We start from the raw sequence: 40,817 nt of genomic DNA, 5'->3' as shown, positions 1-40,817 counted from the left end.
GTCAAGGTCGCCGGGCGGTCATCCGCGCCCAATCACCACCGCATCTTCGCGTCAGGCACGTCGAACCATTGATCTGACGAGGTGGGAGTTGTAGCTTTAGCTGCGAAGCAGGCCCGGACGTGACTGATCCACAGTGCCGGTATACGGGGTGAGAAAACCGGCCGCGCAGATTACGACGCAACCCCGTTGTCCTCCGGGCCTGCCCTTATGCGCGGGGTCTATGGACGAGCCGACCGGCTTCGCCCAGACCGTTCAGGGACACGGCACGATCACCTGCCGGCAATGCACGCCCCACTTCGGCCCCGCGGGTTGACAACGAATCTGAATGCAGGTGCCTTCCTTCGGCCCGGCGTAATAATTGTCGCTCCACCGCTCACCGTAATGCCTGCCGGTGACGAACCCGGCGACGAAGATGACCGCGATGACCAGGACGACCACCAAGAAACCGGCGCCAAACACCATCCCGCGGGTCAAGTGATGGACCAGTCGCTGCGACGACGGATCGGCCGACGCGGCGCTGGTGCTCGAGGCCGGGCCGGATTGCGGCGGGTGGGCCGAAATTTCGTTATTCACGACGCTGATGCTGCACCGCAAACGGCGTCCGGCCAATGGGCCAAGGTCAGTGGTGCTAGGGGCTAAAGTCAGCGCTGTCGCAACCTTGCCGCCGCCCACAACCGCTTCAGATGGCGTCCGGGTCGACCGCGAATGCCTCGGCGGCCTCTCGGGCGAGCGCGACGGCGCTGCGGGCCCACTCCGCCGTCGCACCGGCCAGGCCACACGCCGGTGTGACGCCGACGCGGTCACGCACCGCCGGCCGGGCGAAGCCGAGCCGGTCGATCACCGCGACCACGGCGCCGGCGACCTGCTCCACCGGCGGGCGCTGCGGCGGGGCGGTCGCGGAAACCGCGCCCAGCACGATCGTCCGGCTCGAGTCCAGAAACTCCGCGATACCGTCCAGATCGGCGGCGTGCAGCGTCGCAACGTCCACCGAGACCGCGTGGACCGTGCTGCGCTGCAGCACGGTCCACGGCAGTTCGGCCGCGCAGCTGTGCACCAGCACGTCGGTGCCGGCGGCGGTTACGCATCCGTCGAGCAGCGTGACGGCCAGCTCCTCGTCGATCGGGGCCACCGGGCTCAGCGCGGTCACCCCGCTCAGCCGCCCGGCCAGCGCCGCCGGCAGGGACGGCTCGTCGAACTGCACGACGACCGGGGTGTCGAGTCGGCGCGCCACCGTGGCGCGGTGCGCGGCGACGCCCTCGGCCAGCGACGCGCAAAGGTCGCGCACCGCCCCGGCGTCGGCGATGGCCCGGTGACCGTTGGCCAACTCCAACTCGGCGACCAGCGTGATGGGCCCGGGTGCCTGCACCTTGACCGGGTGCCCACTGCCGCGCAGACCCGCGTTCTCCCAGGCCTCCTCCAACGCGTCGAGGTCTTCGTCGAGCAGGCTGACCGCGCGGCGGGTCACCGCGCCCGGCCGGGCCGCGACGCGATAGCCGCGCGGCACCGTGTCGATGGCCACGTCGACCAGCAGCGCCCCGGCACGGCCCACCGTGTCGGCGCCCACCCCGCGGCCGGGTAGCTCGACGATGTGGGCCAGTGCGCCGGCCAGTTCGCCGACCACCACCGCGGCTGCCTGGCGTGCATCGGTACCCGGCCACGCGCCGGTGCCGCTGCCGGTTGCGAAAGCACTCACCGGCCAACCGTATTCGAACCGGCGGGGAAAGCCCGAAATCAGGGGCCGCCGGCGCGGTTAGGCTCGGGTCCGGAAAGGATCGTGCTGATGACGTCGCGGCTGCTGCTGGTCAGTGGGGCGGCGCTGCTCGCCGCGGCGTGTACCCGAGTGGTGGACGGCGCCGCACTGCCGGCTCCGGGTGAGCCTGCTCTCGAGGTCGACCGGGTGCTGCTGGACCAGTCCCGGATGCGGGCCATCACCGGCGCCGACGAGCACTTGACCATCATCCCGACCATGGACACCACATCCCCTGTCGACGTGGATGCGCTGGCCGAGACGGTGCCGGTGGCGTGTCGGTTCGTCTACGCCGAGACCGCCACCTTCGGGCCCGATGTCGAATCGTTCCACAAGACCACCTTCCAGTATCCGCCCCGCGGCGCCCTGATCTCCGAGGGCGCCGCGGCGTATCACGATGCCCCGACGGCCCAGCGCGCCCTCGACGTTTTGGTGACCACTGTCGAGAGCTGCGCGAGGACGCCGAACGGCGGGCTGCTCGTCGGCGACTGGCATGCCGATGCGCACTCGCTGCACACCCGTTCCGGTGACTGCGGGCGCGACTACCGGGTCAAGTCGGCGGTGTTGCTGGAGGTCACGTTCTGCGGCTTTCCGCAGTCGGTGTCTGAGATCGCGCTGACCAACGTCGCCGCCAACGTGCCCGGCTAGCACCGGATCACGCCGTGGCGGCGATGGTGGCGCTGCCGATCACCTCGTCGCCGTGGGGATCGGGCCGATACAGTGCCAGCGTCTGGCCGGGCGCCACACCCCGTAGCGGGGTGCGCAACCGCACCACCAGCTCGTCGGCGGCCAATTCCGCGACCGCCTCGACGGCCTCGCCGTGCGCGCGCACCTGCACCGCGCATTCGACGGGGCCGGGCGGCGCCGCTCCGGCGGTGAAGACCGGGTTGCGCCCGGTCAGCGTGCGCACCTGCAGATCGGCCGCCGAGCCGACCCGCACGGTGCCCCGCTCGGCGTCGATCGCGGTGACATACCGCGGCCGGCCGTCGCGCCCCGGGCCGGCGATGCCGAGCCCCTTGCGCTGGCCGATCGTGAAGCCGTGCACCCCGTTGTGGGCGGCGAGCACCGTGCCGTGCCGGTCGACCACTGCGCCGCGGCGCACCCCGATGCGCTCCCCCAGGAAGGCCCGGGTGTCCCCGGACGGGATGAAACAGATGTCGTGGCTGTCCGGCTTCTCGGCCACCGCGAGGCCGCGGCGGGCCGCCTCGGCCCGGATCTGCGGCTTGGGGGTGTCTCCGACCGGAAAAGCCGCATGCCGCAACTGCTCGGCGGTCAGCACCGCCAGCACATAGGACTGGTCCTTGCCCCGGTCGACGGCGCGGCGCAGTCGCCCGCCCGCGAGCCGCGCGTAGTGGCCGGTGGCTACCGTGTCGAAACCCAGTGCCAGCGCGCGCGCCGCCAACGCGGAGAACTTGATTCGCTCGTTGCACCGCACACAGGGGTTGGGGGTTTCGCCCCGTGCGTAGGACGACACGAAGTCGTCGATGACGTCGGCTTTGAACTTCTCGGCGAAATCCCAGACATAGAAGGGAATTCCGAGCACGTCGGCCACCCGGCGGGCGTCGTTGGCGTCTTCTTTGGAGCAGCAGCCCCGCGATCCGGAGCGCAGCGTGCCGGGGGCAGGCGAGAGCGCCAGGTGCACGCCGACGACGTCGTGCCCGGCGTCGACCATCCGGGCGGCGGCCACCGACGAATCGACACCGCCGCTCATCGCGGCCAGCACCTTCATCGCGGCGGCCCCGCCGCGGCCAGTGCGGCCTGCCGGGCCCGGGCCACCGCCGCCGGCAGCACCTGCAGTGCGGCGTCGACGTCGGCGTCGACGCTGGTGTGTCCCAGCGACAGTCGCAGCGATCCGCGGGCGCTGGCCACGTCGGAGCCCATCGCGAGCAGCACATGCGACGGCTGCGCTATCCCGGCCGTGCAGGCAGATCCCGTCGAACATTCGATTCCGTTGGCGTCCAACAACATCAGCAGCGCATCGCCTTCGCAGCCGTCGAAAGTGAAGTGGGCGTTGCCGGGTAGCCTGGACTCGCGCGGGCCGTTGAGGTGGGCGTCGTCGACCCCGGCCAGCACGCCGTCGATCAGCCGGTCACGCAGCGCGCGCAGCCGCGCGCTGTTGGCCGCCAGTCCGTCGACCGCGATCTGCACCGCGGCCGCCATCCCTACCGCGCCCGCGACATCGGCTGTGCCGGAACGGACATCGCGCTCCTGTCCGCCGCCGTGCGACAGCGGGACACAGGGGACGTCGCGCCGCAGCAGCAACGCGCCGGTTCCCGGTGGACCGCCGAATTTGTGCGCGGCCACACTCATCGCCGACAGCGTGCTGGCGGCGAAATCGACTGGCAGCGCACCGACCGCCTGAATGGCGTCGCTATGCATGGGAACGTCGAATTCAGCTGCGACCGAAGCAAGCTCGATAATCGGCATGATCGTGCCGACCTCATTGTTCGCCCACATCACCGACACCAGTGCGACGTCGTCGTGCTGCTCTAAAACGTCGCGCAGCGCGGCCGGTGACACCGACCCGTCGGCGGCGGTCGGCAACCAGGTCACTTCGGCGCCGTCGTGCCCGGCGAGCCAGTTGATCGCATCCAGGACGGCGTGGTGTTCGACGGCGGTGCTGACGATGCGCCGACGGTCGGGCTGCGCGTCGCGACGAGCCCAGTAGATGCCCTTGACGGCGAGGTTGTCGCTCTCGGTGCCGCCCGCGGTGAAGATCACCTCGGAGGGACGGGCGCCGAGCTTGTCGGCGATCAGCTCGCGCGACTCCTCCATCCGGCGCCGCGCCGCCCGGCCGGCGGTGTGCAGCGAGGAGGCGTTACCGACGCTACTCAACGCAGTCGTCATCGCCTCGATGGCGGCGGGGTGCATCGGGGTGGTGGCGGCGTGGTCGAGGTACACCATGACCCGCCCAGGATACCGGCGCCTGCCCACGACGACGCCGCTGGTGGCCGGCGCCCGCGCGGACCACGCCGCGACAGCGCCGGGCCAGCTCACGGCGGTCGGAGTCGGGCAGCTGCAGCGGTTCGACGTCGATCCGCGCTTCGGTGAACGGCGCGGTCAGCACTCGCCGGATCGAGCACAACAACGTCTCGTCGCCGACGTAGGCCGGGACTGTCGAGACCCGCCCGTCCCGGTGGTGATAGTGCAGCCGCAGCGGCTGCACCGGCCGGCCGGCGTCGATGGCGGCCTGGAACATCGCCGGGTAAAACCGCCCCCCGGCCAGACCGCACCAGGTGGTGCCCTCCGGGAACGCCACCACGGTATGACCGGCGCGCAGCTTCTCGGCGACGGTGTCGACCACGGCGGGCAGTCCCCGCAGGCTGGCCCGATCGATGGGGATAGCCGTGACGATCCGGGCCAACACCCGGATGGCGAGGCTGCCGGCCATGTCGGCGCGGGCGACAAAAGACAGCGGCCGACATCGCCACCGGCCGGCCGGAACCAGCGCCCCGACCGTGAGCACGTCCAGCCAGGACACGTGGTCGCTGACCACCAAAACGCCGGGGAGGTTGCGAATCGGCGTGCCCGACAGCCTGATCCGCACTCCAACGCAGCGCAGCAACAGTCGGCAATAAACACGCTGTGCAACCGGGCGGCCGGGGAACGGTAGCGCGAGAACCGGCAACGCCGTCGCCAGCATCACCACCATTGTGGCCCGCAGCACCACCCGCAGCGCCGCGACCTCCCGCCGTGCCGTCGGCGGAGCGCCCTCGGCGATACATCCCGCATCGCAGGGCGTTTGCGGCAACCAGGGGTGCGCGGCGGTCACGGCAGTCGATCAGGCTACTCTGCCGGCCGCTTCGGCAGCCGCCGACACCGAACGGAGCCGCCGCAGATAACGCGTGTCGGCCCGCCGCTTGTCCAGCATCGCGGGAAAGTCGGCCACCCCGAACGCGGGATCGTGGGCAGGCTCACCGCAAATCCGTGCACCCAACCGCAGGTAGCCACGCATCAGCGGGGGAATCACCGGCCGTGCCGGCGCCGGGATGTCATCGAGCGGTCGTCCGTCGATGACCACCGGCCGGTACGGACGCACCCGGTAGCACGGCTCGGCAGCGTGGCGGCGCAGCACGACGTCGCGCACCCCGCGGACCTGGCTGCCCGGCGCCTCGCCGTCGCCGCCGATGGGGACCGACACGCAGCCGGTGACGTAGTCGTAGCCCCGGCGGTCCAGGTAGGCCAGGATGCCCGCCCACATCAACAGAACGACGGCGCCGTTGCGATGGTCGGCGCGCACTACCGCCCGGCCCATCTCCACCAGAGACGGCCGCAGCGGGTCGAGACCGGAGATGTCGAATTCGGTCGCGGTGTAAAGTCCGCCGGCCGCTGCGGCACCGGCCGGCGCCAACATCCGGTAACAACCGACCAGCTCGCCGGAGTTGTCCTCGCGCACCAGCAGATGGTCGCAGTGCTCGTCGAACCGGTCGGCGTCGAGGCCGCCGGGTGGTCCGCTGATCGCGAAGCCCGGTTCGCTGCTGAACACCTCGAAGCGCAGCCGCTGAGCGGCTTCGATCAGTGCGGGAGCGTTCGACAGCAGCAGCGAATAGCGCGGCTCGGCTCGCGAGCGGGTCACCGGGGCAGCCTGGCCGGCGGGGATGAGGACCGATGCGGAGGTCATAGCCCTACCGTTGCGCGAGTGGTCGGCGAATTGGCATCGGGGCTGTGACGTGTCCGTGCACGCCAGGTGACGAAATGGCGCACCGGGTGCGACAGGGGTCACACCCGGCCCGGGCATTGCTTAGTTTTGAAAACCGGTCCAGTATTCTGCCATGACCTATCAGGACCGGCCCGGCGCCCAGGCTCGCAGCAGGCGCCCCACGAAGCGTCAGCGGACCCGGGCGGCGATTCTCGACGCCGCGCTGGCCGAGGCCAGCGAGCGTGGCCTGCATCGGGCGTCGGTGCTGGGCATCGCTGCGCGGGCCAACACCGCGGTGGGCAGCCTGCACTACCACTTCGGTTCCCGCGCCGAGTTGCTGCGCGCGATGATGCGCAAGCTGATGGCGGACTTTTCGGCCAGGCTGGCGGCCCTGCAGCGCCAACGTCCCGGACCGACCGCGGACTTCTTCGAGCGTCTTCGCACCGAATTGCTGGCCTACGTCGACTATGTGCGCAGCAATCCGGCGCACATCCGGCTCGTCGACGAGATCAGGTTTTGCGAGCCCGAGCTGTACCGCCAGGGCATCGCGACGTAGGAGGACATCGTCGACGCCTACCTGGATCTGGTGCACCACGGCCTGGGAACAACGCGGAGCGACGACCATGGCTGACGGCGTGACCTTTGATCCCGATGCGCTGCGCGCCAAATACGCCCGAGAACGTCAGCGCCGGCTGCGCCCGGACGGGATCAACCAGTATGTGCAGATCGCCGGGGCGTTCGCCCGATTCGGGGAAGACCCTTGGGCCGATCCCGGTTTTTCCCGCGATCCGGTCACCGACGCGGTCGACGTCGCGGTCGTGGGCGCCGGTTTCGGGGGGCTGCTCATCGGCGCCCGATGCAAAGAGCTCGGGGTCGACGAAGTACGGCTGATCGACAAGGCCGCCGACGTCGGCGGCACCTGGTATTGGAACCGCTACCCCGGAATTGCCTGCGACGTCGAATCCTACGTCTATATGCCGCTACTCGAAGAGCTCGGCTACCTGCCGACCGAAAAGTACGCCACGGGTGCGGAAATCTTCGCGCACTGCCGCCGCATCGCCGAGCATTACGATCTCTACCGGAATGCGCTCCTGCAGACGGAGGTACACGAAATCCGCTGGGATTCGGACGACTCTCGGTGGATGATCTCCACCAACCGCCGAGACGCGATCCGCACCCGGTTCGTGGCCCTGGCCAACGGGTATCTGCAGAAGCCGAAACTGCCGGGGATTCCAGGTATTACAACCTTCGAGGGCCATGCGTTCCATACCAGCCGATGGGATTACGACTACACCGGCGAGGATCTCGCCCGGCTGGCCGACAAACGGGTAGGCATCATCGGCACCGGTGCGACCGCTATTCAGTGTGTTCCCCGCCTGGCCGAATCGGCGCGCCAGCTGTTCGTGTTCCAGCGCACCCCGTCAACGGTCGACGTGCGCGCCAACCGGCCGACCGACCCGCACTGGGCCGCCACGTTGAAACCGGGCTGGCAGCGGCGCCGCATGGAGAACTTCCAAATCCTAACCGCAGGCGGCAATGCCGACGAAGACCTCGTCGACGACGCCTGGACCAGTCTCACCAAAAAGCTGCCGATCGTGAACAGCGGCGGACCGAATGCGGCGGAACTCGCCGATTTCGCCAAGATGGAGGAGATCCGGGCGCGCGTCGATGCGATCGTGACCGATCGCGCCACGGCCGAGGCGCTCAAGCCCTGGTACGGCTACTTCTGCAAGCGGCCGTGCTTTCACGACGAGTATCTGCAGACATTCAACCGCGACAACGTCACGCTCGTCGACACACACGGCCGCGGCGTCGAGCGGATCAGTGAGCACGGCGTCGTGGTTGACGGCGTCGAATACCGTTTGGATTGCTTGATTTTCGCGACCGGATTCGAGGTCGGCACCGATTATCGTCAGCGCACCGGCTTCGAGGTCATCGGTCGCGACGGACGCACGCTCACCGACAAATGGGCCGACGGTGTGCGCACGTTGCACGGTCTGCACGTCAACGGCTTTCCGAATTTTTTCATCGAAAGTATCGCCCAGTCCGGTTTCACCGTGAACTTCCCTTACCTGATCGACACCCAATCACGCCACGTCGCATGGGTGATTGCCTGGGCATTGCGGCACGGCGCCGCCACGGTGGAAGCAACCCCCGAGGCCGAGGCCGCCTGGGTTGACACCGTCCTGCAGCGCTCGAGTGTCATAGCCGGCCGCCGTGAATCATGCACTCCGGGTTACTACAACCGGGAAGGTCGGGCAGACGCGAAATTGAACCAGGACAGCTTTTTCTTCGGTAGCCCGACCGAATACGCCGACATTCTGCAGGCCTGGCGGGCAGCGGGCGCACTCGAGGGCCTCGAAGTCACGGCCGCTGAGCGCCACGCCCGGCTTCACCAGCCCGTGGATCCTGGTATTCCCTTGAACGGCCCCACGATCCAGCTGGTGATCCAACCGCCGTAGAAACCTCCGGGCTGCGGGATCACCTCTTCGCCGTTCACGGTGCAGCGATCCACAGCTGCCGGCATCACCGCGACGGCACCGGCGATGGGCTCGAAGCCCGGGGCGGGCCGATGGTAGGTCCACGCCGCGCGGGGCGCCACGCGTGCCGCACTGACCAGGTCGTAGTAGCTGGCACGCCCCTTCCATTCACACCAGGATTCTCCCGCGGCGGGACGCAAGACGCCGGCGGCGAAGGCATCCCGGGGCAGGTAGTAGGTCGGCGGGTGACTCGTTTCGAGAATCCGCCAGGCGCGAGACGTCGAGGCTATCCGTTGGCCGCCCAACTCGACCGTGATCGCGCCGCTGAAATTCTCCAACCGCGGCGGGCGGGGATAGTCCCACACCGACTCCTGCCCGGGGGCCGCGGGCTCGGGCGCCGGCGCGGGCAGGTGCGGAATCGCACGCCGATGGCCCGCTCGGTGCGAACCTCTGTCTGCGCGCACCGCTCAGCCTTTGCGGGCCTCGATCGCCTCCGTCAGCTGAGGGGCGACCTTGAAGAGGTCGCCGACCACACCGAAGTCAGAGATTTCGAAGATCGGCGCTTCTTCGTCCTTGTTGACCGCGACGATCGTCTTGGACGTCTGCATCCCCGCCCGGTGCTGGATCGCCCCGGAGATGCCCAGCGCGATGTAGAGCTGAGGCGAGACCGTCTTGCCGGTTTGTCCGACCTGGAACTGGCCCGGGTAGTAGCCCGAGTCCACCGCGGCGCGCGAAGCCCCGACCGCGGCGCCCAATGCGTCGGCCAACTCCTCGACCACATGGAAGTTTTCGGCGCTGCCCACCCCGCGACCGCCCGACACCACGATCCTGGCCTCGGTCAGCTCCGGCCGGTCGCCGGCAACGGCGGGCTGGCGCCCGACGACCTTCGCGGCGTTCTCGGCGGGCGCGGGCACCTCGATGGTGACCTGTTCGCCGGCGCCCTCGACCGGCTCCGCTTCGATCGCCCCGGCCCGCACGGTGATCACCGGGCTATCACCGTTGGCCTGCGACTCGACGGTGAACGCACCACCGAAGATGGAATGCACGGCTTTGCCGCCGGCCTGGACGTCGATCACGTCGTAGAGCAGACCAGACCCGATCCGCGCGGCCAGCCGGCCCGCGATCTCCTCGCCGTCGGCGGTGGCGGCCAGCAGCACCGCTGCCGGTGTGACCGATTCGGCCAGCGCGGCCAACACGTCGACCTGCGGAGTGATCAGGTACTGGTCGACCACGTCGGATTCGGCGACGTAAATCTTGACGGCACCGGCCGCCTTGAGCCCGTCGACCAGCGGCGCGGCCGCACCGGGCGTGCCGACCACGACCGCAGCGGGCTCACCCAGCCGGCGAGCGGCGGTGATCAACTCGCTGGTGACCTTTTTCAGCGCGCCTTCAGTGTGCTCGACGAGCACCAGTACTTCAGCCATGCGTATGTCCCATGTCTTTCGTCGTTAGATGATCTTCTGCGCGACCAGGTATTCGGCGATCTTGATGCCGCCGTCACCCTCGTCGGTGACCTTCTCACCCGCGGTCTTGGGTGGCTTCGGTGTCGACGACAGCACGGTCGACCCGGCGTTGGCCAGTCCCACCTCGTCGTCCTCGACGCCGATCTCGGCCAGGGTCAGCACCGTGACTTCCTTCTTCTTGGCGGCCATGATGCCCTTGAACGACGGGAACCGCGGCTCGTTGATCTTCTCGTTCACGCTGACCACCGCGGGCAATGTCGCCTCGAGGGTGAACACGCCGTCGTCGGTCTCGCGTTCGCCGCTGACCTTTCCATTCTCAACCGAGAGTTTGCGCAAGTGGGTGAGCTGCGGCAGGCCCAGGTACTCGGCGATGATGGCCGGCACCGCCCCGGCGCCGCCGTCGGTGGACTGGTTGCCGGCGATCACCAGCTCGGTGCCCTCGATCGTGCCCAGCGCACGCGCCAGCGCCCATCCGGTCTGGATCGCATCCGAGCCGTGCATCCGGTCGTCTTTGAGGTGCACGGCCTTGTCGGCTCCCATCGAGAGCGCCTTGCGGATCGCCTCGGTGGCCCGCTCCGGACCCGCGGTCAGCACGGTCACCGATCCTTCGATGCCGTCGGCGGTCTCTTTCTCCCGGATCAAGAGCGCTTCCTCGACAGCGCGCTCGTTGATCTCGTCCAGTACGACGTCGGCGGCCTCGCGGTCCAGGGTGAAGTCGCCGTCGGTGAGCTTGCGCTCCGACCAGGTGTCTGGGACCTGCTTGATCAGGACCACGATGTTGGTCATGGGTGTGGTTTGTCCTCCTCGAGGAGGTCATGCAGTCGTCGACTACACGACGCGGATCCAGTTCACGCGGCCGCACGGCGAAGTTACTGAAGGGTAACTTTGTGCGGTTCTTCCCCCACCATAGCGGGTCGTGCCGGAGCGATCGGCAGGCTCCTCCTGCCGCGTGCAGGGGGTGAACCGTTCGATATCGCGGCGCTTCGGGCTAGCCTGCCTATCTAATGAGCGCATCGATGCCTGCGAACACGCCGTCGCCCAACCTGCCCGAGGCGCCGGCCGTGTTGGCACTGACCGGCGAACGGACCATCCCGGGCCACGACGTCGAGAACTACTGGTTTCGCCGCCACGAGGTGGTCTACCAACGGTTGGCACCGCGCTGCGCGGGCCGGGATGTGCTCGATGCGGGCTGTGGGGAAGGCTACGGAGCCGACATGATCGCCGGGGTTGCGCGCCGGGTGACAGCCCTGGACTACGACGAGTCCGCGGTTGCCCATGTGCGGGTCCGCTATCCCCGGGTGCAGGCGGTGCACGCCAACCTCGCCGACTTGCCGCTGCCCGACGCGTCGGTGGACGTCGTGGTCAACTTCCAGGTCATCGAGCATCTCTGGGACCAGCCCGGATTCGTCGCCGAGTGCCTGCGGGTGTTACGGCCGGCGGGGCTGTTGATGGTGTCCACGCCCAACCGGATCACGTTCTCCCCCGGCCGCGACACCTCGCTCAACCCGTTCCATACCCGCGAGCTCAACGCCGACGAACTCACCGGGCTGCTGCTGGACGCCGGCTTCGCCACGGTGTCGCTGAGCGGGGTGTTCCACGGGGCCCGGTTGCAGGAAATGGATGCCCGCCACGGCGGGTCGATCGTCGATGCGCAAGTCGCGAGGGCGGTGGCCGACGCCCCGTGGCCGGCGGAGCTGCTGGCCGACGTCACCGCGGTCACCACGGCCGACTTCGACCTCGTCGACGCGGATGCGCGCGACATCAATGCCAGTCTGGATTTGGTCGCGATCGCGTGGCGCAGATGACCCGCCCCGATGCCAGCCCGGTACCGGGGCTGTTCACGCTGGTGCTGCACACCCATCTGCCGTGGCTGGCGCACCATGGCCGCTGGCCGGTCGGCGAAGAGTGGCTCTACCAGTCATGGGCGGCGGCCTACCTGCCGCTGCTGCGGATGCTGAACACCCTGGCCGGCGAGGACCGGCACCGACTGGTCACCCTCGGGGTGACGCCGGTGGTGACCGCGCAGCTCGACGACCCGTACTGCCTCGACGGCATGCACCACTGGCTGGCCAACTGGCAGCTGCGCGCCGCTGAGGCGTCGACGCTGACACCATTGCGGGCGTTCGGGATTCGCGAGTTGGCCGAAGCGCAGCGAGCCCTCGAGGACTTCGCCACGCTGTGGCGTCACGGGGCCAGTCCGCTGCTGCGCGACTTGGTCGACGCCGGCACCGTCGAGTTGCTCGGCGGTCCGCTGGCCCACCCGTTCCAGCCGTTGCTGAACCCGCGGCTGCGCGAGTTCGCGCTGCGCGAAGGCCTTGCCGATGCGCAGCAACGGTTCGCGCACACGCCTGCCGGCATCTGGGCGCCGGAGTGCGCCTATGCGCCGGGCATGGAACATGACTACGCCGCTGCCGGTGTCGGTCACTTCATGGTCGACGGCCCCGCCCTGCACGGCGATACCGCGCTGGCCCGGCCCGTCGGCACCACCGACGTGCTGGCGTTCGGGCGTGACCTGCATGTCAGCTATCGGGTCTGGGCGCCGAAATCCGGCTATCCCGGGCACGCCGCTTACCGCGACTTCCACACCTACGACCACCGCACCGGCCTCAAACCCGCCCGGGTCACCGGGCGCAACGTGCCCACGGACGCCAAGGCGCCCTACGACCCCGAGCGCGCCGACCATGCGGTCGACAGCCACGTCGAGGACTTCGTCGGCGTGGTCCGTGCTCGGCTGCTGGCCGAAGCCGAGCGCATCGGACGGCCCGCGCACGTGGTGGCGGCCTTCGACACCGAGTTGTTCGGCCACTGGTGGTATGAGGGACCGGTGTGGCTTGAGCGGGTGCTGCGGGCGCTGCCGGAGGCCGGCGTGCGCGTCGGTACGCTATCCGATGCGATCGCCGACGGCTACCTCGGCTCGGCGGTCGAATTGCCGCCCAGTTCTTGGGGTTCCGGCAAGGACTGGCGAGTGTGGGCCGGGGAGGAAGTGGCCGACCTGGTGCAACTCAATGCCGAAGTGGTCGACACCGCGCTCAGCGCCGTCGACAAGGCGCTGACGCAGACCGCGTCGCCGGACGGACCGGTGCTGCGCGATCGGATTGCCGATCAGATCCTGCGCGAGACACTGCTGACGGTGTCCAGCGACTGGCCGTTCATGGTGAGCAAGAATTCCGCGGCCGACTACGCCCGCTACCGGGCGCAGCTGCACGCGCACGCCACCCGGGAGATCGCAGCAGCGCTGGCCTCGGGCCGGCGCGAGGCCGCCCAACGGCTGGCCGACGGTTGGAACCGCGCCGACGGGCTGTTCGGCGCGCTCGACGCACGGAGGCTGCCATGACCCCCCTGTGCCGCGAGCGTGCGTGTCGCCGGCCGACACGCCGACGTGGGCCCGTGTTCGGCGCACGCTCGCGCCGAACCCGGGCCGGTGCGCGATGAAGATCCTGACGGTGTCGTGGGAGTATCCACCGGTGGTGATCGGCGGGCTCGGCCGGCACGTCCACCACCTGTCGACGGCGCTGGCCGCCGCCGGTCACGAGGTGGTCGTGTTGTCCCGGCGCCCGTCGGGAACCGACCCGAGCACCCACCCGTCGTCCGACGAAATCCACGACGGCGTCCGGGTGATCGCCGCCGCACAGGATCCGCACGAGTTCACCTTTGCCGAGGACATGATGGCTTGGACCCTGGCGATGGGCCACGCCATGACCCGCGCCGGTCTGGGCATCTGTTCCGGCGAGACGACATGGCGGCCCGATGTGGTGCACGCGCACGACTGGCTGGTCGCTCATCCAGCCATCGCGCTTGCTGAATTCTACGATGTGCCAATGGTTTCCACGATTCACGCGACAGAGGCCGGTCGGCACTCCGGCTGGGTCTCCGGCCGGCTGAGCCGGCAGGTGCACGCGGTCGAGTCGTGGCTGGTGCGCGAATCCGATTCGCTGATCACCTGCTCGGCATCGATGCGCGACGAGATCACCGAGCTGTTCGGCCCGGGGCTCGCCGAGATCACCGTGATCCGCAACGGAATCGACGCATCGCGCTGGCCGTTCGCACCCCGTCGGCCCCGAACCGGACCGCCCGAACTGCTGTTCGTCGGCCGGCTGGAGTACGAGAAAGGGGTGCACGACCTCATCGCTGCGTTGCCGCGGATCAGACGGACCCATCCGGGTACCACCCTGACCATCGCCGGTGAGGGCACCCAGTACGGCTGGCTGCTCGAACAAGTCCGTAAACACCGCGTGCGCACAGCGACGAGGTTCGTCGGACGCCTCGATCACACCGAGCTGCTGGCCGCGCTGCACCGCGCCGATGCCGCGGTGCTGCCCAGCCACTACGAGCCGTTCGGGCTCGTGGCACTGGAGGCCGCCGCGGCAGGCACGCCGCTGGTCACGTCGAACATCGGTGGTCTGGGCGAGGCGGTCATCAACGACGAGACCGGAATGTCCTTCCCACCGGGAGATGTCGAGCAGCTGGCCCGGGCGGTGCGCGCCGTGCTCGACGATCCCGCCGCTGCGCAGCGCCGCGCTCGGGCCGCGCGGGATCGGCTCACGTCCGACTTCGACTGGGGCACCGTGGCCGAGGAGACCGCGCAGGTGTACCTGGCGGCAAAACGTCGCGAGCGTCAGCCGCTGCCCCGACTGCCCATCGTCGAACACGCACTGCCGGACCGGTAGGCGCACGGCCACCGGTAACGTCGGGCCATGGGTTTGATCTATTCGAGCGTGGTCGACGCGCCGCTGCACGAGGTCTTCGCCTGGCACGCGCGGCCCGGCGCGTTCCTGCGGCTCGCGCCGCCGTGGCAGCCGGTGCGCGTGCTCGCCGAGGCCGACTCACTGCGCGACGGGCGCGCGGTGCTGATGCTGCCCGGGGGCTTGCGCTGGGTAGCCCAGCACGAAGCCGAATCCTACGACCCGCCAAGGCGTTTCGTGGATACGATTGGCGGCGACGGATTGGCCGCGCTGCCGGCGCGGCTGGCGGTGCGCTGGCGGCACACGCACGACTTCGAAGCCGTGGACGGTGGCCGCACCCGGGTGGTCGACCGAGTTGAGACGCCGGTGCCGGCGACGGCGTTGCGCCCGATGTTCGTCTACCGACACCGCCAGTTGGCCGATGACCTGCGTGCCCACCGGCAGGCGGCCGAGCACGGGCTGCGTGCCATGACCGTCGCACTCACCGGTTCGTCGGGGCTCATCGGGTCGGCGTTGACCGCGTTCCTGCGCACGGGCGGACATCGGGTCCTTCGGCTGGTGCGCGGAACGCCGGCTAACGCCGACGAGCGACAGTGGAATCCCGGTGCTCCCGATCCGGATCTGTTCAGCGGGGTCGACGCGGTCATTCACCTGGCCGGCGCCTCGATCGCGGGCCGGTTCACCACCGCGCACCGGGACGCGATCCGCGAGAGCCGAATCGGCCCCACCCGTCTGTTGGCCGAACTTCTCGCGCGGCGCTCCGACGGCCCGCGAGTGCTGATCTGCGCGTCGGCGGTCGGCTTCTACGGCCACGACCGGGGCGAAGAAATACTGACCGAGGACAGCGTGCGTGGTGACGGTTTCCTCGCCGATGTGGTGGCCGACTGGGAGGACGCGGCCACCCCGGCCGCGCAGGCCGGCGTGCGGGTCGTTTGGGTCCGCACCGGTATCGTGCAATCACCCCGCGGCGGCACACTTCGCCTGCTGCGACCACTGTTCAGCGCCGGTCTCGGCGGCCGGTTGGCCGACGGCCGGCAATGGCTCCCCTGGATCGGCATCGACGACGTGGTCGACATCTACCACCGCGGGCTGTGGGACACCGCCCTGTCCGGGCCGGTCAACGCGGTCGCTCCGGAGCCGGTCCGCAACGCCGACTACACCCGAACCCTCGCGCGGGTCCTGCGGCGGCCGGCTCTGGTGCCGGTGCCGCGATTGGGGCCGCAGCTACTGCTCGGCGATCAGGGCGCCCGCGAACTTGCCTACGCCAGTCAGCGCGTCATCCCGGCCAGGCTGCAGCGTGCCCAACACCGATTCCGCCATCCCGATCTCGAACTCGCGCTGCGTCACCTTCTGGGTCGGGTTGATACAAGTTCAAATGATTAAATATTAAGAATTTGAATAGAGTGCGGGGTTGTGACTATGCTGGCGACGCATGGAGCCTGATCGGCGCGGCCGGAATCGAGCCGGCCGACGAGACCGTGCTGGCCGCAGCGCGCCACACAAGCTACGGGAACGTGGGCTCGCGTAGCGGCCACGTGGTAGTGGTCGGCGCGGGATTGGCGGGCCTTTCGGCGGCGCTGCACCTGGCCGGTCGCGGCCGCACCGTCACCGTCCTCGAGCGACACGCCTGGCCCGGCGGGCGGGCCGGTCGGCTCGACATCGACGGCTATCGGCTCGACACCGGGCCTACGGTGCTCACGATGCCCGACGTTATCGACGAGACATTCGCCGCGGTCGGTGCCGAGCGGTCCGGCCTGATGGACCTACTTCCCCTGGATCCTGCTTACCGTGCCGTATTCGCCGACGGCAGCACACTGGACGTGCACACTGATCCTGACCGGATGGCCGCGGCGATCGAGGAATTCGCCGGCAGCGTGCAGGCCGCGGGCTACCGACGGCTGCGGGACTGGTTGACCCGGCTGTATCGCGCCGAATTCGACGGGTTCATCGCCAAGAACTTCAGGTCCCCGCTGTCACTGCTCAACGTGGCGCTCGCCCGGCTCGTCGCGATCGGCGGATTCCGCAGATGGGACGCCATGGTGGGGCGCTACATCACCGACCCCCGGTTGCGGCGGGTGTTCACCTTCCAATCGCTGTACGCCGGAGTGGCTCCCCAGCACGCTCTGGCGGTCTACGCGGTGATCGCCTACATGGACACGATCTCGGGGGTGTTCTTCCCGCGCGGGGGGGTGCGGGCGTTGCCCGACGCGCTGGCCGCCGCGGCGGCCGGGGCAGGGGTGGACTTCCACTACGGCTGCACAGTCACCGCGCTCGAGGTCGCCGGCAGCCGCGTCACCGCGGTCTGCACCGACCAGGATCGGCGCATCGCCTGCGACGCGGTGGTGCTGACCACCGAGCTGCCGCAGACCTATCAACTGCTGGGCCGCACACCGCGCCGCCTCCTGCCGCTGCGGGCGGCGCCGTCCGCCGTGGTGGTGCACCTGGGTTGCCGGGCTCTGCCCGCCGGCGCTCATCACACCATCCTGTTCGGCGCGGCATGGCAACAGACCTTCACCGACATCATCGACGACGGGCGCCTCATGCGGGACCCGTCGCTGCTGGTGACCCGGCCCACGGCCAGCGACCCGAGCCTGGCCCCCACCGGGCGAGACCTGCTCTATGTCCTGGCGCCGGCCCCCAACCTGTCGCACGGCACGATCGACTGGCACAGCACCGGGGAAAGCTACGCCGAATCGCTCATCGACACCGTGCAGCAGCGGCTGCTACCCGGGCTGCGCGAGGATGCGCACCTGCTCCACGTCGTCAACCCCGCCGACTGGCAACGCCAGGGAATGTTGTCCGGTACCCCGTTTTCGCTGGCCCACACCTTCGCCCAAACGGGGCCGTTCCGCCCCGCGAACGTCGTGCGCGGCATCGACAACGCGGTGCTCGCCGGATCCTCCACCGTGCCCGGGGTGGGCGTTCCGACCGCGCTCATCTCCGGCCGGCTGGCCGCCGACCGCATCACCGGCCAGGTCGCGCGCCACGTTAACCTGAAACCCGGCCTACCGTGATCCGCAACGAGTTGGATGCCGCCGGAATCGACGACCCCGGCCTTCGCGACGCCTACCGGCGCTGTCGCGCAATCAACGCCGCCCACGGCCGCACGTTCTTTTTGGCCACCCGGCTGCTGGCCCCGGACCAACGTCCGGCCGTGCACGCGCTCTACGGCTTCGCCCGCTACGCCGACGACATCCTCGACAAGTTCGACCCGAACCTGGACACCGTGGCCCGGGCAGAACGACTCCGGCAGCTCTCGGACAGCTTCTTCGCCGAGGGCGACGACCACGACAACCCGGTGCTCACGGCGGTCCGGCACACCGCCCGGCGTTACGGCATCGCACCCGAGCTGTTCGACGACTTCTTGACGTCGATGCGGATGGACCTGACCGTCACCGACTACCCCGACCGCGCCGCCCTCAACCGTTACATGCGCGGCTCAGCGGAAGTCATCGGGCTGCAGATGTTGCCGATCCTGGGCACGGTCTGCGCGATGGACGAGGCTGTGCCCTATGCCGAAGCACTGGGCAGGGCGTTTCAGCTCACCAACTTCGTGCGCGACGTCGACGAGGACCTGATGCGGAACCGGATCTACCTGCCCGCCGACGAATTGGCGGCCTACGGCGTCGACCGGGAGGTGCTGATGTGGTGTCATACCCACCGCCGCGCGGACAACCGCGTGCGCCGGGCCCTGGCGGCCCAGCACGACCTCATCCGCGACGTCTATCGCTTCGCCCGCAACGGCATCACGTTGCTGTCACCGCGCTCCCGGCCGTGCGTGACCACCGCGGCCACGCTGTATTCGGAGATTTTGGACCGCATCGAAGACAGCGACTTCGCGGTCTTCGGCCGTCGCGCTGCCGTCGGCACCCGCCGACGACTGCAGGTCGCCGGCGCCGGACTGATCCGGTCCTGGCGGGCGCGCAGGTCCGGGGCCGACCCCGAGCGCGGTGCGGCGTGAGCGATCACTGGCAATACCTGCTGGTGCTCGCCGCCTGCCTGGCGATCACCGCGCCGCTGGAGCTGTTCGGCGCCGGCGTCTACCGACAGCCGCGCCGCACAGCGAGATCGGTGCTACCGGTCGCCGCGGTGTTTTTGCTGTGGGACGAGCTGGCGATCGCCACACACGTCTGGACATACAACCCGCGCTACCTCACCGGCCTGCAGATCCCGGTTGGGGTGCCGATCGAAGAGGCACTGTTTTTCCTGGTGATCCCGATGTGCGGGCTGCTCACCTACAACGCGGTGACCGCCATCGCAGACCGGGTCGACCGGCGATGAGCGGCCTGGGCTACAGCGCACCGGCCGCGCTGGCGGTCGCGGCCGTGTGCACGCTCGAATTCACCATCTTGCGCACCGGGCTGTTCCGCCGACCCGGCTATTGGCTGTCGATTCTGATCGTGCTCGGTTTCCAGATTCCGGTCGACGGGTGGCTGACCAAACTCAGCGCCCCCGTCGTCTGCTACAACCAGCGCCAGACCAGCGGCGTGCGCCTTTGGCTCGACATCCCCGTCGAGGACTTCCTGTTCGGCTTCGCGCTGGTCACCGCCGTGCTGCTGTTATGGGAGGGCCAGCGTGCAGGCCGGTGACCCCCGCCGTGACGTCGCGGCCGCGTTCGACGCCGGCGCGGGCGCCTACGACCGGCTGGTCGGCTCCAACCCCGCCTACCACGCGAACCTGCGCCGCTCGGCGGCCCGGCTGCGGCTGCCCGACCGGGGCCGGGGCCTGCGCCTGCTCGACGCCGGCTGCGGCACCGGCGCGTCGACGGCGGCGCTGCTCAGCGTCGCCCCCGAGGCCGAGATCGTCGCCGTCGACGCCTCCCGCGCCATGCTCGACGCCGCGCGGGCGAAACACTGGCCGGCATCGGTGCGGTTCGTGCACGCCCGGATCGAAGAGCTCACCGCGCACCGGATCACCGGACCGTTCGACGCGATCCTGGCCGCCTACCTGGTGCGCAACCTGGCCGACCCCGACAGCCAACTGCGCGCCTTCCGCGCGCTGCTGCGGCCCGGCGGGTCGCTGGCAGTACACGAGTATTCGGTGCGCGACTCGACGGTGGCCACGCTGGTGTGGCACGCGGTCTGCTGGTGCATCATCATCCCGGCGGGCTGGTGGCACACGCGGGACACCACGCTGTACCGCTACCTGTGGCGCAGCGTCCTGGCGTTCGACGGTGCCGCGGCGTTCCGGCGCCGGCTGCGCGAGGCCGGGTTCGTCGGCGTGCGCAGCATCACCATGGCGGGCTGGGAGGCCAACGTGGTGCACACCTTCCTCGGGGAGGCGCCGCAGTGACCGATCACCGCCGCCAGACCTATCCGGCGCCGCGCGGGCTGGCCGACGCCGGCGCGCTGTCGACTCGCCCACACGCGGTCGTCGTGGGCGCGGGCATCGCCGGACTGGCTGCCGCGGTGGGCCTGGCCGAACGCGGAGTCGGTGTCGACGTCGTCGAACGCGAGCAGTATCTCGGCGGACGGGTGGGCGGCTGGACCGAGCGTGACGACAACGGCAACGACATCGCGATGAATCGCGGCTTTCATGCGTTCTTTCGCCAGTACTACAACCTGCGTGACCTGCTGCGCCGCGTCGACCCGCAGCTGTCGATGCTGACCGCGGTCGAGGACTATCCGCTCGTCGACGGCGCCGGCCGCCGCGACAGCTTCCGCGGACTGCCGCGCACCCCGCCGTGGAATGCGCTCGCTTTCGCGCTGCGCAGCCCGACTTTCCAGCTGCGCGACCTGGTGCACCTCGATGCGCGGGCCGCCGCACCGCTGGCCGCGGTGTCGGTACCGCAGATCTACGCGCGGCTCGACCACATCGACGCCGAGACCTTCCTGAAAAGCATCAACTTCCCCGACACCGCGCGCCATCTCGCGTTCGAAGTGTTTTCACGCAGCTTTTTCGCCGACCCGGCACAGCTGTCGGCCGCCGAACTGGCCACGATGTTTCACATCTACTTCCTGGGCTCCAGCGAGGGCTTGATCTTCGATGTCCCCACGGCGAATTTCGACGTGAGCATGTGGACGCCGTTACGGGCTTACCTGGCCGGGCGCGGCGTGCGGTTCCGGCTTGGCCTGCAGGTACTGCGCGTCGCCGCCGGTGAAACGAAAGCGTTTCGGGTGCACACTGATTCGGGTGAGCATCTCGACGCCGACGCCGTCGTGCTGGCCACCGACGTGGCCGGCCTGCAACGCGTCGTGGCCGCCTCCGACGGCCTTGGCGACGCGCCGTGGCGCGCCCGCATCCAGCGGCTGCGCACCGCGCCGCCGTTTGCGGTCCAGCGGCTCTGGCTCGACCGACCGGTCGGCTCTGACCGCCCGGCCTTCCTGGGCACCGCGGGGCACAAGCCGCTGGACAACATCAGTGTGCTGGAGCGTTATGAACGCGAAGCAGCCGAATGGGCGGCCCGCCGCGGCGGCTCGGTCGTCGAACTGCACGCCTACGCCCTGCAATCCGAGCCGTCCCGCGAGGCCATGCTGCGGCAGCTGCGTCGGCTGTATCCCGAAACCGCGGCGGCTCACCCGCGCTGCGAGCGCGTCCTGCAGCGCAACGACTGCCCGCTGTTCGAGCCGGGTATGCACGCCCACCGGCCGGGGGTGCGCACGCCCCAGCGCGGGCTGGTGCTCGCCGGTGACGGGATCCGCATTGATGTGCCGGTGGCCTTGATGGAACGAGCGGCCACCACGGGCTGGTCGGCGGCCAATCACTTGTTGAGCCAGTGGGGGCTTGCCGGCCACACCGTGCATACGGTGCCCAACCGGGGTCGCTCAGCGCTGCTGCGGTGGCTGGCCGCCCGAACCGGGCGGCGGCGATGAGCATCACCGATCACCTCCGCCGACGCTGGCCGACAACGTGGCCGCTGCAGATCATCTCGCCGCAATCATGGGCCGGCCAACACCCGACCTATCGCGACGCCGATCCGTCCATCATCAGCGCCGCGCTGCGTCGATCCCAACAACGCCGCACCGGAAACTGGTTCGTGTTCGCCGCGAGCCGCGACATTCGCGCCGATCGACCATACGGCGCCCGCGTCGCCGGGGTCGAGCTCGTCGCCTGGCGCGATCAGGGGTATCGACTGCGCGTGGGTCCGCGCGGTTGTCCGCACCTGGGCGCCGATCTCGCCACCGGGGTCGTGCGCCGCGGGACGTTGATCTGCCGTTGGCACGGCTTGACCTTCGACTCGGACCGGTGCGAGTTCGGCTGGGCGGCGTTGCCCAGCCACGACGACGGCGTGTTGGCCTGGGTCCGCCTCGACCCCGCCGGCGGCGAAGCCCCGTCGGACGGACCGGTCCTCGCCGACCGCCCGGCCGGTGCGACGTTGCACGCCGTCAGCCGCGTGGTCGGTGTCTGCGAGCCGTGCGACATCATCGCCAACCGGCTCGACCCCTGGCACGGCGCCTGGTTTCACCCCTACTCCTTCGCCAGGCTGGAGGTGCTGCAAACCCCGACACAGCGTGACGACCGGTTCCTGGTCGCGGTGACGTTCCGGATGGGTCGGTTGGGGGTTCCCGTCATTGCCGAATTCAGCAGCCCGGAGGCCCGGACCATCGTGATGCGCATCGTCGACGGCGAAGGAACCGGCAGCGTCGTGGAAACCCACGCCACCCCGCTGGGTCCGGGGTCCGATCGCCGTCCGCGTACCGCGGTGATCGAGGCTGTCATCGCGCGCTCGGAGCGTCGGGGATTTCAGCGGGCGTTGCGCGCGAACGCGCTGATCGCTCCGCTGATGCGGTACGGCGCCGCCCGGCTGTGGCGCGATGACCTCGCCTACGCCGAGCGCCGCTATCGGCTGCGCGCCGGAATACCGGGCGAACAGCCATGAGAAAGCGGTACTTCGCGGTCGTGGCGCTCACGGTCGGCGCCCACTTCGCCTACCTGCTGTACCTGCCGAGCGGCGGTTTTCTGGCGCTGCGCTGGCCGCGGACCATTGTGCTGCACGCGGCCGCCGTTGCCTGGGGCGTCGCCGTCGTGGGCCTGCGTCTCCCGTGCCCGCTGACGTCGCTGGAACGGTGGGCACGCGCCCGGGCGCACATGGAGCCGCTACCGGCGGGTGGATTCGTCGAGCGCTACGTGTCCGGTGTCTGCTATCCGGGCGACCGGACCGGTGTTGCGCAAACGCTGGCTTTCCTGGCGGCCGGAGTCTCGTGGGCGGTGCTGGCGCGCAGCCGAGCTACCCGAGCAACCGCTGCTCGATGAGGTCGGCGCCCCGCGCGACGCCTCCCGTCGCGGCGAAACCGGCCGCCACCCGCCGCGCGCCGTCGGTCATGGTCATCGCCGTGCGCACCTTGTCCCGTAGCCGCGCGGCGGTGAGTCTTTTCGCGGGCAGCCGGGTGCCGGCGCGGGCCACCTGCACCCGGCGGGCGACTTCGGCCTGATCGCGGGCGAACGGCACGACGCAGACCGGCACGCCGTGGTCGAGCGCCTTGACCGTGGTGCCCATCCCACCGTGGGTGACGGCGCAGACAGCGCGCTCGAGCACGGCCCCGTGCGGGGCGAACCGGCGCACCGTCGCATTGGCCGGGCGCGGCAGGTTGTCGGGCACTCCGGCCGGGAAGGTCGCAACGACATGGACCGGCTCGTCAGCCAGCCCCTCCAGGGCGGTCCGTGCCAGGATCGCGTCGGCCTGCTTGATCGACGACGTGCTGACCAACACGATGGGCCGCTCGATGGCGGCCAGCCACTGCGGTGCGGACGCGGGTCCCGGTTCGAATACACAGGCGCCGATGAGGTGCACCGTGTCGCCCCAGCCGGGGTGCGGATATTCGAACGGCTCACCGCCGACCGCCAGCAGCAACGGGGCCCGGCGCAAGAATTCGTCGACGGATGCGACCCGGGGCACCCCCAGCTCGGAGCGAATAGCGTTGACGTGCGGCAGTATCCGGCGGTCGAAGAGCTGCGTGACGAACGGGCGCATCGCCGCGTCGCGGATGGCGCCGACGACGCCGGGCAGCGGCCGCAAACCGGGCCCGAACGGCGGCACGCCGCGCGAGCGCAAATACGGGGTGAACGGCGAGAACAGCACCCACGGCAGGTCGCCGGCATCGGCCACCGATATCGCGCCCCAGCAGTTCGCATCGACGATCACCACATCGGGTGCCACGGTGTCGATCGCGGCGCGCAAGTCTTCCACCTCGAGTACCGCCCGGCGGCACAGCACTTCCAGCGACATTGTGAGCACACCCAGGGAGTTACGCGCCAGCCAGTCCTGCCCGACGACGGCCTCGATCCGCGGGTCCACCGGCTCGGCGAGAAAACCGGCCTTACGCATGCTCGCGACGTGGTCGGCCATGGTGCGCAGGTGCACCTGATGGCCGCGCCCGGCCAGCTCGCGCAGCAATGCGCTGACCGGCAACAGATGGCCCAGGGCCGGTGATCCGTAAGCCAGGATTACTGCCACGATCCGATTGTCGTGCTAGCGAATAGCCGACACACCGAGACGACGTAACGCTGCCAGGTCGACGGTGCCGCAGGCGTGCAGACAGACGCGGAGTTCTTCGATCAGCCGGGTCAGCCGGTCGAGCACGGCGCCGGCCGATTCGATGGCTGCGCCCAGCAGCGGCCGCGCGAGCGACACCACGGTCGCACCCAACCCCAGCGCCTTGGCCGCGTCCGTGCCGGTGCGGATACCCCCGGAAGCAACCAGCGGGATGTCGGGTAACGCCGCGCGCACCTCCAGGAGCGCCTGGGCGGTCGGTATGCCCCAGTCGGCCAGGTCCGGGTAGCGCAGCTCGCCGTAGCGCACGAGCTGCTCCACGCGCGACCAGGACGTCCCGCCCGCCCCGGCGACGTCGATGGCGGCCACCGGAAGCTCACCCGGCAGCCGCATCAACTCGGCGACCGCGGCCGCGCCGATGCCGTGGCCGACCTCCTTCAGCAGAATGGGGTAGTCAAGTTCGCCGGCCACCTCCTGCAGCCGGACAAGCGAGCCGGTGAAGTCGGTGTCACCGTCACGCTGGAGCGCCTCCTGCAGCGGATTCGTATGCACCGCAAGGGCATCGGCTCCGATGCGATCGAGGGCCCCGGCAATGTCGGCGACATCGACCTTGCTCAGCTGGGACAGGCCGATATTGCCGAACAACAAGACGTCGGGTGCCACGTCGCGCACGGCGAAGCTGGTGGCGGCCTGCTCGCCCAGCGCGCTGTCCAACATGATGCGCTGCGAGCCGAGCATCATCCCGATGCCCAGCCGCTGCGCGGCGGCGGCCAGGTTCCGGTTGATCGTCGCCGACAGCTCGGCACCGCCGGTCATCGCGCCCACCAGCACCGGGGCCCGCAGGCGTTTGCCCAGGAAAAAGACATGCAGGTCGATGTCGTCGAGGCGGGTTTGGGTGAGCGCGTTGTAGGGCAGCCGGTAGCGTTCCAATCCGGTGCTCACACCGCGGTAGCCGACCTCGTCGCCCAGGCATACCTCGATGTGGCGGCGTTTGCGGACGGTCATCGGGTCCGGATCAGCCGGCATCGCGTCTCCGCCGGCGGTTGATCAGCCAGATGTGAGTGGACAGCGCCGTGGCGAAGGTGCACCAAAGCGGGTAGAGGCCCAGCGGCGCCGCAGCCGCTCCCCGGACGTCGACGGCCCGGCGGGTCAGATCCGCGCTGCTCGCGGCCAGCGCCCCGGCCAACACCGCCGAGGCTCCCAACGCCCGCCGGTTGAAGAACAACCACGACCAGCCGGCGTTGAGAACGAGGTTGAGGCCCAGCGCCGCCAGGTAGGCCCGGCGTTTCGGGGTGTCGCCGCGGTCGTCGAGCTCGTCGATCGTCGACGCCGAGACGGCCGCGATATCGGCGTAGAGCAGCTGCCAGACCACGGGGAACACCACCGCCGGTGGTTGATAGGCCGGCTTGCGCAGCCGGGCATACCAATTCGACCGAACCGCCGGCCGGCTCGCCAGGCTGCCCAGCGCCGCCGTGGCAGCCACCGACGAGCCGGTGGCGATCAAGGTGGAAATACGCACATCTATCCTTTCGTCACAGGTTGGGCTTGACGGGTACGACAACCTCGTTGCGCCGCAACAGCGGAGCGGTCCACGGCGGATCGTAGAACCAGGCTGCCGCGCTGCCGGTCGGTTCCAGGCCCGCATCACGAACAGCGCGCATCAATGCGGCGGTCTGCGCGGCGATCGCCCGCGGGCTGCGGCTGCCGGTGAAGCGGCGCACCGCGACGGTTTCTTCCGGGATGGTCACCAGCGTGACGGCGTCGTCGTCGGGCTCGGGAAGCGATTCCAAAGTCTTGTCGGCCGGCATGAAAAACCTGATCACCCATTGACCCTCGCCGCCGGCGGCCAGTGACACCGGCGCCGTCATCGCGATCTTCTCGCCGCGGCCGCCGACCGGTTGCTGGGCGACCGGAGCCGTCATCGCGATCTTGGCCCGGGTGTGGTTGGCTCCGAAGATGTAGCGGGCCAGGCGGCGGAATCCGACGGTGCGCGCCGTCTCCTCGCGGGACTGCACCGTGGTCTCGGCGGCGATACGCGGGCCGTAGCGCCGGATCTGTGCACCGGGAATCTGCTGCACGACGGTGTAGGGGGGTTCTTCGGTGCCGTGGCGGATGCCCACCAGCGAGCCGCCGAATTCGAGCAGCCGCAGCGGCAGCGACAACAATGCTTTCACCATGGTTACCTCTTTCCGGTCGTCGTGATCGTGTCGCCCGGCGTGTCCCGCGGTGCGGTGTCGGCACCCGCTGCGCCGAGTTCGGCCCGGAACCGCCGCATGGCCTCGACGAGCGCGGTGAAGACCCGATGCGCGGCGGCCAGGTCGGAGTCGGGCAGGTCGGCCAACGCCTCATGGGTGTATGTGCCCAGCGGGGCGAAGAACGCCGCGGCGACGTCACGTCCGTGATCGGCATAGCGCAAAATGACCTTGCGGCGATCCGAGGGGTCGGATTCACGTCGCAGGTGACCGGACTCGACCATGCGTTCCACCAGGTAGGTGACCGCAGCGCCGGAGACTCCCATCTTGTGCCGTAATTCCCCGGCCGACAGCGGCGTTCCGGCGGCTTCGGCCACCAGCACGTGCAGCAGCGCGCGGAAGTCGCTGAGGTGGACCTGGTGGAGCCCGGCGAACAGGCGGCCGATCTCGTCGGATTCTGCGCTGAGGGTGCGGGAGTCGGCAATGATGAGCGCTTCGAGATCGGTGCGCTCAACGCTGCCCTGGTCAGGGTTCATCGTAGGGCAAGGATATCGCTAAAACGTCGCTTTGTTAAGTTGATTAATTTTTAAACGGGTGAAATGCTCGGTGGCGTGCTGTGGAATCGGGTATCGACCCTGCTGAGCGGGCGCCGATCATGGCTACTGGCGCTGAGCATCGTGGTGTCGGCAGTGGGCTTCATGACGCTGACCGGTGCCAATGATGCTGCCGGCCAGTCCCCGCTGCTGCTCCCCCGGTCCGCGGAGTCGGCCCGGGCGAACGAGGCGCTGCGCCGGTTTCCCGACGCGGACCGGGCCCTGGCGATCCTGGTCATCACCCGAAACGACGGATCCCGACTCACGGCGGCCGACCTGGCCGGCGCCGGCGCGGCGCGCGATCGCATGCAGACGGGACCTGCCGTGCTGCCCGGCGCGCCCACCCCGGTAATCCGCGCCGCCGACGGAACGGCGGCGATCGCGACCGTCCCGCTGCGGGCCGATCTGTCCGGATTGGCGCTCACCGAGGCGGTCAAGGCCCTACGGGCCGCCGCGGCCCATGGTCTGCCGCCACAGCTGCTCGCGCACGTCACCGGGGGCCCGGCATTCGGCGCCGATATCGCCGATGCGTTCTCCGACGCCAACGTCACGCTGCTGGTGGTGACCGCCCTGGTCGTCGCGCTGCTGCTGGTGGCAACGTACCGCTCGCCGATCCTGTGGCTGGTGCCGCTGGCCGTGATCGGATTGGCCGATCGCGTGACCGGCGCGGTCGGCACCGCGGTCGCCGGGGCCACCGGCCTGACGTTCGACGGCGCCACCTCGGGCATCACCAGCGTGCTGGTGTTCGGGGCCGGCACCGATTACGCGCTGCTACTGATTTCGCGCTACCGAGAGGAACTGCGCCGCCACGACGATCATCGCGCGGCGCTGGCCGCGGCGGTGCGCGCCGCCGGTCCCGCGATCGTCGCCAGCAACGCCACCGTGGTGTTGGCGCTGCTCACGCTGCTGCTGGCGGTGATTCCGAGCACCCGAAGCCTGGGTGTGTGTGCGGCGTGTGGACTGGTCGTCGCGGCGGTGTTCGTGCTCCTCGTGCTGCCCCCGCTGCTGGGGCTGTTCGGCCGGCGAGTGTTCTGGCCGTTCGTTCCCCGGGTCGGAGTCGCACCGCCCAGCGCGGGCGTTTGGCACCGTGTCGCGGCGGTCGTGGGTTCGCGTCCCGGCCCGGTCTGCGCCGTCGCCGTCGGCGTGCTGGCGTTGTCGGCAACCGGTTTGCTCGGTACGCGTATCGGGTTGTCGCAGACCGAGCAGTTCCGCGTTCGGGCCGACTCGGTGACGGGGTTCGACATCCTGGCGGCCCACTTCCCCGGCGGCGCCGCCGACCCGACCGTCGTCGTCGCCGCGACGGCGCGGGCGGCTCGGGTGCAGCAAGCGATCACGGCCACACCGGGGGTGGTGTCGGTGATCCCCATGGGGCAGTCGCCCGCCGGATTGACCCAGTGGTCGGTGGTGATCGACGCCGCGCCGGCATCGGCGGCCGCTTTCGAAACTGTTCGCGCTCTGCGTAGCTCAGTCTCATCGGTGGATTCCTCGGCACTGGTGGGGGGTTCGGATGCCCAGGCTCTCGACGTCCGCGATGCCGCCGCACGGGACCGGCTTGTGGTGGTCCCGGCGATTCTGGCCGTCGTGCTGCTGGTGCTCTACGCGTTGTTGCGCGCCGTGCTGGCTCCGCCGGTTCTGGTGGCCGCCAGCGTGCTCGGCGCACTGGCGGCGCTGGGCCTGGGCGGCTGGACCGGCATGCACGTGTTCGGTTTCCCGGCCCTGGACAACAGCACACCGCTGTTCGCGTTCTTGTTCCTGGTGGCTCTGGGTGTCGACTACACGATCTTCCTGGTCGCCCGCGCCCGTGAGGAAACCCCGCAGTACGGCACCCGTGACGGCATGGTGCGCGCGGTCGCGGCCACCGGGGCGGTGATCACCAGCGCGGGCATCGTGCTGGCCGCGGTGTTCTGCGTGCTCGGTGTGCTGCCGCTGATCGTGTTGACTCAGCTGGGCATCATCGTCGGCCTCGGTATCCTGCTGGACACCTTCGTGGTTCGCACGCTGGTGATACCTGCCCTGTTCGCGCTGATCGGGCCTGCAATCTGGTGGCCTACTGTGCGCCGATCCGCTGATAGCGGCGCAGCGCCTCGGCGCGCTCCGCGCCATGGTCGACGATCGGCTGCGGGTAGCCCGGCGGGCGCGGGCCCGTGGGCAGGTGGACCTCGTCGAGGCCGGCCAGCTCGGGAACCCAGCGCCGAACGTAATCACCCGAGGGATCGAACTTCTGGCCTTGAGTGGCCGGATTGAACACCCGGAAATACGGGGCCGCGTCCGTGCCGCTGCCCGCACACCACTGCCAGCCGTGCTGATTGCTGGCCAGGTCCCCGTCGACCAACTGCTCCAGAAACCACCGCGCGCCCCACTGCCAGGGCAGGTGCAGGTCTTTGACCAAGAACGACGCGGTGATCATCCGCACCCGGTTGTGCATGAAACCGGTTTCACGCAATTGGCGCATCCCCGCGTCGACGATCGGGAATCCGGTTTCACCGGCCTTCCACGCCGCGAACAACCGCTCGGCCTCGGGCCCGGTCTCGATCTGGATCGCGTCGAAATCACGGTTCCAGTTCGACCAGGCACTGTGCGGCCAGTGGTACAACACGGTCGCGTAGAAGTCACGGAAAGCCAACTCGCGCAGGAACGCTCGCGGCCCGGCTCCACGCAGATCCAAGTCGGCCACCATGGTGCGCGGATGAATGGTGCCGAACTTCAGATGGGCCGACATCCGGCTGGTGCCGTCAAGGTCGGGGCGGTTGCGGTCCTCGGCGTAGTGCTCCAGCCTGTCCCGGACGAACTCACGCCATCGGCTCAGCGCGGCGTCCTCGCCGGCCGGCAGGTCCAATGACACACCCGGATCGGGGATCTCGGCCGGCTCGACCGCCGCGCAGAGTTGTTGCGGATCAAGCCAGCGCACCGTGTCGGGACCGGATCGCGCGGGCGCCCGCCATCCCGCGTCGCGCCATGCCCGCATGAACGGCGTAAACACCTTGTACGGGCTCCCATCGCTTTTCGTCACCCGGCCGGGCGAGACCAGGTACGGGGAGCCCGTCGCCACCAACGGCACCTCGCCCAATGCCGCGCCCACCCGCTCGTCGCGGCGCCGGCCGAACGGGGCGAAATCCTCCGAGACGTGCACCGAGGATGCTCCGATTTCCCTGGCGATCAACGGAATACGTTCCTCTGGCCGCCCACGTGTGATTAACAACCGGCCGTCGAGGCGCTCCCGCAGCTGACGCAACGAGTCACCGAGAAACTGCATCCGGCGTCGGGCCGGCGACGCCTCCAGGCGCGGATCGAGCACAAAACAGGCGAGCACCTCGTCACCGTCCGATGCGGCAGCCAGCAGCGACGGCAGATCCCGCAACCGAAGGTCTCGTCGAAACCACAGCAGGGCAACCACCAGCCCATCCTGCATCGGCAGCGGCCCGGCAGGTCAGCGAGCCGCCTTCTTCCGCTCGATGTCGGCCAGCGCGGCCGCCAGCTCGGCCCGCTGCGCTGCCGAGGTCTCCCAGGCCAGCTGACGGTTCTTGACCACCTTGGCCGGCGCGCCGACCGCGATCGAGTAGTCCGGAATGTCGCCCCGCACCACCGCGTGCGAGCCCAGTACGCAACCCCGCCCGATGGTGGTGCCGCGCAGCACCGTCACCTTCGCTCCGACCCAGGTGTCGGGCCCGATGCGCACCGGACTCTTGACGATGCCCTGGTCTTTGATCGGGATCGTGACATCGTCGATGCGGTGGTCGAAATCACAGACGTAGCACCAGTCGGCCATCAGCACCGAATCGCCGATCTCGATGTCGAGGTAGGTGTTGATGACGTTGTCCCGGCCGAGCACCACCTTGTCGCCGAACCGCAGCGAGCCCTCGTGGGCGCGGATCGTGTTCTTGTCCCCGATGTGCACCCAGCGACCGATCTCCAGCCGGGCGAGCTCCGGAGTCGCGTGGATCTCCACGTCCTTGCCGAGGAACACCATGCCGCGGGTGATGATGTGCGGATTGGCCAGCTTGAACTTCAGCAGCCGCCAGTAGCGCACCAGGTACCACGGAGTGTAGGCCCGGTTGGCCAGCACCCACTTCAGCGATGCCAGCGTGAGGAACTTGGCCTGGCGCGGGTCGCGCAGCAGCGAGCCCCGCCACCGCCGATGCAGCGGTGCGCCCCACATGGTCGTCATGGCCGCACAGCTTAGCCTGACCACGAGGAGATCCCGTAGCGCGATGAACCCGCCGCACCGGTTACGCTGGGCTGTGCCGCTCCCCCTGTTGCCGTCCGGTGCAACGGTTGTCGTGCGGCGCGCCGCGGCCGCTGCGGCAGCGTTGTTGACCGTCGCCTCCGGTGGCTGCCAGAACACGGACTCGTGGGTCAAAGCCGCGCCTGCGCCGGGATGGCCGGCACCGTACGGCGATGCCGCCAACAGCAGCTACACCGCGACGGCCGGCGCGACCGCGTTGACGCTGCGCTGGACCCGTTCGGTGCAGGGCAATCTGGGATCCGCGGCGGCCCTGTCCGGCCGCGGCTGGCTGGCACTGAACGCGCGCACCCCGAACGGCTGTTCGCTGATGGAGTGGGAAAACGCCGACAGCGGCCGGCAGCGCTGGTGCGTCCGGCTGGTACAGGGCGGCGACTTCGCCGGGCCGTTGTTCGACGGTTTCGACAACCTCTACGTCGGCCAGCCCGGCACGATCCTGTCGTTTCCGCCCACCCAGTGGACCCGCTGGCGGGCGGCGGTGATCGGGATGCCCGCCACGCCGCGCATTCTGGACAAAGGCCAACTGCTCGTGGTCACCCACCTGGGCCAGGTGCTGGTGTTCGACGCGCACCGCGGCACCGTCGTGGGCAGTGCCGTGGACCTGGTCGACGGCGTCGATCCGACCGATTCGACGCGTGGCCTGTCCGATTGCGCGCCGGCCGGACCGGACTGCCCGGTCGCGGCCGCGCCGGCGTTTTCCGCCGCCAGCGGCATGGTGGTGCTGGGTCTGTGGCGACCGGGCACGCCGGCGGCAGTGGTGGTCGGGCTCAAATACCATCCGGGCCAGAGCGCGTTGCTCACCACTGAGTGGACCAGCGACGCCGTCGCCGCCGGGGTGCTCGCCAGCCCGGTCCTGTCCGCCGACGGGTCGACCGTCTACGTCAACGGCCGCGACGAACGGCTGTGGGCATTGCATGCCGCCGACGGGAAACCGAAATGGTCGGTGCCGCTGAAGTTCTTGGCGCAAACGCCGCCGACCGTCACCCCCGGCGGCCTGATCGTGTCCGGCGGCGGGCCAGACACCCAACTGGTCGCGTTCAACGACGCCGGCGACCACGCCGACCAGGTGTGGCGCCGCGACGACGTCACCCCGCTGTCCACGTCGAGCCTGGCCGGTCGCGTAGGCTACACCGTCGTACGCGGGGAGCCCACGATGTCGCTGCTGGTCTTCGATCCGGGCGACGGCCACACCCTGGGCAGCTATCCGCTCCCCGACGCCGGCGGATACCCGGTCGGGGTGTCGATAGGCGCCGATCGCGGTGTCGTCACGGCCACCAGTGACGGCCAGGTCTACAGCTTCGCGCCGCAGTAGGCGCCGCTACAGCGCCAACGGCGGGATGGCGTTGCGCGGGACACTCGCCACCGCCGGACCGGCGGGCAACGGCAGCAGTTCGCCCGGGGCGAAGTAGAAGATCAGGTCGGTGTCGGTGATGGCGAAGTTCTGATAGTGCGACGGGTCCAGGCCGGCCCCCGGCAGGATCGCACCACCCAGCCCGTTCTGCCGGCTCACGTCGCGCTGAACGAGCGGGTAGATCGCGTTCAGCGGTTTGCTGCCGGGCGCAAACAGGGTGTCGAACGTGATCGGCTCACGCCGGTCGAGGTTGTAGTTGAACGACTTGTAGGAGGTCGACGGACGGGGGCCGCCGAGGTCTTCGAAGACCTTGAGCACCACGCTGCGGGTGCCGTGCGGGGGTTGCCCGGAATGTTGCTGCTCGGAAGTCACCTCCATCTGGTAGGGCGTCTCGCGGGGACCCGACGTCGCCGCGACGTTGACGAAGCCGTCCCGATTCTGGGCCAGATAATCGGTGAGCGCCTGCTCGTCGGGGTAGTCGATCGGGAAGGTCATGTCCAGCATGTAGGTGGTGTTGCCGGCCTGCACGTGGCACATCTGCCCGGGTTCGACCGTGCCGCCCATGCCGGTGCAGGGATCGGCGGCGGTAACCGCCCGGCCCGGCAACACCGCCGCGGCTCCGGCCGCCAACAGTGTGGCCAGGATTGAGGTGCGCATGTTCCACCGGTCCTCGTGAGGTAAGAAAAACGGCGGAAACGCCGCGTCGACAGCCTACCCGGGTCCCCATCGCGCCGGGTGGCAAACGAACGCCGTCGCTGTGCCGGCCCGCCGGGGCCCGACGCGGGTGAGGATGACCGCCAGCGGCCGATCCCCGCGCAGCCGCAGCCGGCGCCGCAGGGCATCGGGGTCGGCGTCCACCCCGCGCACCAGGATCTCCAGCGCGCCGCAGCTCAACGCGGCCAGGGCCAACCGTAACCGCCGCTCGTCGAACCGCAGCTGGGCGAGAACCTCGAAACCCCGCACTCCCGGCGGCAGCCGATCCCCGGACAGGTAGGCGATGTTCGGGTCGAGTTGCCAGAGCCCGTGCCGGGCCCCGTACTGGCGCACCAGACCGGCGCGCACCACCGCGCCGTCGGGCTCGACGATCCACCGCCCGGCGGGCCGGGTGGGACAGTCGTCCGGCTCGGCGTCGGTGATCTGCTCACCGCTGTCGAGGACCGTGGCGCGGCGGCGTACCCCGGGCTCGGCCACCTCGGCCGACCACAGGCAGGCCTCCCGCACCGAGCCGCCGTACGATGTCACCTCGATCTCGTCGTCGAATCCCAGCCGCCGGACCTGGTCGAAATCGATGCCGGGCGCGCACTTGACCACAAGCGGCCGTCCCCGGTAGACGTCGAGCAATTCGGCCAGGGCGGGACGGTACTCATGCAGGCGGAACCGCCGCCGCCCGTGGCGGCGGCGCGCGGGGTCGGCGACGACGGTGGTGGTGCGGGTCACCGGGTGCAGTGCGTCGGCGCGCACCAACTCGGTGTTGGCGCCCAGGTTGTGCCGCGCCATCGCCAGCCGGACCGGGTCGACGTCACTACCCACGGTTCGGGCCGCCACGCCGCGCAGCGCGGCCAGTTCGGTGCCGATCGAGCAGGTGACGTCGTGCACGATCCGGCCGGCCAGCCGCTGCGCCCGGTGCCGGGCCACCGGCGCGGCACTGGCCTGTTGCAGCGCCTCGTCGGTGAACAGCCACTCTCCGCTGCCGGGTAGTTTGGCGGCCGCGCGTCGCCGCAGCAGCACCGTTTCCACCAGCGCCGGAGTGCGCTCGCCGAAGCGGGACCGCAGCCAGGCGATGTCGGCGACCCGGTCGGTCAGCGCCAGGCTGTCCACGACGGCCAGCGCCGCAGATCCCGTCTTTGACGTCAGATACGCGACGTCGTCCAGACCGAAGTTCAGGACGGTTTGAGCCCGGTGATCATCACGTTGTAAAACCAGCCCTTGGGCACCACCCGGCGCCACAGGTTCTCGTCGACCCAGCTCAGCGTCTTCCAGCTGGTGAACGCGAACTTCGCCCAGCCCCAGCCCAGCCAGCCCGGCGGTACCGCGCACTCGAGAGTGCGCAGCGGCCACCCCAGCATGGCCGCGGTGAACTCGGCGGTGGCGGTGTGCACGGCGGCCGCGCCGGCGCGCGCCGCTATCCGTTCCAGCTCGGCGGGCGTGAACGTGTGCAGGTCGACGAGGGCCTCCAGCGCGGCCGCGCGCGAGGACTCGTCGAGCTCGGCCTGCGGGCGCCGCCAACCGCGCAGACCGGGCAATCTGGTCACGGTGGTGATGACCCGCCAGGTCAGCGTCGACAATGCCCTGGCGTAGCGGTCGCCGACGGTGGTCGGTTCGCCGGCGAACACGAAGCGGCCGCCGGGCCGCAGCACCCGCAGCACCTCCCGCAGCGCCAGTTGCACGTCGGGGATGTGGTGCAGCACGGCGTGACCCACCACCAGGTCGAAGGTGTCGTCGTCGTAGGGGATGCGTTCGGCGTCGGCGACCCGGCCGTCGATGTCGAGGCCCAGCGACCGGCCGTTGCGGGTGGCGACGTCGACCATGCCCGGTGACAGGTCGGTGACGGCGCCGCGCCGCGCCACCCCGGACTGGATCAGGTTGAGCAGGAAAAACCCGGTGCCGCAGCCCAATTCGAGGGCGTGGTCGTAGGGCAGCCGCCGGATCTCGGTAGCGGGGACGACGGCGTCGAAGCAGCCCCGCGCGTAGTCGACGCAGCGCTGGTCATAAGAGATCGACCACTTCTCGTCGTAGTTCTCGGCTTCCCAGTCGTGGTAGAGCACCTGGGCCAGCTTGCTGTCGTGCCGGGCCGCCTCGACCTGCTCAGCCGTCGCGCGCGGCCGCGGCGCGGGATCGGTACGCGTCATGGTGTCCGGCCCGCTCACAACGCCGCGAGGGATTCCAGGGCCGCCGTGCCCAGCTCGCCGGGCAGTAGTCCAGCCACTCCGGCCGCCGCCGGGAGCACGTCGGCCGGGTCGGTACCGGTCACGGTGCTCAGCGAGTCGCGCAGGGCGTTGACGATGTCGTCGATCACCGAGACGGGGAACTGCACGACCGCCGCGCCGACGTCGCCGACATTGGCCAACATCGCCTCCACGATGGTGGTCGGATCGCCGGTGAGGACGGCCTGCCAGATGTTGTAGGCCGCCAGTTGCGGCGCAACGAGCAGGTCGCGCACATCGACGAAGAGTTGCGTGGGCAACGACGCCGGCCCGATGGGCCGCCCGTCCCAGCTGACCAGGGTCCAACCGTCCTGGGGGCTGCCGTCGACCACGACGATACCGGTGTTGGGCAGCATGTCGGTGAGCGTGAGCAGCGGGTCAGGATTGTTGACGTTGAGCATCGTCCAGGTGCTGATCGCCTCCTGGCTGGAAAACGCCACATCGGTCGAGCTGCCCGTCGTGCTGGCGACGGTGTTGTCATAGATCGTTTGAACGGCAGCGCCGAAGCTCTCGTCGAACGCCGCCCCGTTGGGGTCGGTGGAGAACGGAATCGGCACGGCCAGCAGTCCGAGCGTCCACAGGAACGGCGCCGCCCCGTAGAGCAACCCCTCGAAAGTCCCGACGATCTCGGGCAGCGACACGGCGCCCAGCGAGCCGCCGTGAAAAAGGCTCTCCAACAGGCTGATGTCCGCGCCCTGGTAAATCCCGGCACCGATCTCGTTGAGCCCGGGCAATGTCTCCGGTCGCATATGCAGCGCCTCGGCCAGCGGCGCCGCGGTCTCCTGCGTGCGGATCAGCTCCGAGTCATACAGCCCGGCGTAGGGGGCTCCCGGCTGCAGCACCTCGGCGACGGCCTGCGCCTCTTGCTGGCCCAGCTCGGTGAGCTCGGGTCCGGGCACCTCCGTGCTGAGCAGGCCCTCGGCGTTGGCCAGCGATTGCCCGTGTCGCACGAAGTCCAGCGTGATCGACTCGACGTCGTCGGCCCACGCCGTCGCCGATCCGGCAAACAGCGGCACCGCCGCGGCCAGTGCGACCGCAGCGCAGCGGAACCGCTTGCCGGACAAGGCGGGCGTGACCTGGTGTGCGGGCAACATGGCATCTCCCGTCTGGCCTCGGCGGCACGGTGTGCGTCTCATCACCGTAGACGACGCGGTCAGGATTGGACGGCGCGACCCCGGCCCGCCGGCGCGGCGCTGAACACCGGCCCGTAACGGCCGCGGTCGGCGGCCGGCCGCTCGGCCGTGGTCGGCTCGAACACCTCGTCGACACTGGCCTTGGCCGCGGCCAGCGCTTGGCGGGGGGCGTCGACGAAGCGGCTCGCCCACGCCGCCGCGGCGTCGTAGACGTCGTCGGGGGCCACCATTTCGTCGATGACACCCAACGCCAGCGCCTCCTCGGCGCCGACGAAACGACCGCTGTAGAGCAGCTCCTTGGCCCGGCTGACTCCCACCGCCCGGGTCAGCCGGGCGATGCCTCCCGCGTCGGGGGTCACGCCGGCCGAAATCTCCGTTGCGCCGAACTTCGCGTTGTCGCCGCTGACCCGCCAGTCGGCGGCCAGCGCCAGACTCAGTCCGGCGCCCAGCGCGTATCCGGTGATTGCCGCGACGGTCGGTTTGGGGATCGCCGCCACCGCGTCGATGCCCTCGCGGCGCACCGCCACCCAGGTGTGCGCCTCGCCGAGAGTCAACGCCCGCAGCGCGCGCAGGTCGTCGCCGGCGGAGAAGATCTCCTGCCCGCCGAACAGTATCACCCCGGCGACCTCGGAGCAGGTCGCCAACTCCTTTGCCGCAGAGCTGATTTCGCGGTAGAACTGGCGGGTCAGCGCGTTGGCGGGCGGCCGCGACAGCACCAGGGTGCCCAGGCCCGGCCGCTGGGCGTCCAGGTGGACGCCGGCGAACTCTCTCAGCGCCATCGTCGACCCAGGGCTTGGTGGTAGCGGTCGGAGTCGAAGAACTCAATGCGCCAGTTGTCGCCGGTGAACGCCAGCTCGGGTTGCACCGCGACGATCTGACGCTCGATTCCCAGCACCTCGGCCACGGTGCGGCCCGCCAGCGAATCCAGCTGCGTCCAGGTCGGCGGCAGCAAAAAGGTCCGCCCCGCGGCGAAGTCGGCGAGGGCCGCCTCCGCCGTGACCCAGCCGGCGCCGTCGGATTCGGGGTTGTCCCCGTCGGCACACTGGCCCGCCGGCAACGCCGCGACGAAAAAGTACGTGTCATAGCGGCGCCGGCGTTCGGCCTCCGGGGTGACCCAGTTGGCCCACGGCCGCAGCAGATCGGCCCGCAGCACCAGGTTTTCCCGGCGCAGGAAATCGCCGAACGACAGCGTCCCGTCGGCCAATGCCTGCCGAGCCTGCCGGTACGGCGAGGCTTGCGTGAGGGTGCCGAGGATGCTGTCCGGGTCGTCGGCCGGTCCGGCGAAGAGCACTCCGGATTCCTCGAACGTCTCGCGTGCGGCCGCGCACACCAGCGCTTCGGCCAGGTCGGGTTCGATTCCGAACCGCCGGGCCCACCATGACGGCGGCGGGCCGACCCAGGCGATGCCGGCGTTGCGGTCGCGCTCGTCGACGCCGCCGCCGGGAAACACCGTCACTCCCGCGGCGAAATCCATGGCGGAGTGCCGGCGCATCAGAAACACCGCGATGCCGTCAGGGGTGTCGCGGACCAGCATCACGGTTGCCGCCGGCCGCGGGGTCAACGGGGTGAACCCCTCGCCGGTCTTGGTCATTGCTCCCTCCGGTGGGCGGCGCGGGTGCGGGTACGGCGGGCGAAGTACCGCCCGTCGATGACGTCCACGGCGATCGATTGGCCGAACGCCGCGGAGAGGTTGTCGGCGGTGAGCACGTCGGGCAGCAGCCCCGCCGCGACGACCTGACCCTCCGAGAGCAGCAGACCGTGGGTGAAGCCGGGCGGGATCTCCTCGACATGGTGAGTGACCAGGACCAGCGCCGGCGCGTCGGGGTCGGCGGCCAGATCGGTCAGCCGGGCCACCAGCTCCTCGCGGCCGCCCAGGTCCAGGCCGGCGGCGGGTTCGTCGAGCAGCAGCAGCTCGGGGTCGGTCATCAAGGCCCGGGCGATCAGCACCCGTTTGCGCTCCCCTTCCGACAGCGTGCCGTAGGTGCGCTCGGCCAGATGTTCGGCGCCGAGGCTTTCCAGCATGTCGATGGCACGGTGGTAGTCGATGTCCTCGTAGCGCTCCCGCCATCGGCCCAGCACCGCGTAACCGGCCGAGACGACCAGATCGCGTACCGTTTCGTCGCCGGGGACCCGATTGGCCAGCACCGACGAGCTCAAACCCACCCGGGCGCGCAGCTCGGCCATGTCGACCCGGCCCAGCCGCTCCCCGAGCACGAAGGCCACACCCGACGAGGGGTGCTCGGTGGCGGCGGCGATGCGCAGCAGCGACGTTTTGCCGGCGCCGTTGGGCCCGACGATCACCCAGCGTTCGTCGAGCTCGACCGTCCAGCTCAGCGGCCCGACCAGAACGCGCCCGTCACGGCGCAGCGAAACGTCGTGAAAGTCGATCAGCAGGTCCGGGTCGCCTGCTGCGGCTTCGGTTTCGGGCACCCGACCATCGTGCCGTACCCGCGCGCCCGAACGGCTGCGGGGTCGCCTCCAGAACCCCAGGTGCGGGTACCGCGACGGGGTCCCGGCTCGCCCGGGTCACTCGGGCGGGATCTCGACGCGGCGCAGGGTGCCGTCGATCGCGTCGGCAGCCTCGATCTCGGCCCGCGTGACACCGAGCAAGAACAGCACGGTGTCCAGGTACGGGTAGCTCAGTGAGGCGTCAGCAACTTCCCTCAGCGCCGGTTTGGCGTTGAAGGCCACCCCGAGGCCGGCCGTGGCCAGCATGTCGATGTCGTTGGCGCCGTCGCCGACGGCCACGGTCTGCTCCAGCGGCACCCCGGCCTGGTGGGCGAAGTCGCGCAGCGCCTTGGCTTTGCCGGCCCGGTCGATGATCGGGCCGACAACTCGCCCGGTGAGTTTGCCGTCGGCGATTTCCAGCTCGTTGGCGGCGACGAAATCCAGCATCAGCTCGCGCGCGAGCGGTTCGATCACCTGCCGAAAACCCCCCGACACCACCCCGATGTGAAAACCCAGTCGGCGCAGGGTGCGCAGCGTCGTTTGCGCCCCCGGGGTCAGTTCCAACTGACCGGCGACCTCGTCGAGCACTGCGACGGGAAGCCCGGCCAGCACGGCGACCCGCTGCTGCAGCGACTCGGCGAAGTCGATGTCCCCGCGCATCGCCGCGTCGGTGATGGCCGCGACGGCGTCGGCGACGCCCACCCGGGCGGCCAGCATCTCGATCACCTCGCCCTGGACCAACGTCGAATCGACGTCGAACACGATGAGCCGCTTGGCCCGCCGGGACAGGGTGTAGTCCTCGACCGCCACGTCCACGCCGGCGTCGGCGGCCACCCGGGTCAACGTGGAGTGCAGCCGGCCGCCGATCCCGGGCGGCACCGAGACCCGCAACTCCAGGCCGGTGACCGGATAGTCGGAGACGCCGCGGATGACGTCGATGTTGGCGCCCAGCGCGGCCACCTCCCGGGCCAACTTGCCGAAGGCCTCGGCCGTGATCGGCCGGCCCAGCATGATGATGGTGTGGGTCGACGGCTCGCGGATGATCGGCTGATCGTCACTGCGCTCGATCGTGACGTCCAGGCCGACCCGGTGGATGGCGGACTCGACGTCGTGCCGCAGCGACCGTCCCTCGGCGACTTCCGGTGCCGCCGCCACCAGCACGCCCAGGGTCAGCCGGCCGCGAATCACGACTTGTTCGACGTTGAGCAGCTCGACTTTATGGGCCGACAGCACTTCGAACAGCGCTGAGGTCACCCCCGGCCGGTCGACACCGGTGACGGTGATCAGCACCGACGCCTTGGGTGTCGTGTTCACGCGCGGCTCATCCGGGAACGGAGCCGCTATCGCCCATCAGGTGGCGGCGCCGACAGCTCGGGCGGTGTCGTCGCTCTCCAGGCTGTGCGACCGGCCGACGTGCGCTTCGGCGCGCAACCGGGGGACCATGTGGGGGTAGTGCAGCTCGAAGGCCGGGCGCTCGGAGCGGATGCGGGGCAGC

General features: G+C 69.9%; 41 protein-coding genes and 1 pseudogene. 17 read left to right on the top strand and 25 right to left on the bottom strand.

All coding sequences use genetic code 11. The features are described from left to right. Positions 1-252: 252 nt before the first annotated feature. Together F6Q13_RS09280 and F6Q13_RS09275 are read right to left on the bottom strand one after the other, a co-directional pair. The gene (locus F6Q13_RS09280; RefSeq protein ID WP_293055367.1) at positions 253-573 is read right to left on the bottom strand and encodes a hypothetical protein; all 321 of its coding nucleotides are present in this window, start codon (positions 571-573) and stop codon (positions 253-255) included. 106 nt (positions 574-679) lie between these two features. Continuing rightward, entirely contained in the window at positions 680-1,693 is a 1,014-nt protein-coding gene (locus F6Q13_RS09275) for a methionine synthase (protein ID WP_293055365.1), read from the bottom strand. Between the two features lie 81 nt (positions 1,694-1,774). On the opposite strand from F6Q13_RS09275, the gene F6Q13_RS09270 reads away from it, so the two are divergent. Continuing rightward, on the top strand, positions 1,775-2,395 hold the full coding sequence (locus F6Q13_RS09270; RefSeq protein ID WP_293055363.1) for a sensor domain-containing protein: 621 nt from the start codon (positions 1,775-1,777) through the stop codon (positions 2,393-2,395). Between the two features lie 7 nt (positions 2,396-2,402). Here F6Q13_RS09270 and mnmA read toward each other — a convergent pair whose 3' ends face one another. The 4 genes from mnmA to F6Q13_RS09250 are packed head-to-tail and all read right to left on the bottom strand — an operon-like array spanning position 2,403 to position 6,368. Next, positions 2,403-3,476, bottom strand: coding sequence for a tRNA 2-thiouridine(34) synthase MnmA (mnmA, locus tag F6Q13_RS09265; protein WP_293055361.1), 1,074 nt, complete (start codon positions 3,474-3,476; stop codon positions 2,403-2,405). Continuing rightward, positions 3,473-4,651 carry a cysteine desulfurase family protein gene (locus F6Q13_RS09260; protein ID WP_293055359.1) on the bottom strand — a complete coding sequence of 393 codons (1,179 nt, stop codon included), beginning with the start codon at positions 4,649-4,651 and terminating at the stop codon, positions 3,473-3,475. The genes mnmA and F6Q13_RS09260 overlap by 4 nt, the downstream gene beginning before the upstream one ends. After that, entirely contained in the window at positions 4,575-5,519 is a 945-nt protein-coding gene (locus tag F6Q13_RS09255; protein WP_293055357.1) for a 1-acyl-sn-glycerol-3-phosphate acyltransferase, read from the bottom strand. The genes F6Q13_RS09260 and F6Q13_RS09255 overlap by 77 nt, the downstream gene beginning before the upstream one ends. Before the next feature lie 9 nt (positions 5,520-5,528). Next, complete coding sequence (locus F6Q13_RS09250) at positions 5,529-6,368, bottom strand: GNAT family N-acyltransferase (protein ID WP_293055355.1); 840 nt, start codon at positions 6,366-6,368, stop codon at positions 5,529-5,531. Positions 6,369-6,519: 151 nt separating this feature from the next. On the opposite strand from F6Q13_RS09250, the gene F6Q13_RS09245 reads away from it, so the two are divergent. After that, entirely contained in the window at positions 6,520-6,942 is a 423-nt protein-coding gene (locus F6Q13_RS09245) for a TetR/AcrR family transcriptional regulator (RefSeq protein ID WP_293055353.1), read from the top strand. A gap of 67 nt (positions 6,943-7,009) precedes the next feature. Next, a complete protein-coding gene (locus F6Q13_RS09240) occupies positions 7,010-8,848 on the top strand; it encodes an NAD(P)/FAD-dependent oxidoreductase (protein WP_293055351.1) in 1,839 nt (612 codons plus the stop codon). Here the strand turns inward: F6Q13_RS09240 and F6Q13_RS09235 are convergent. From F6Q13_RS09235 to F6Q13_RS09225, 3 genes are read right to left on the bottom strand one after another with little or no spacing between them, the layout of a single operon-like run. Continuing rightward, on the bottom strand, positions 8,779-9,276 hold the full coding sequence (locus F6Q13_RS09235; RefSeq protein WP_293055374.1) for a DUF427 domain-containing protein: 498 nt from the start codon (positions 9,274-9,276) through the stop codon (positions 8,779-8,781). The genes F6Q13_RS09240 and F6Q13_RS09235 overlap by 70 nt on opposite strands. A gap of 57 nt (positions 9,277-9,333) precedes the next feature. Further along, positions 9,334-10,290, bottom strand: coding sequence for an electron transfer flavoprotein subunit alpha/FixB family protein (locus F6Q13_RS09230; RefSeq protein WP_293055349.1), 957 nt, complete (start codon positions 10,288-10,290; stop codon positions 9,334-9,336). 24 nt (positions 10,291-10,314) lie between these two features. Further along, entirely contained in the window at positions 10,315-11,115 is an 801-nt protein-coding gene (locus F6Q13_RS09225) for an electron transfer flavoprotein subunit beta/FixA family protein (RefSeq protein WP_293055347.1), read from the bottom strand. A gap of 218 nt (positions 11,116-11,333) precedes the next feature. Between F6Q13_RS09225 and F6Q13_RS09220 the strand changes: the two genes are divergently transcribed. From F6Q13_RS09220 to F6Q13_RS09165, 12 genes are all read left to right on the top strand, one after another. Next, complete coding sequence (locus F6Q13_RS09220) at positions 11,334-12,134, top strand: class I SAM-dependent methyltransferase (protein WP_293055345.1); 801 nt, start codon at positions 11,334-11,336, stop codon at positions 12,132-12,134. Beyond that, positions 12,131-13,663 (top strand): glycoside hydrolase family 57 protein, encoded by a 1,533-nt coding sequence (locus F6Q13_RS09215; protein WP_293055344.1) that lies wholly within the window; start codon positions 12,131-12,133, stop codon positions 13,661-13,663. Before F6Q13_RS09220 ends, F6Q13_RS09215 begins: the two co-directional genes overlap by 4 nt. A gap of 94 nt (positions 13,664-13,757) precedes the next feature. After that, positions 13,758-14,996, top strand: a complete 1,239-nt coding sequence (locus F6Q13_RS09210; RefSeq protein WP_293055342.1) for a glycosyltransferase family 4 protein — start codon at positions 13,758-13,760, stop codon at positions 14,994-14,996. A 27-nt stretch (positions 14,997-15,023) separates the two neighbouring features. After that, the gene (locus tag F6Q13_RS09205; protein ID WP_293055340.1) at positions 15,024-16,394 is read left to right on the top strand and encodes a TIGR01777 family oxidoreductase; all 1,371 of its coding nucleotides are present in this window, start codon (positions 15,024-15,026) and stop codon (positions 16,392-16,394) included. Positions 16,395-16,525: 131 nt separating this feature from the next. Next, on the top strand, positions 16,526-18,025 hold the full coding sequence (gene crtI, locus F6Q13_RS09200; RefSeq protein ID WP_293055372.1) for a phytoene desaturase family protein: 1,500 nt from the start codon (positions 16,526-16,528) through the stop codon (positions 18,023-18,025). Next, the gene (locus tag F6Q13_RS09195) at positions 18,022-18,972 is read left to right on the top strand and encodes a phytoene/squalene synthase family protein (RefSeq protein ID WP_293055338.1); all 951 of its coding nucleotides are present in this window, start codon (positions 18,022-18,024) and stop codon (positions 18,970-18,972) included. The genes crtI and F6Q13_RS09195 overlap by 4 nt, the downstream gene beginning before the upstream one ends. Beyond that, the gene (locus tag F6Q13_RS09190) at positions 18,969-19,292 is read left to right on the top strand and encodes a lycopene cyclase domain-containing protein (protein WP_293055336.1); all 324 of its coding nucleotides are present in this window, start codon (positions 18,969-18,971) and stop codon (positions 19,290-19,292) included. Before F6Q13_RS09195 ends, F6Q13_RS09190 begins: the two co-directional genes overlap by 4 nt. After that, complete coding sequence (locus F6Q13_RS09185; protein WP_293055334.1) at positions 19,289-19,600, top strand: lycopene cyclase domain-containing protein; 312 nt, start codon at positions 19,289-19,291, stop codon at positions 19,598-19,600. The genes F6Q13_RS09190 and F6Q13_RS09185 overlap by 4 nt, the downstream gene beginning before the upstream one ends. Beyond that, complete coding sequence (locus F6Q13_RS09180; RefSeq protein WP_293055333.1) at positions 19,587-20,303, top strand: class I SAM-dependent methyltransferase; 717 nt, start codon at positions 19,587-19,589, stop codon at positions 20,301-20,303. The genes F6Q13_RS09185 and F6Q13_RS09180 overlap by 14 nt, the downstream gene beginning before the upstream one ends. After that, complete coding sequence (locus F6Q13_RS09175) at positions 20,300-21,823, top strand: FAD-dependent oxidoreductase (RefSeq protein WP_293055331.1); 1,524 nt, start codon at positions 20,300-20,302, stop codon at positions 21,821-21,823. The genes F6Q13_RS09180 and F6Q13_RS09175 overlap by 4 nt, the downstream gene beginning before the upstream one ends. Further along, on the top strand, positions 21,820-22,830 hold the full coding sequence (locus F6Q13_RS09170) for a DUF5914 domain-containing protein (protein WP_293055329.1): 1,011 nt from the start codon (positions 21,820-21,822) through the stop codon (positions 22,828-22,830). Before F6Q13_RS09175 ends, F6Q13_RS09170 begins: the two co-directional genes overlap by 4 nt. Beyond that, positions 22,827-23,204: a DUF2784 domain-containing protein gene (locus F6Q13_RS09165; protein ID WP_293055327.1), complete on the top strand. Its 378-nt coding sequence runs from the start codon at positions 22,827-22,829 to the stop codon at positions 23,202-23,204. Before F6Q13_RS09170 ends, F6Q13_RS09165 begins: the two co-directional genes overlap by 4 nt. On the opposite strand, the gene F6Q13_RS09160 is transcribed toward F6Q13_RS09165, so the two are convergent. The 5 genes from F6Q13_RS09160 to F6Q13_RS09140 are packed head-to-tail and all read right to left on the bottom strand — an operon-like array spanning position 23,179 to position 27,169. Continuing rightward, positions 23,179-24,405, bottom strand: a complete 1,227-nt coding sequence (locus tag F6Q13_RS09160; RefSeq protein WP_293055325.1) for a nucleotide disphospho-sugar-binding domain-containing protein — start codon at positions 24,403-24,405, stop codon at positions 23,179-23,181. The genes F6Q13_RS09165 and F6Q13_RS09160 overlap by 26 nt on opposite strands. Positions 24,406-24,420: 15 nt before the next feature. Then, positions 24,421-25,467, bottom strand: a complete 1,047-nt coding sequence (gene fni / locus F6Q13_RS09155) for a type 2 isopentenyl-diphosphate Delta-isomerase (protein ID WP_293055323.1) — start codon at positions 25,465-25,467, stop codon at positions 24,421-24,423. Beyond that, complete coding sequence (locus F6Q13_RS09150; protein ID WP_293055321.1) at positions 25,457-25,960, bottom strand: TspO/MBR family protein; 504 nt, start codon at positions 25,958-25,960, stop codon at positions 25,457-25,459. Before F6Q13_RS09150 ends, fni begins: the two co-directional genes overlap by 11 nt. A gap of 13 nt (positions 25,961-25,973) precedes the next feature. Further along, on the bottom strand, positions 25,974-26,618 hold the full coding sequence (locus F6Q13_RS09145; RefSeq protein ID WP_293055319.1) for a heme-binding protein: 645 nt from the start codon (positions 26,616-26,618) through the stop codon (positions 25,974-25,976). Between the two features lie 2 nt (positions 26,619-26,620). Then, entirely contained in the window at positions 26,621-27,169 is a 549-nt protein-coding gene (locus F6Q13_RS09140) for a MarR family transcriptional regulator (protein WP_293055317.1), read from the bottom strand. 63 nt (positions 27,170-27,232) lie between these two features. Here F6Q13_RS09140 and F6Q13_RS09135 point away from each other — a divergent pair. Next, positions 27,233-29,278, top strand: a pseudogene (locus tag F6Q13_RS09135) (MMPL family transporter); the annotation flags it as partial. Here F6Q13_RS09135 and F6Q13_RS09130 read toward each other — a convergent pair. Then, positions 29,274-30,620, bottom strand: a complete 1,347-nt coding sequence (locus F6Q13_RS09130) for a deoxyribodipyrimidine photo-lyase (RefSeq protein WP_293055315.1) — start codon at positions 30,618-30,620, stop codon at positions 29,274-29,276. The pseudogene F6Q13_RS09135 and the gene F6Q13_RS09130 sit on opposite strands and share 5 nt — an antisense overlap. Positions 30,621-30,653: 33 nt before the next feature. Next, positions 30,654-31,391 carry an acyltransferase gene (locus tag F6Q13_RS09125; protein WP_293055313.1) on the bottom strand — a complete coding sequence of 246 codons (738 nt, stop codon included), beginning with the start codon at positions 31,389-31,391 and terminating at the stop codon, positions 30,654-30,656. 112 nt (positions 31,392-31,503) lie between these two features. On the opposite strand from F6Q13_RS09125, the gene F6Q13_RS09120 reads away from it, so the two are divergent. Further along, a complete protein-coding gene (locus F6Q13_RS09120) occupies positions 31,504-32,778 on the top strand; it encodes a PQQ-binding-like beta-propeller repeat protein (protein ID WP_293055311.1) in 1,275 nt (424 codons plus the stop codon). A gap of 6 nt (positions 32,779-32,784) precedes the next feature. On the opposite strand, the gene F6Q13_RS09115 is transcribed toward F6Q13_RS09120, so the two are convergent. The 9 genes from F6Q13_RS09115 to F6Q13_RS09075 form a co-directional block, all read right to left on the bottom strand. Further along, complete coding sequence (locus F6Q13_RS09115; RefSeq protein ID WP_293055309.1) at positions 32,785-33,474, bottom strand: esterase; 690 nt, start codon at positions 33,472-33,474, stop codon at positions 32,785-32,787. A 54-nt stretch (positions 33,475-33,528) separates the two neighbouring features. Continuing rightward, positions 33,529-34,740 carry a class I SAM-dependent methyltransferase gene (locus F6Q13_RS09110; protein ID WP_293055371.1) on the bottom strand — a complete coding sequence of 404 codons (1,212 nt, stop codon included), beginning with the start codon at positions 34,738-34,740 and terminating at the stop codon, positions 33,529-33,531. After that, positions 34,698-35,666 (bottom strand): class I SAM-dependent methyltransferase, encoded by a 969-nt coding sequence (locus F6Q13_RS09105; protein ID WP_293055307.1) that lies wholly within the window; start codon positions 35,664-35,666, stop codon positions 34,698-34,700. Before F6Q13_RS09105 ends, F6Q13_RS09110 begins: the two co-directional genes overlap by 43 nt. Positions 35,667-35,680: 14 nt before the next feature. Further along, positions 35,681-36,835 (bottom strand): histidine phosphatase family protein, encoded by a 1,155-nt coding sequence (locus F6Q13_RS09100; protein ID WP_293055305.1) that lies wholly within the window; start codon positions 36,833-36,835, stop codon positions 35,681-35,683. Positions 36,836-36,894: 59 nt separating this feature from the next. Continuing rightward, a complete protein-coding gene (locus F6Q13_RS09095; RefSeq protein ID WP_293055303.1) occupies positions 36,895-37,653 on the bottom strand; it encodes an enoyl-CoA hydratase in 759 nt (252 codons plus the stop codon). Next, on the bottom strand, positions 37,644-38,465 hold the full coding sequence (locus F6Q13_RS09090; protein WP_293055302.1) for an NUDIX domain-containing protein: 822 nt from the start codon (positions 38,463-38,465) through the stop codon (positions 37,644-37,646). The genes F6Q13_RS09095 and F6Q13_RS09090 overlap by 10 nt, the downstream gene beginning before the upstream one ends. Next, on the bottom strand, positions 38,462-39,304 hold the full coding sequence (locus F6Q13_RS09085) for an ABC transporter ATP-binding protein (RefSeq protein ID WP_293055300.1): 843 nt from the start codon (positions 39,302-39,304) through the stop codon (positions 38,462-38,464). The genes F6Q13_RS09090 and F6Q13_RS09085 overlap by 4 nt, the downstream gene beginning before the upstream one ends. 96 nt (positions 39,305-39,400) lie before the next feature. Beyond that, entirely contained in the window at positions 39,401-40,636 is a 1,236-nt protein-coding gene (gene serB / locus F6Q13_RS09080; RefSeq protein WP_293055298.1) for a phosphoserine phosphatase SerB, read from the bottom strand. Between the two features lie 36 nt (positions 40,637-40,672). Further along, on the bottom strand, positions 40,673-40,817 hold a 145-nt coding region (locus tag F6Q13_RS09075), incomplete at its 5' end, for a hypothetical protein (protein ID WP_293055369.1).

This window comes from Mycobacterium sp. (genome assembly GCF_008709575.1).
GTDB lineage: Bacteria > Actinomycetota > Actinomycetes > Mycobacteriales > Mycobacteriaceae > Mycobacterium.
This window is presented reverse-complemented; position numbering and strand designations above follow the sequence as displayed.

Coding starts and splice junctions, on each gene's coding strand:
- F6Q13_RS09205 (WP_293055340.1), top strand. CDS start 15,024: ATGGGTTTGATCTATTCGAGCGTGGTCGACGCGCCGCTGCACGAGGTC.
- F6Q13_RS09125 (WP_293055313.1), bottom strand. CDS start 31,391: ATGACGACCATGTGGGGCGCACCGCTGCATCGGCGGTGGCGGGGCTCG.
- mnmA (WP_293055361.1), bottom strand. CDS start 3,476: ATGAAGGTGCTGGCCGCGATGAGCGGCGGTGTCGATTCGTCGGTGGCC.
- F6Q13_RS09140 (WP_293055317.1), bottom strand. CDS start 27,169: ATGAACCCTGACCAGGGCAGCGTTGAGCGCACCGATCTCGAAGCGCTC.
- F6Q13_RS09250 (WP_293055355.1), bottom strand. CDS start 6,368: ATGACCTCCGCATCGGTCCTCATCCCCGCCGGCCAGGCTGCCCCGGTG.
- F6Q13_RS09240 (WP_293055351.1), top strand. CDS start 7,010: ATGGCTGACGGCGTGACCTTTGATCCCGATGCGCTGCGCGCCAAATAC.
- F6Q13_RS09105 (WP_293055307.1), bottom strand. CDS start 35,666: ATGACGCGTACCGATCCCGCGCCGCGGCCGCGCGCGACGGCTGAGCAG.
- F6Q13_RS09245 (WP_293055353.1), top strand. CDS start 6,520: ATGACCTATCAGGACCGGCCCGGCGCCCAGGCTCGCAGCAGGCGCCCC.
- F6Q13_RS09230 (WP_293055349.1), bottom strand. CDS start 10,290: ATGGCTGAAGTACTGGTGCTCGTCGAGCACACTGAAGGCGCGCTGAAA.
- F6Q13_RS09095 (WP_293055303.1), bottom strand. CDS start 37,653: ATGGCGCTGAGAGAGTTCGCCGGCGTCCACCTGGACGCCCAGCGGCCG.
- F6Q13_RS09115 (WP_293055309.1), bottom strand. CDS start 33,474: ATGCGCACCTCAATCCTGGCCACACTGTTGGCGGCCGGAGCCGCGGCG.
- F6Q13_RS09170 (WP_293055329.1), top strand. CDS start 21,820: ATGAGCATCACCGATCACCTCCGCCGACGCTGGCCGACAACGTGGCCG.
- F6Q13_RS09215 (WP_293055344.1), top strand. CDS start 12,131: ATGACCCGCCCCGATGCCAGCCCGGTACCGGGGCTGTTCACGCTGGTG.
- F6Q13_RS09185 (WP_293055334.1), top strand. CDS start 19,289: ATGAGCGGCCTGGGCTACAGCGCACCGGCCGCGCTGGCGGTCGCGGCC.
- F6Q13_RS09100 (WP_293055305.1), bottom strand. CDS start 36,835: ATGTTGCCCGCACACCAGGTCACGCCCGCCTTGTCCGGCAAGCGGTTC.
- fni (WP_293055323.1), bottom strand. CDS start 25,467: ATGCCGGCTGATCCGGACCCGATGACCGTCCGCAAACGCCGCCACATC.
- F6Q13_RS09165 (WP_293055327.1), top strand. CDS start 22,827: ATGAGAAAGCGGTACTTCGCGGTCGTGGCGCTCACGGTCGGCGCCCAC.
- F6Q13_RS09260 (WP_293055359.1), bottom strand. CDS start 4,651: ATGGTGTACCTCGACCACGCCGCCACCACCCCGATGCACCCCGCCGCC.
- F6Q13_RS09090 (WP_293055302.1), bottom strand. CDS start 38,465: ATGACCAAGACCGGCGAGGGGTTCACCCCGTTGACCCCGCGGCCGGCG.
- F6Q13_RS09225 (WP_293055347.1), bottom strand. CDS start 11,115: ATGACCAACATCGTGGTCCTGATCAAGCAGGTCCCAGACACCTGGTCG.
- F6Q13_RS09145 (WP_293055319.1), bottom strand. CDS start 26,618: ATGGTGAAAGCATTGTTGTCGCTGCCGCTGCGGCTGCTCGAATTCGGC.
- F6Q13_RS09210 (WP_293055342.1), top strand. CDS start 13,758: ATGAAGATCCTGACGGTGTCGTGGGAGTATCCACCGGTGGTGATCGGC.
- F6Q13_RS09220 (WP_293055345.1), top strand. CDS start 11,334: ATGAGCGCATCGATGCCTGCGAACACGCCGTCGCCCAACCTGCCCGAG.